Origin of the sequence: Treponema sp. OMZ 305 (assembly GCF_024181325.1) — a bacterium.
Taxonomy (GTDB): Bacteria; Spirochaetota; Spirochaetia; order Treponematales; family Treponemataceae; genus Treponema.
Genome location: NZ_CP051300.1, coordinates 1 through 57,671, shown reverse-complemented (window position 1 = coordinate 57,671; position 57,671 = coordinate 1). Strand labels below are relative to the sequence as shown.

Genomic DNA, 57,671 nt, shown 5'->3' with positions numbered 1-57,671 from the left:
AGCACCAGCCTGCAAACCCAGAGTCGCACTGCGGTAAACGGCATCACACTCAGCATCCCCGAACATTCGCTCACCGCACTGGTCGGTCCTTCAGGCGGTGGTAAAACCACTCTGGTCAATTTACTCGGCCGCTTTTGGGAAGTTGATGCAGGAAGTATCAGCATCGGCGGCGTTGACATCCGCGATATAAAAACAAGCGACCTCTTGCACACCGTCGGTTTTGTGTTCCAAGAAAACAAGCTCTTTAAGGAAAGCATTTTAGAAAATATCCGCTACGGTAAAAAAGACGCAAGCTGCGAAGAAGTGGTGGAAGCCTTGCGCAAAGCCGAGTGTATGGACATTATCGAAAAACTCCCCGCCGGTATCGACACGGTGTACGGCACCAAGGGCACATACGTCTCAGGAGGAGAAGCCCAGCGGCTTGCCATCGCCCGTGCCTTATTGCAAGACGCACCTATCATCGTGCTGGATGAAGCAACCGCCTTTGCCGATGCCGAAAACGAATACAAAATCAAAAAGACCTTCGACGTACTGCTCAAAGACAAAACCGTCATCATGATTGCGCACCGCCTGTCCTCAGTCGTAAACGCAGATAAAATCTGTGTTATAGACGAAGGCAAAATCGCAGAAGAAGGCACACATAAGGAACTGCTTGCGCGGAAGGGTTTGTACGCAAGTATGTGGGACAATTTCCAAAAAGGCATCGAGTGGAAAGTGTGAAATAATTGATAATTGATAATGGGTAAAGCGGCACGGATGCCGCAGGTATTAAGCAGAATCGAGTTTTGAGCAATGCTCAAAACTCGCAGTCAAAAATGTACAAGGATGTACATTTTCAGAACGGACATGGATGTCCGTAGTTCCACTCAGTAGCAAGTTTTTCGTTAGAAAAACTTGTCGTTGAGCAATGTACAAGGATGTACATTGCTCAACAGCGTTAGGGATTGGAGGGGCGGCGAAGCCGTTCCTGACCGAGCGGGACGCGAGAGAAGGAATGGAGCGTGAGCGGAACCCCGCAAAGCCCGACGGTTCATTTTTGCTTGAGCGAAAATGAACCGGAACGCCCAAAACATAATTATCAATTACGCATTACAAATTACCAATTAAATGAAGGGAGGAGAAAATGAGTTTAGGAGATAATTTTAGAAAACCTGCAGGGTTTATCGGTAAGCTGATTGTTGCGGGAATGAATTCAGGACATACACGTATGGCTGAGTGGGGCTTTTCGCATTTGGATGGAAAAATTTTAGGTAGCGGTCTTGATATCGGATGCGGCGGAGGCGCAAATGTCAAACGATTACTTGAGCGCGGCTGCGAAAAGGTAACCGGTATTGATTATTCCGATGTCTGTGTTGCGCAATCGACGAAATGCAATAAGGCGTATATCGAACGGGGAACCTGCCGTATACTGCAAGCAAGCGTTTCTTCCATGCCCTTTGAAAACGATTCATTCGATATTGCGACGGCATTCGAAACGGTTTATTTTTGGCCGGAAATAGAAACAGCGTTTAAAGAAGTGTTCCGCGTGCTCAAAAAAGGAGCACACTTTTTTATCTGCAACGAAGTAGACGGGCTTCATAAAGGCGATGAAAAATGGCCGAAAAGAATCAGCGGTATGAAAATCTATACCGGTGAACAGTTAAGTGCACTGCTGACTTCGGCAGGTTTTACCGGTATACAAACCGACTCGCTTTTTGCAAAAAGGTATCTGTGTGTAACGGCGCGGAAAGGGTAAATAATTGATAATGGATAATTTTTGAAAAGGCTCCGGAAGTGCATATATAAATTATTGATTATGCATATAATTCAATGCTATAATATGCCTGTATGGAGGATGTTTATGAGAACGACGCTTGATCTGTCCGCTCCTTTGCTCGAAGAGGCAATGGCGTTGACAAAAATTCGGACAAAAACAGAGGTTATCACACGTGCGCTTGAAAATTTGATCCAAAAAGAGAAAGTGCAGCAGCTGAAAAACTATTACGGAAAAATTGATTTGGATATCGATTTAGATGCACTGAGAAAAAGGACATAAGATGGTACTGGTGGATACCTCCGTTTGGGTAGAATATTTTAAGGGAACCGGACGTGCAGCTGAGCTTAATGAGCTCATCAATAACAACGCGCTTTGTATCAATAACCTTGTGCTGGCAGAGCTGATCCCTTCAATTAATCTGAAAAAAGAATCTAAATTGAAGCGGCTCCTGCTTACGGTTAATCAAATAGATATCGAAATAGACTGGGACGAGATTATCGATATGCAAACTAAAAACCTATTAAACGGTATAAATAAAGTCGGTATTCCCGATCTCATAATTGCCCAAAATGCGATTAATAATAATCTTTTTTTGTTTTCATTTGATAAACATTTCAGACTGATGCAGGATTTGTTTGGACTTAAAATGTTTACGGACGGGAAGTGCTCAGAATAATTAGCAGTTCAACGAGTTTTTGTGTAAGCAAAAACTCGAAGCTCAAGAATGTAGACGGACATACATTTTTAATTCCGGATGTCTTATGGATTGAGACAAGTCAATCCAAAAAACAGAATACTCAAAGCTATGGTTTGGGGTTTCCAAAGGGCACTCCCTTTGGTCGTCATTTTTCTTTAGAAGGGGTCGTAGGGGAAGACCTCTCTTTTTATCGAAAAAAAAGAAAGGTCTTCCCCTACAAGAAGTTTGGGGGAATTATGTTACAAAGATTTTTTGCATTATCCGATGCGGGAACGCACAATTTGCGTTCGTCGATTACGCTCGGCGTTATTATCAATTTGTTTGTGATGGTGCCGCTGGCTCTTTCGCTGTATGTGCTGCAATATTTTTTGGCGCGCATTATGCAGGAAGGCTTTAGCGCTCCGAATGTGTGGGCGATAGCGGCAGCCGGCCTTGCGATGATTGCGGTACTGTTTATCCTTGAAAAACTAAAATACGGCAAAACGTATAACGGCGCGTATGAAGAAGCGGCGAATGTGCGTATTTCGCTTGCCGAATCGCTGCGGAAGCTGCCGCTGTCGTATTTCGGCAGGCAGGATTTATCGTATTTGACTTCAACGCTTTTGAATGATGTTACGACGATAGAGCAGGCACTTTCAAATGTGGTGCCGGAAATGTTCGCCGGTATTATTTCGATTGTGATTGCAGCCGCGCTGTTGGCATTTTTGGATTGGCGGATGACCATAGCGTTGTTCATTTGTGCCTTTGCAGGATTTTTTATTATCATTGCCTGCCGACGGTTTTCGGAAAAAAAGATGAAAAGCGTTATTGTGCGCAAAGATGCGATATACGATTCTTTACAGCAGATGATCGATAATGTAAAAGTGCTCAAGTCTTCCGATAAAAAAGCTGCGTATGTGCAAAAGCTCAAAGACGATATTACCGAAACAACGCACGCTGCGCTCAAATCGGAAGCTGCAATCGGCGCGCTTATGTTCGGTGTGGCCGCGTTGATCCGGTTCGGCTTTCCGCTCGTCATTTCGTATGGAGCGTACTTGCTGTCGCAGGGGCAAATCGAACTGTTGACCTATATCGTTTTTTTGTTGGTCTCATGCCGTATCTTCGATCCGTTGACGACGGTGTTTATGCTGCTCGCCGAATTCTTTTATACACTGATTGCTGTTGAGCGGAAGCAGGCGATTGTCAATTATCCCAAGCAAACGGGAAGCGAAACTTTTAAGCCGAATGGGTATGATATTTGTTACGATAATATGTCGTTTTCGTATAATGAACCGAGCACTAAAAGTATGAGTGACATCGGTGGAAGCGCTGCCGATAATTCACATAATGCAGGAGGCGCCGCAAACGATGCCGGAGAAAACACGGTAAGCGGAATCAGCTTTACTGCAAAGCAGGGCGAAATTACGGCTCTCGTGGGACACTCCGGTTGCGGGAAATCCACCATTGCGCGATTGGCTGCGCGTTTTTGGGATGCGTCATCGGGAACGGTCAGCATCGGCGGCGTCGATGTTTCTACGGTAGACCCGGAAACCCTGCTGGGCGCATTTTCGATTGTATTCCAAGACGTGGTGCTCTTTAACGACACGGTGTACAATAATATTTTAATCGGCAACCGAAATGCGACAAAAGAGCAGGTACTCGCCGCCGCAAAAGCCGCGCAGTGCGAATCGTTTATCGAAAAACTGCCGCAGGGCTACGACACGGAAATCGGCGAAAACGGCTATACCCTCTCCGGCGGAGAACGCCAGCGGCTTTCCATCGCCCGCGCGCTCCTCAAAGATGCACCGATCATCCTTTTGGACGAAGCAACCGCCGCCCTCGACCCTGAAAACGAAACGCTTATCCAGCATGCCATCGGTACACTCATAAAAGGTAAAACCGTTATCGTCATCGCTCACCGCCTCCGTACCGTAGAAAACGCCGATAAGATTATCGTGCTCAACAAAGGCATCATTGCCGAAACCGGCACCCACACAGAGCTGATGGAAAAAGACGGTATTTACCGAGAGATGTATCGATTGCAAAGGGAAAGCGACCAGTGGTCGGCGTAAACTTGCAGATATGCGGGCATCTGCGTTGTCGATGAAAAATGTACACGGAAGTACATTTTTCATCACAACATCGCATCTAAAGCTCAAGGAAACTGTCCTTTTGGACAGCCGTTCGTCGTTGAGCAGTATATTAATGATGTACGCTGCTCAACAGCCGCCCTAAAACCCTACATAAAAAATATGCTTTTTAACAGTTTTTAACAGATAGAAAGATAGGCATCGTGGAGTCGCTGTGCGCTGGCTTCAAGCGCTGACTGTTCATCCTTGGGAAGTTCACCTTCGATGATTTTTTCTACACCGTTTCTGCCGACAATACAGGGAACGCTCAAGCAGGCGTCGTGCAAACCGAATTCTCCGTTTAGAGCCATCGAAACGGAGAGGATACTGCGTTCATTCCGCAAAATGGCGCCGGCTATTCTGGTAAGGGCTAAGCCGACGGCAAAATAGGTTGAGCCTTTGTAGTCGATGATATGATAGGCGGAATGGCGTACTTCGTCCAAGATTTTTTGCTTATCAAAGTGAATGCCTGAATTGCACGTGCCGTTTCCGCAATATTCATCGATGCGCCGTCCGGCTATGGTGGTCATCGACCATGCGGCAAATTCGCTGTCACCATGCTCGCCGAGAATGTACCCGTGTATATTACGGGCATCGACGCCGCATTCTTTGCTGAGTACGTAGCGGAATCGCGCGGTATCCAAGACGGTGCCGGAACCGATAACCCTTCCGCGATCCCAGCCGCTTGCTTCGAGCGCCACCTTTGTAAGAATATCGACGGGGTTGCTGACGAGCAGCATCACACCTTTGCAGCCGCTTGCGGCGATTTCAGTCGCGATAGTTTTGATGATGGCAGCATTGCGCTTAAGAAGGTCTATTCTTGTTTCTCCCGACTGCTGTTTTGCACCGGCAGTTATGACGATAATATCGCTGTCGGCATAATCGGTTTGACTGCCGGTATGGATATCAACCTGCGGTAAAAACGGCAAGCCGTGGACAAGATCCATCGCCTGCCCTTCTGCAAAGTTTTTATTCATATCGGTTATTGCAATCTCATCGGCAAAACCGCTTTGAGCCAACGCATACGCAAATGTAGCCCCGACAGAGCCTGCACCGACAATCGTTACTTTCCGTTTTTTTTGATCCATAAAAGTCTCTCCTAAAATAATTTCGGTACCGCCTAACCTAGATTAGATATGAAAGGGTACCTTTAATTACTATACACTTTTAAGTAGATAAATTATAGAGAGTCTGATTGTAATGAGACCGTTCGATAATTTATCATGGGGATGCCGAAAAAGTAACCGACTTTTGAGACATCCCCGCATTTCTTGTAAAGCGTGACGTAAATAATCTACCCTTCTTGTTCACTTATTTTCTGTTCACTTTCCAACATTTTTATCATTGACAGTGAACAAAAACTAAAATATACTACATTTTATATGAAAAGACGATATTTTCAAATTATCGAGTTAATGAAAAAAAATCCGGCGATTACGCAGCGGGATATTGCAGGCACATTAAAAATATCACTCGCGTATGTCAATCAAATTCTCTTTGCTATGGAACAGGACGGCCTTCTTAAAACGAACGGATTGCCCGCCATCGGCAAAAGAGTTTTAACGATTAAAGCACATACCGAATACGATTCGTGTAAGGTTGATAATGCCATTATCATGGCGGCGGGTTTCGGCTCGCGGTTTATTCCGCTCACGTATGCAACACCTAAGGGACTGCTGGAAGTGTTCGGTGAACGGATGATTGAACGCCAGATAAAACAGTTGCAGGAAGCGGGCATTACCGATATTACCGTAGTCGTCGGCTATCTGAAAGACACATTCGAGTACCTTATCGATAAATACAATGTAAAACTTGTATATAATCCCGATTTTGAAAGCAAAAATAATCTTTCAACACTGTATCATGTCCGCGATAAACTCAAAAACACGTATATTCTTTCCAGCGACAACTGGCTGCGAAAAAATATGTATCACGCGCATGAATACGATTCATGGTATTCGTCGGTCAAAATGAACGAGAAGACCAACGAATGGGTGCTGCAGCTCGGTTTGCACGACAAGATAATGAAGGTAAAGGTGGGAGGTAGGAACGCATGGGTGATGTACGGGCCGGTCTATTTTTCCCGTGCTTTTTCCGATGCTATCCGCCCGATGATTGAAGAAGCGTATCATCGCGAGGATACCGACGACTGGTACTGGGAAGACGTATTGAGCCGTCATTTAAATACGTTGACGATGTTCGCCAATAAACAACCTGCCAACCAAGTGTATGAATTTGAATCCCTGGAAGAGCTGCGTCAATTCGATACATCATACATGGTTTCCACACAGAATAAATGGATGGAGTTGATTTCCCGCGTATTCGGAAAGCCCGAAATGCAGATTAAAAATTTGCGTCCGTTGCGGCTGGGGATGACCAACAAATCCTTCATATTTGAGCTGAACAACAACAAATATATTTTCCGTATTCCGGGTGCCGGTACGGAAGTTCTTATCAACCGGAAACAGGAATATGCGGTATATAAAGCGATTGAACCGCTCGACATCTCCGATAAGATTATCTATTTTGATCAACTTACCGGTGTAAAAATCAGTCAGTTTGAAGAAAATATGCACATTGCAGATCCTCACAACCCTGAAGATTTGGAAGCGTGTATGTGGATAACCCGTAAGCTACATACATCCGGTATTACGGTGCGGCATCGTTTTAATTTTAGGGAACGGATTAATTTTTATGAAAAGCAAGCGGAAGCAAAGCACGGTATTCTTTTTTACGATTATGCCGAAATCCGAGAAAAGATGAACAGCTTGCTCGATTTACTCGACACACTGAAAAAACCGGAAGCGCTGACCCATATCGATTTAATCTGTGATAATTTTATTATCAGCGATGGTGATGTTAAACTGCTCGACTGGGAATACGCCGCGATGTGCGATCCGCTGGCCGACCTTGCAATGTTTTCCATTTACTCTTACTTTTCCGAAGCTCAAATAGCCGATCTTATGCACCGCTATTTCCGCCGCGATCCGGAAGGAGAAGAAAAGCTGCGTGTCTATATCTATGTTGCGCTTGCAGGATTCTTATGGGCGTTGTGGACGTGCTATAAACAAGCGTTGGGAGAAAATTTCGGTGAGTACGGATTAAAGATGTACCGATATGCAAAAGATTACTACAAACAAATTATGCAGATGACGGAGCTGCCGGCTTTACCGGCTCAGCAGAATGAAGAAAATGAAGAAACAAATAATGAACAATCGAAAGCGCAATAAAGGTCGGTACGGTTCCGCAGAAATCGATTGGGTTATTACGCTTTTGCCGCTCGCCATTGTAAGCGGTATTGCAGCATTGCTGCTCATCTTTCCGCGGCAATCGATGAAGGCTATCGATACGTTCTGGAATATTTTTGTCAATAAGCTTGGATTTTTCTATATACTTCTCGGATTCGGATTAGTGTGTACTGCGTTTTATCTTGCGTTTTCAAAATACGGAGCGATACGGTTAGGCAAGCTTGATAAGCCGCGCTATAACAATTTTGCATGGGGTGCCATGATTTTCACTTCTACAATGGCAGCTGATATTTTGTATTGGTCGCTTATCGAGTGGGGATATTACTACACTGCTTCCCCATTCGGGCAAACGGCGCTTACGACAGCCGAAAAACAAGATTGGGCTGCAACATACCCGCTGTTTCACTGGGGCATTACCCCGTGGAGCTTCCATATCGTATGCGCTGTTGCGTTCGGCTATATGCTCCATGTACGGCAGCGGAAAAAGCAAAAACTTTCCGAAGCATGCCGTCCTCTTTTCGGTAGTAAAATCGATGGGGTGCTCGGCACTGTCATCGACGTGTTTTCAGTCGTCGGACTTTTAGCGGGCACCGCAACGACATTTTCGCTTGCAACGCCGCTGTTGTCGTTAGCAATCTCCACCATCTCCGGCATCCCCGAATCGCGGGAGCTTACTTTGATTGTGCTCTGCATTATTGCGGCGGTATATACCTCGGCTGTTTTGCTGGGGATAAAAGGTATTTCTCATCTGGCGAAAATTGCCGTTGTGTGTTTTTCAAGCCTCATTGTCTTTGTGTTTTTGTTCAGCCCTAAGCTCTATATTATCGAAACAAGCATAACCGGCATCGGGAAGATGCTGCAAAACTTTATTTCGCTTTCTACTTGGATGGATCCCTTACGGGTTTCGGGAACGGACGGCGCAGGCTTTCCGCAGCAGTGGACGATTTTTTATTGGGCATATTGGATCGCATGGTTTGTCGCCACGCCGTTCTTTATCGGCACGATCTCTGAGGGACGCACGGTACGGAATACCGTACTGGGTGGCCTGATATGCGGCATTGCAGGTACCTATTGTTCGTTTATCGTGCTGGGAAACTACGGGCTCTATTTGGAAACGCACGGACTATTACCGGCAGCCGAACGGCTTGCAGCCGGTATCGCGCCCGCAAAGATTATCCTCAGCATTTTGGAAACGTTGCCGCTTGCGAAAGTCGTTTTGGTGCTGCTCATCATTACAATGATCGCTCTTTATGCGAGTACTTTTGACGCAATTACGATGGTTATCGCATCTTATTCGCAGCGGCAGCTGGAAGGCAGCGAACCTAAAAAAAGCCTACGGGCATTTTGGTCGGTTGTCTTTATCTTACTGCCGGCGGCGCTCATCCTCACCGGCAGTAACCTCAGTCAGCTGCAAAGCTTATCGGTTATCGCCGCCTTCCCGCTCGGCATCATTATGATTTGCATTATTGTCAGCTTTTTTAAGGACGCGAAGGAGATTATATGAAAAGGAATTGCATTACTGCCGTATTGCTGCTTGCACCGCTTTATCTTTTTGCAGCAGGATTTGACCACTTTGTTTTCGCACCGCATAACGGAATGACAGGCGCAATTCTCGCACATACGTCCCACTATGCCGATAAAATGTATTTGTATGAAACAATGGCCGGCCCTGCAATCGGATTGGATATCATATTCGTACAAAAGAAAAACGGCTTTACTTTTATGATCAACAATAATATTATGCCTATTTTTATAATAGAGCATCGTACAGATCCTTATAAACCGCCAGAATCGATGCACGGCGAAGCGCGATCGATGGGATTCGGTATAATCGGTTATTTTGAATTTCTTTTCGGATACACACACGGTATCGGAAGTAATTTTGAGCTTATGGTTGGCATAGGCCCCGCAGGACTGTGGCCGTTAGCGCCTGCTCTTAATATGCGTTTAAGCGGCGCATATTACTTTAATAAAAAATGCGGAATATTTTTCGGGGTCGGCAATAGCCTCGGTTGTTTGCCCAACCCGACACGACGAGACATCAATATTGTTAACGCGACCGTTATTTCAATCGGACCCGTTTTTAGAATAGACCGATGACATCAACTGCTACAAGAACTCAGATTTGTCGAAAATAAGACAGGAGATTCCCAACGAAGGTATAACTTCGACAGAGAACCTCTCGATCATTATGGTACTTATTTCGTCTTCAAGTTCCGCAATGCGCGACTCAGCCGTTCGAGGGTCTCGGTAATAATCGATGCGGGAGCTGCAAGGTTAATCCGTTCAAAACCTCTGCCTTCTTCGCCGAAGATATATCCTTCATCTAGGAATACTTGCGCCGTCTGCGTCATAAACGTTTCCAAAGCCTTGTGTTCCATTCCCAGCGCCCTAAAATCGAGCCATTGCAAATACGTGCCTTCGATGAGCGGCGCTTTAATTTCGGGATGGTGCGTTTGGAAAAACTGCTGCACAATACGCTGATTGGCATCGATTACGGACAAAAATTCATCAAGCCACGCCGCGCACTGCGTATAGCAAATTTCGCAGGCCTTATAGCTCAATGCCGTGAACAATGCTCCCGCCCCAAGCTCTTGAGCGTTTACAAAAGTTTTCCGCATATTCTCATTTTTAATGATGATATTGCTGATTCCCAAACCGGCGATGTTGAATGTCTTGGAAGGTGCGGTAAAGGTGATTGTCCGCTCGGCAAGGTCATCCCCTAACGATTGGAAAACGGTGTGCGTATACCCCGGCATCACAATATCAAAATGAATTTCGTCCGAAAACAGCAAAAGATCATTTTTTAACAGGATTTCTTCTATTTTATGTAGCTCTTCTTTTGTCCACACTCTGCCGACAGGATTATGAGGAGAACAAAAGAGCAGTGCTTTATTCCGCGGATTCGCAGCGAGCCGTTCCAATGCATCAAAATCAATCGTATAACGGCCGCCGTTTTCCTGCAACGAACACGCTGCAACATTCCGTCCATGCAAGCGTATTGCCCTAAAAAAAGGATAATACACCGGCGACAGCAGAATAACGCCGTCTCCCGGTTCGGTAAAAGCTCTGACTGCATTAAAAATCGCAGGTACGACACCTGCAGTCGGGACAATCCAATCAGGATTAATCGTCCAATTATGCCGAACCTTCATCCAATTTTGCACAGCCTCTTTATATGCAGCAGTCGGTCCCGTATAGCCCAGCACGGCGTTATCAAGATAGTGCTTGAGCCCTTCCGTTAATTCCGGCGGCATCTTAAATTCCATATCGGCAACCGAAAGCGGCACAACGGACGAATCGACGTGCGAGTTGACCTGATACATCGCATCCCATTTACGTGAACCTGAACCGGCTCTGTTTACTTTTGTCGTAAAATCATATTTCATATCAATCTCCCTATTATCATGATAATATCACAATTTTATCGGGAATGACGATATTACCTCTTTTCTCTAATATCTATTTTTTGACTTCTTCCTGCGTCTGTCCGGTTGCCTGTACGATATTTCCAAAAGCAAAAGAGGGCTTACATTTCTTTCTAATATCATTTAAAAGTTTATGTATGTATAGTGACGCCCATCTCCATCCTGCAGATTATATTGATTCGTGCATATCTTCGGACGATACCGGAACTGTAAGTGAGCTATTTGCACAGTCGATATCGCTTTGCTGCTCGGCGCACGATCATACCGAATACGAACGGCACCGCAGCCTTTTACAACTGTCTGAGAGTCGGCGGGTACTCTTTTCCTTCGGCATTCATCCGCAAAATCCCGTAACCGATGAGGCGGAGTTTTTATACCGCCTATTGGAAACACGGCAGATTCAAGCGATCGGAGAATGCGGATTCGATCTTTTTAATGATGATTATAAACAGCTTTTGCCGATGCAGCAAACAGTATGGGATATGCAATTACGATGGGCGCAGGAGTTTCAGCTGCCGACTGTGATTCATTGCCGGAAAGCCCTGCCCCTCATCTTTGATTCGGTAGCTCGGTTAAAAAAGCTGCCGGCAGTTATCTTTCACGGTTGGGGCGGTAGTCCGCAAGAGGCTGCGGCGTTCCTCAAAAAAGGTGTCAACGCCTATTTTTCACTCGGCAAGGCGGTGCTCCGCGGGCAGAAATCCGTATGCGCAATGGCCGCTTCATTCGATAGCAGCCGCCTCTTAACGGAAACCGACGCCCCATATATGAGGCTTAAATCGGAGCCGTATTCTCATCCTCGAGATATTATCGCAGTTACGGCGCAATGTGCACATCTACGATACACAGGAGACGATACGGCAAAGCACCCCCGTGTACAGTCACTAAAGCGGATAGGTATTATCAAACAGTATGAATCGTGCACTACGGCGCTTGAAGAAATCGACATAGATGAAGCTGCGGTAGAAGCATTCAGCGATATTATTGTACGGAATTTTAATTGTGCGTTTGGATTATCGAATTGAACGAATGGGTGAATAAAAGGCGCCGATCAGAATCGAACTGATGAATGAAGGTTTTGCAGACCTCTCCCTTACCACTTGGGCACGGCGCCGATAATGGAATTACTATATCAGAAACCGATATCTTATGCAAGAGGTTCGTCAGGGGTTTATCTTGACCCTATCATTCCGCCGACGAGCTTGAGTCCTATGAGTATTTAAAGTAAAATACCGTCATGGCGGGAAATACATTTGGAACGATTTTTAGAGTTACCACATTCGGTGAAAGCCACGGAGCCGCAATCGGCGTTGTCGTCGACGGGTGCCCCGCCGGTATTCCGCTCGGTTCGGAAGATTTTACCGCTGCGTTTAATACGGTAAGACCGTCAGGTAGTTTTGAAACCGCGCGGCGGGAAGCGAATATACCCGAAATCCTTTCCGGCGTATTTGAAGGCAAAACTCTTGGGACTCCGATTGCGGTGCTTCTGCGCAATGCCGATGCGCGTCCGCATGACTACGAAGCGCTAAAAAACATATACCGTCCCGGTCATGCGGATTTTGCCTACGAGGCAAAATACCGCCGCCGCGACTGGCGCGGCGGCGGACGCGCATCGGGGCGTGAAGCCGCTGCACGCATTGCTGCCGGTGTTATCGCAAAGAAAGTTCTGGCGTATTGTCAGACATCGTATCATGCACAGTATACGGCGTCTGCAAGTCTCCCGCTCACCATTGAAACCTCAGCAATAGAAATTGCAGGCATCCCTTGCGAACCGATTTCTGCAGCCGACGAACTCCCACTGGAGATCAGCAGTAAACTTGCTGCGATTAAGCAGGCAGGCGATTCCGCCGGAGCTATTGTGCAGTGCACGGTGCGGAATGTTCCCGCCGGTCTCGGTGAGCCGGTCTTTGATAAGCTCGAAGCGGAACTCGCAAAGGCGGTGCTTTCCATCGGCAGCGTGAAGGGTATTGCATTCGGAGCAGGCTTTCAGCTGGCGCGTATGGCCGGTTCGGAGGCAAATGCCGTCGATAAAAATTATCACGGAGGAATTGCCGGAGGCATTTCCGATGGAAAAGATATTGTGTTTCAGGCGGTCATAAAGCCGGTGCCTTCAATCGCTCAAGAACAGATAATGGAGACCGCAAGCGGCGAACGTATAGCCTATGCGATTACGGGACGGCATGATGTCTGTCTCTACCGGCGGGTCATGCCCGTTATCGATGCAATGGTTGCGATTGTGCTTGCGGATATGATGCTTCGCCAAGGAGCCGCTCAAATCTTAAAAGTTTAATTAAATCAACATCGGCTTGTAGGATAATACCGAATTGTAGAATTGTGATGAATGAAAAAGATAAAAGATTGGACGATACTGGGTTTGAACCAGTGACTTCTACCGTGTGAAGGTAGCACTCTACCACTGAGTTAATCGTCCGTTTTTAAACAACGAAACGAATGTAGCATATTTGCGGGGTTTAGACAAGCGGGCATTTATTTTTAACAATCATCCTAAAACTCATTCCATTGGATTAAAATTCCTATTATTGTGTATTATTGGTATGAGGTGCATCAATCCCCTTTACATAATCAATCCAAACCGATGTATCTGTAACAATCATTTATCAAGCCTCATTTTTTCTAAATCGTCACCCCAAAACAGTTTCCTGCGAAAATTCCTTACGTTTGTTTGTTTTTTCCCTCGCTATAAGACGTCCCGTTGAACGAGTGCTTAACTTACATTGTCGCAAAGGCAATGCCAGCCTTGAGGCTGGGGAATGGGCGCTTTATTTATATCGATACTTTAGCTTTAGCAACAAATTCTATCTTCAAATTCATTCCTAATCCGTCTGCAAGCCTTTTCAAAATCTTTATTGTCGGATTTCCGAAACCATTTTCTATTTTGCTTATATCTGCTTGAGCAATTCCAGTTGCATCGGAAAGTTGTTTTTGAGTAACATTACACAATTTCCTGGCATCAATTAACGAACTGATAAGTTCATATTCCGGCTCAAGAGATTCATATTCCTTTCTGAAAGTTTCATCGTTCATTTGTTCTTTTAATGCCTCTGTTAATGTCATTTCTTTCCTCCTGCTTCTAGCTTCCTATTCAAATAGTCGGTTCGATAATCTTTTGCCCGTTGTATTTCTGAAGGTGGTGTTTTTTGAGTTTTCTTTCGAAAACCATGCGTTATGACTATCTTCTTTTCAATGAAAAAGAAATACAAATACCTTACTATATTGTTACCTTGAATTGTTCTTAACTCAAATATACCGTCATCAAGATGTTGTGAATATGGTAATCGTAATTCATTTCCTTTATTTTCCAGTAATTCTAAATCACGGAATACTTTAGCTTTAAGCTTGACTTCAAGCGTATTTATAAAATCTAAACTTGGTTTTTCACCTGCTTTTGTTTCATAGAATTCAACCGTCCAATTACTTTCCATATCTAATTCTGACTATATAGGTTATACCCTATATTTGTCAAGATGATTGTTCTATCACAAAAAGGTATTGTAAGCGATTTTACAAATGCTTTGAGTTCACTCATGTATCAATATTTGTTCTCACATTCTTTTATTCGTGCGGTTTAATACCCGCCGTCCTCTACCGCCACGGACGGCGGTGGTTCCGAACAGGAGCAATGTTGTGGCAGAGCCACAACTTGCAGTCAAAACTATACACGGATGTATAGTTTTGACGAACGCTCTACGTCGTAATAAAGGGTATTAAAGCCGATTGCAACCACCTCGTCAAAAATATACATTCTTGTACCTCTCTACCAATGTACGTCCATGTACATCGGTAAAGGACAGGTTTTGTTTCAAAACTTGTTTAACGTGATTCAACGCGCTCTTGTAACGTATTTTGCATCTCGTTATAATATTTTATTAATACATTTCACACAGAAAAATGTAAAATAAAAGCCGTACAATGGTACGTCTTTTATTTCTCCAAGTTTGCGCACCGCAAACTTGTATAGGAGTTGCAAATGAAACCGCTATTACATATAGAAAATTTACATCTGTCGGTAAATGAAAAGCCGATTTTGCATAATATTAATCTTACCGTCAATCCCGGCGAAATCCACGTAGTGATGGGGCCGAACGGAGCCGGAAAGTCTACGCTTGCCGCAGCGATTGTCGGTAATCCCATCTTTCAAGTTGACCAAGGCTCAATCTTTTTTGACGGAGAATTGCTCAATGATTTGCCGGTTTTTGAGCGGGCGCGAAAAGGTATTTTTCTTTCTTTCCAAAACCCTGAAGAAATCCCCGGCTTAAAAGTAGAAGAATTTCTCCGCGCTGCAAAGGAAGCGGTTACCGGTAAAAAAATATCGGCGATCACTTTCCACAAGGAGCTGCTAAAGCTGATGGAATCGCTCAGTATCAATCCCGAGTATGCAGACCGCAGTTTGAATGTCGGCTTCTCCGGCGGCGAAAAAAAGAAGAACGAAATTCTCCAGCTTGCAGTCTTGCAGCCCAAGCTTGCTATTCTGGACGAAACGGATTCAGGGTTGGATATCGATGCCACCAGAATTGTATTCGAGGGCGTTGCAAAGCTCAAAACCTCGGACATGGGTATTTTAATCATCACTCACCACAGCAAGGTACTCGACTATCTTAAACCCGATCATGTACATGTCTTAATTAACGGTTCACTGGCAAAAAGCGGCGGTATCGAATTGGTAGAGCATATTCAAAAATATGGCTACGCAGGGATGTAGGGGCGGCTATGAGTAATGATTTTAGAGATTCCCGCTCGCCTCTGTTCCAAACGCGGAAGCGCACCTTCGTTTCCGATATTGAGCGGGGTATTTACGATATAAAAGATAAAATTGATTATCAGTATTCCACCGGCATGGGGCTAAACGAAGATGTGGTGCGAAAAATTTCCGCCCGCAAGCTCGAACCCAAGTGGATGCTCGACCTCAGACTGCAATCTTTGCAGTATTTTTTTGAACGGCCGATGCCGGACTGGGGCGCTGATATTTCCGACCTCAATATCCAAGAAATTATCCATTATATTGTTTCGGACGAAAAGCCGATGGCGACTGACTGGGATCAGGTACCGGAGGAGATAAAACAGACCTTTGACCGGCTCGGTATTCCCAAGGCGGAGCAAACCTCGCTTGCAGGCGTCGGCGCCCAATATGATTCGGAAGTGGTGTACCACAGCCTGCAGAAAAACCTCGCCGACCAAGGGGTTGTATACCTCGATATGGAATCGGCGGTGCTGCAATACGGCGATCTTGTCCGCGAGCATTTTATGAAGCTGATAAAGCCGAACGATCACAAGTTTGCGGCGCTGCACGGTGCAGTGTGGTCGGGAGGTTCATTTGTCTACGTACCCAAAGGCGTAAAGGTGGAGCTGCCGCTGCAATCATACTTTAGATTGAATGCAAACCAATCCGGGCAGTTTGAGCATACGCTGATTATCGTCGATGAAGGCGCCTATCTGCACTTTATCGAAGGATGCAGTGCACCCAAATACTATAAAAATGCGCTCCACGCAGGCGCCGTCGAGCTGTATGTCGGTAAAAAGGCGACCATGCGCTATTCCACGATCGAAAACTGGTCGCGGAACCTCTACAACCTCAACACTAAACGTGCCATCGTAGAAGAAGACGGAGCTATCGAATGGGTGTCCGGCTCGTTCGGCTCGCGTGTTACTATGCTCTATCCTATGAGCATTTTGAAAGGAGACCGTTCGCGCTCCGACTTTACCGGCGTTACCTTTGCTTCCGCCGGTCAGTGCCTCGACACGGGAACCAAGACGGTGCATATCGGCAAGAATACCGTGTCCGAAATGCACTCGCGCTCGATTGCGAAAAACGGCGGCGAATCCAACTACCGCGGCTTGCTGGTTATCGGCAAGGATGCAACCGGCGCGAAGGCGCTCGCCGAATGCGAATCCCTCATGCTGGATAACGAGTCCCGCACCGACACCATCCCGATTATCGAAAATCATACCGACGATGCCGACATCGGACACGAAGCGAAAATCGGACGCATCAGCGATTCGATGATTCTATACCTCATGCAGCGCGGTCTCGACGAAGCGACGGCTAAATCCTTGATTATCAAAGGCTTTGTCGAACCGATCTCCAAAGAGCTTCCGCTCGAATATGCCGTCGAGCTGAATAACCTTATTTCCATTGAGCTTGAGGGGACGATAGGCTGATGAGAAACGACAACTATTTTAAACGGCTCGATTATCATATACAGGATGTACCGACGGCTCCTTTTTCCGGTATCTTTTTTCATACAGGATCTAAGACCGCGCAGTATCTGCCGATTGAAGACTTCCTCAAAACATGCAGTGCGGAGCAGGTTGCAAAAATATTCAATACCGAAAAGTCTCCGCGTGAAAAAAACTGCGGATTGGGAAAGCGGTTTACCGACGAAGCGCAGACAAAGCGGAACAGCGGCTTTTACCTCAAGATTGAAGCTGATAAAGCTGAACACGATAAGGCCGCAGCTTCGGGCAATGCTGATTGCTGCAAGACCGCGGGCGCGAGTTCCGGCACTAATCACGCTCAGAACAGACCCGAAGCAATGCAGGATTTCTTTGTGCGGTTTACGATGGATGCCGTCCATCACGTGCTGTTTGACCGGAGCTATATCGACATAGCGGATAACGCTGCGGCGCGGCTCATCCTGTACTTTGACACCGATGAAAAGACTCCGGCGCTGCAATCATACCGGAACGGACTCATCAGTATTCGCGTCGGGAAACAGGCCGCAGTCGAAATTATCAAAATCCAAAACTTTGCAGACACTGCGCTCAATTTTGAAACGGTGCGGATGGATGTCGACGAAAGGGCAGCGGTAACCGTTCACGACATACAGCTCGGCTCACAAAAAAGCGGTGTATCCTATTCTTCCTATATGCAGGAAGATTGGGCGGAAGTGTACATATTCCCGCTGTATTTTGTCGATAAAACGCGCCGGATGGATCTTGAACATAATCTGATTATCAACGGCAAGAGCACGCTGTCGGAGATAAAAGCCCGCGGCGCGCTGAAAAACGAGGCGCATAAGGTTTTCCGCGGCAATATTTTCTTGAATAAGGGCTGCTCCGCCTCCGTCGCCCGTTTTGCTGATAACAGCATCATGCTCGATAAAAATGCGGTCGGCACGAGCATCCCAACCATCTTCTGCGATGAGGATGATGTTATCGGGGAGCATGCCGCGAGTTTTGCCGCCATCGATAAAGAAAAACTCTACTATTTAATGACCCGCGGCTTCGACGAGCTGAGCGCCAAAAAGCTGATTATCGACGCTGCCTTCCGCCCCGTCTTTAACAGTATTCCTGATGAGGCAATACGGAACCGGCTCAACGCAGAATTTGATGCACGCCTATCAACGCAGATTCAGGCGCAAACGGATAAAACGACGGCATCCGGTACCGTTCCGGAAAAAACGAGGACAGCGAATATAGGGCAACCGCATCGGAAATAGGTAAAAGTCGCAGAATAAGTGAGGTTGGACGACCATTTGAGACGCAACACGGCGAAACTCCGGTGCGATGCGAGAACTCGTCGACCTATTCGAAAACGAAAGTTTCAGAATAGGTCTAATATCTGATGTGTGGACTGCCTTACGGCAGCTTCTTCCATAGGGAATGGTCTGAAAATCAAAAATATAGTATAGTACTTACTATGGTAGCAGTTGCAGACATACTTGAAAAAGAGCGAAAGGTTCACGCCATTAAAACATCCTTAAATCATAAGGAAGAATTTGGACAGTATTTTACTCCGTATAAAATAGCCCATTTTATGTCATCTTTATTCCCTGTTACTGATAAAAAAATCAAATTGCTTGACCCCGGGGCAGGTATAGGAATACTTTCATGTTCTTTTATGGAACGAATTGCAAAAGAAAATTGGAATACCCCCGGCATTCACATTTCGGCTTATGATATTGATAAAAATATTTATCCTGCTTTAAATGAAAATATAGCCTTATCGAGTTCAGCTTTAAAAAAATCGGATTACAGAATCTTTTCGGAAGATTTTTTAGAAAAAACCTCATTTGAATATACATGGAAAATCAATGAGACATATACGCATGTGATAATGAATCCTCCATATAAAAAAATTCAGACAAATTCAAAAGAACGACAGTCTGCTCGTGCATTTGGTCTTGAAACAGTAAATTTATATTCAGCGTTTATGGGTGCTGCAATTTCACTTACAGAAGATAGCGGCTATATCGTTGCGATCGTTCCGAGAAGTTTTTGTAACGGAGTTTATTACAAAACATTCAGAGAATTTATTTTAAAAAATTGTGCTATTAAATACATTCATCTTTTTGAATCCCGTGATAAGGCATTTAAAGATGAATCTGTTTTGCAAGAAAATATAATAATTATGTTACAAAAGAATGCTGAACAAGGAAATGTAAAAATTTCCTATTGCAACGATGATACTTTTATAGGTTTATCTGCATTAGAAGTTCCTTTCTCTCATATTTTACATAAAAATGACGATGAAAAATATTTTCATATTCCTATAAAACAGAAGGTTGAAAATAGAAATCTGACGGATTACTCAAGTATTAACAACCTCGGTATAAAAGTTTCAACAGGGCCTATTGTTGACTTTAGAATGAAAAATCTTTTGCTTAAAGATTACACGGAAAATTCTAGCCCGCTTGTGTATTCTGTTCATTTAAAAAATCATCGTCTTGCATGGCCTCAGAAATCAAAAAAGCCGAATGCAATTTTTGAATCAGAAAATGTGAAAAAACAACTTTTCTCCAAAGGTTTTTATGTTCTTGTGAAACGTTTTTCTACAAAGGAAGAAAAAAAACGAGTTGTTGCTTCGATTATAACTCCAGATGATTTTATAAAAAACGGTATCGCTTTTGAAAATCACTTGAATGTTTTCCATATAAATAAAACATCTCTTCCAGAAAATGTCGCTTATGGTTTAGTTTGCTGGCTTAATTCAACCTACATTGATGAGAAATTCCGCCTGTTTAGCGGTCATACACAAGTTAATGCAACAGATTTACGCAATCTTCCCTATCCAAATAGCGCTGATCTAGAAAAACTGGGAAAAGGTTTAAGAACTCATAAGGAATGGAATCAAAAACTTTTTGATAAACTTTTGCAGGTTGTAACAAAATGAAAATCGAAGAACAAATAAAACTGAAACTTGACGAAGCTATAGATATTCTTAAAAAATTTGGTATGCCATCAGCCCAACAAAATGAGCGGACAGCTTATTGTTTGCTTTCGCTTTTAAACGTTACTCCTGAAAAAGAATGGGAAAATGCAGAAAGTCCGCTTGTTGGAATTACACCGATGATGACTTTTGCGAAAGACTACTACAACAAGGAATATGCACCAAACACTCGTGAAACCTTCCGAAGATTTAGTACGCACCAGATGGTACAGGCTGGAATTGTGCTGTATAACCCAGACAAACCTGCTCGCCCGGTGAACAGTCCAAATGCTGTTTATCAGATTTCCCCCGAAGCTCTCAAAGTTATTAAAGCATATAAAACACATCTGTATGATTCATTACTTGCAGATTTTATAAAAAAGAAATCAACTCTTTCTGCTCAATATGCACATGAACGGAAAATGAATATGGTTTCCGTAAAAATCAAAGAAAATCATAGTATTCAAATTTCTCCCGGTAAACATAGCGAATTAATACGAGATATAATTGAGCAGATGGCTCCGCGATTTTTACCGAATAGTACGCTTATTTATGTCGGTGATACCGGAGAAAAGTGGGGATATTACGACCAAGAACTTGCAGGCAATCTTTTATTTAATGTGCAGCAGCATGGAAAAATGCCGGATGTAATCTTATATATTGAAGATAAAAGATGGTTGATACTTGTTGAATCTGTAACATCGCACGGACCAGTTGACAGCAAGCGATACATTGAACTTGAAAATCTATTTGCAAATGTGATTGCGGATAAAGTGTATATCTCAGCATTTCCGGATAAGAAAACATTTATACACTACGCACAAGAAATTGCATGGGAAACAGAAGCATGGATTGCAGATAACCCGACACATATGATTCATTTTAATGGAGATAAGTTTATCGGGCATCATAAATAATGGCACCTAACACCGTTTTCAAAGCTGACAACGCAGACAAGCTGCGTTGCGGTTTAAAACAATGATGTGTTTGTTTTGGAGAGAGATTATGTACAGTAAATATTTTCCATTACTACAAAACAGGAATATTCACTATTTGGATGCTGCCGCAACCGCGCAGCGTCCGCAGACAGTGCTCGACGGAGTACAGGCATACTATACCCGCAGCAACGGGAACGCAGGGCGCGGTTCACATACCCTTGCGATGGAATCTTCCGCATTGATTGAAGCCGCCCGCACTGCGGTAAGTAGTTTTATCGGCACCGACGATTCCGGCGAGGTCATTTTTACCAAGAATGCAACCGAATCGCTCAATATTATTGCGTACTGCTATGGATTGGAGCAGCTCCATGCCGGCGATGAAATAATCATTTCGATTGCCAACCATCACGCAAACCTTATCCCGTGGCAGTTTGTTGCACGGAAAACCGGCGCCGCGCTTCGGTATGTCTACCTTGACGAGCACGGCAACTTCGACATGGCGGGTTTTAAAGCCCTACTCGGTAGCCGCAGCAAGATCGTAGCGGTAACCGCCGCCGTCAATACCACCGGCGTTGTATTTCCGGTACAGGAGATCATCACGGAAGCGCATAAGCACGGCGCCGTCGCTGTTATCGATGCGGCGCAGTCCATTGCACACTTTCCGCACGACGTTGCCGCGTGGGATTGCGACTTCCTTGCGTTCTCGGGACACAAGCTCTACGCGGAGTTCGGCGCCGGGGTGCTGTATGCAAAGCGCGCGCTTATCGAAAAAATGCCACCCTTCCTCTACGGCGGCAGCATGATTGAATTTGTCGGCGAACAAACAAGCGAATTTAAAGCGGGCGGCGCGAAGTACGAAGGCGGCACGCTGGATACCGCAGCAATTCATTCTTTACAGTTGAGTATCGACTTTTTGAAAAAACTCGGGCTTGAAGAAACACACCGCTATGTAGAAAGCCTACACCAAAAGCTCATTGCCGCCTTAAAAAACCTCGACTTTGTAGAAGCATACTATACTGATGCGCAGCGGCGGGTGCCGACGGTCGCCTTTAACGTCAAAGACGTCCATTCGCACGACACCGCATATATTCTGGATGAGCAAGGCGTCATGGTCAGGAGCGGGCACCACTGCACTCAACCTTTAATGGAGTACATGGGTATCAACTCCTGCTGCCGCGCAAGCCTCGGCATCTACAACACGCAGGAAGACATCGACGCCCTCGCCGCTGCCCTCAAAAAAGTGTACGAAATCTTTAAGCGGTAGATGGCATAATGGGTGGTGAACTGACTCTTTTTTTCGGCGGCGATATTTGCGGAACATTTGGCGTCGATATTGCCCTACAGGTGATACCGGAGCTGCTCAAAGCTGAAAAACCGGACTTTATAATTGTAAACGGAGAAAATGCGGCGAAAGGCTCCGGCATAGAATTGGAACAAGCCGAGCGTTTATTTGCTGCCGGGGTCGATGTTATTACCGGCGGAAATCACACTATGGAGCGGTTTGATTTGCGAGCCGGTTTCGGACAGGAACCACGGATACTTCGCCCTGCAAACTACCCGCTTGCGCCGGGCAGCGGTATCATCACCGTGCGTAAACCTCAAGGGACGCTAACGGTGCTGAATATACAAGGGCGAGAAAATATGCGTCCAATTGACTGCCCCTTCCAAACGGTTGACCGTTTATTAGCGGAACAGGCTGACGGAATAGTTATGGTTGATTTCCATGCGGAATCGGTACAGGAAAAAGAAGCGCTCGCGTATTATCTTGACGGGCGTGTCTCCTGTGTATTCGGCTCCCATACCCATACGCAAACAGCCGATGAGCGTATCCTCGCAGGAGGTACCGGCTATATTACCGATGCAGGCATGATAGGAGCATACCATTCGATCATCGGCAGCTCTATTGAGGCTGCCGTAGCCCGAAGCCTCACGCTTACCCCGCAAACCTTCGACATACCGGAAAGCGGAGAAGCACTATTCTGCGGTATCATCGCAAAGGTATCATCGGAAACAAAAAAAACGCTTTCGTTAAAACGAATATATAAGGCAGAGATTTAATGGCCGGTACTTTTGCATGACCGAAATTGACCGGTCAGCATTTCCTAAAATATTTTCTTAAATTTATGCAGAAGGTTTACAACCCCGGTACGAGCGTCGGGGTTGTTGATTGTTTGCTTAATTTAGAGCAATGCCAGTATCTTGGCTTTATCAATAAATCCGAGCGAGCGTTTAACTTCTTTTCCGTTTTTGAAAAGGATAAGCGTCGGAATACTGGTAACTCCGAATCTTACTGCAAGGTCTTGCTGTTCGTCTACATTGACCTTTGCAAGAACGGCTTTTCCGTTGACTTCCTTTTCCGCTTCTTCAAAAACGGGTCCAAGCATCTTACAAGGCCCGCACCACGGCGCCCAGAAATCTACCAATGCGGTTTCAGCTCCATTGATTGTCTTATCAAAATTTTCCTGATTTAAGTGTAGTATCGCCATACCAATGTCCTCCATAAACACGAAATACGTTATTTAGGGCATCTCTAAAAACTCAGTTAGATTTTTAGAGGCTCCTATTAAGATACCTTTAAGATACAAAAAAAGAACGCTATCGAATAGAGAACGTGCAGTTTTTTTCTGTTTAGGTAACTTCGACTTCTGAACCCGGCATCAGCGTTATACATTTCTTATTACACAGAATGCAGCACAAGCCATAATATATAATATTCCGTATAAAGTCTTAATGCACTTTTATTTTTTACTTTTGCCAAACCGGGCGTACTGACAATTGCATCCGCCAGATTACGAATACGGTCTGATGTCAGTTTAGCAAAGGACTGCGTTCTATGCGCTATCTTAACCTGATCTCTGATAAAAGAGTTTACATCCTCGGTATTTTGCTTTCTAATTACCGGATCGATAATCGTATTCCATAGATCGAGCTGCTCAATAATACAATCCTGTATGCTTTTATTTGCAGGAATAAACTCGGCCTGTAATTCGCTCGCAATTTCCCGTGGTGAAATTTTTTTATTAGTAGTTCCCGGTTGCTGCGGCATAGTTTCGGTCTTGGAATTTTCTGTTCGAGCGGTGCGGCGATCCTTCTTTGGACGCATAAAGAAAGCAATAATAGAAGATATGATAGGAATCGTATACCAGAAAGGCAACAGAATTTTTGCATCCGTTAAAAGTTCTTGCCTATTCATCATAAATAAGTCGATATAGGACAATAACCGGTCACGGGAAAATATTCTCCGAATTTCCGCAGCTTGATGTTCCGTAATACGTTTATCGGCTGAGAGCATTGGAATAAACGGTGCTCCCAGTAAGGCATACAAGACCGGCACGTATTCAGCACAGAGGGTCTTTAATAATTGGTTAAATGCCGAATCGGTGTGCATTGCCTCGGATTGTTCAAACCGTATCAGCTGTTGATACCACTTCTTTAAGCAAACATCCCGCAATTTTTTTCGGTTATCGTTTACTAACGAGATAATCAACGGAACCGTTTTATCCAACATGATGTAGTACCGCTCTCCATCGGGAGTTTTGAAGCTGAGAAGCTCCGGTAAATTAGCATCACCGTCCACGGCGGTTTTTCCCCGTATATATTCCTCAAGATCCTCTTGACTATATTGCCCAAGCAACGGTACTCCGCGGGAATCTTTAAAATTGACAATAGCAGCCTTATTAAAATAATATGGAGGTTTTTGAAGCGCCAAATCAAGATTCTTTAGTGCAGTTTCCCGTTGAAGCGATTGCTGCGTCTTATTTCGGTAATAGTTATTCAGGTATTCAATAATAAAGATAGCCTGCAAAATGGTGATTTCATCGCTCAATTTTTCAGTTTTCTTTGAAAATTCCTGTTTTACAACCGAGCAAAGATAGCTCCAATACAAATATACATCGCCTGATTTTTTCAATGTATACATGGCTTCAGAAGAGTGGGCTTGAATCGTAAGAATAAATTTTCTAATTGAATACTCTTTTCCGGGGTTTGCTGTTATCAATTTCTTTTGAATAAAATCCCGTAATTCATCCTTCTGAAAGAAGAATCGTAATTTTGCAATCGCAAGGTCAAGCATCTGATCGGTAGAAAAATTTCCGGGAAAGATAAGCGGAGGGGTATCATCAGGAAATATAAGCTGATACAGAAAGGTATTGTTTTCTACTTCCGGTTGCAATTCGGTGAAATCGGTATTGATCCTAATATAACGAAGAAAACGTTTGGAAAAATTCTGCGGTATCGCGCTGGCAAGCGGAAAAGGTAATTCCGGTTTTTCACGAATTGTTTCATATTGGCGGGTTACCTTATCGAGGAAATAGAATGGAACAAAGACGACTTTACCCTTCCGTTTATCGTCAACCAGCTCTACTTTTCCTTCCGATTCAAGAGCTTCCAGTTCCGTTAACAATCTTGTTTCCGATATATCAATGAAAGAAGCAAGATCCGGCTTTTCGGCTATATTTCTTTGAGCATACTTTCGTAAATAATCGGTTAATTCACTAATCCCAACAAATGGACTATTAAAACGCAGAGCATAAGTGCGCAAAATATCCGGGAGTCTTACACTAACAGCCATTTGCCCCTCATTATGGCATACTTTTTTTAATTGAACAAGGGGACGGGTAAAGTATGCACATATAAAAATTGACATTTTTAATAATTCCTTTTAATATACTCTATCGAATATGGATACTGGAGAACCCCCGCATATAATCTTACTGCTCGTCAGTTTGTTGGCGCTGTTTTTGCTGTCGATGTTTTTTTCGTCGGCGGAAACGGCGTTCCTGTCTTTGAATAAGCTCAAGCTGCGGTTTTTACGTGAACGGAACAACCGTGCGGCGGCGCGGGCGGAAAAAATTCTACAAAATAAACAAAAATTTTTATCGACGATTTTAATCGGAAATAGTATTGTCAACATCGCTATTTCCGTAGTGCTGACTGCTGCTGCGCTGCGGATATTCGGGGATTCCGGACTGGGGATTGCGGTCGCCGCCGGTACGGTGCTGCTGCTGATCTTCGGCGAAATTTTGCCTAAGTCGATTGCGTTGGTGTATCCCGATGCGTTGAGCCTTGCCTTTGCCCGCTTCATTCTATTATTGATGGCGATCCTTTCGCCGGTTGTTGCGCTTTTTTCTGCGGTTACCGGCGTATTGCTGCGGCTTTGCGGCATCCGTGAAGCGCAAAACACGGCGGCTGTTACCGAGGCGGATTTACGCGACTTTTTTCAAGCACGGGAGGAAAGCGGCTTTATCGGCAGCGACGAACGCGCCGTGCTGACGAATATCCTGCGTTACGGCGACTTTTCCGTTCGCAGCGTGATGACGCCGCGGCGCGACATTGCGGCAATTCACATCGGAGCATCTGCGGAAGAAATTATAGAGCTATCAAAAAAATCCCGATTTTCGCGCTTTCCGGTATACAGTACGAATATCGATGAAATACAAGGTTTCTTCTATATTAAAGACTTTCTCTTTTCCCCTGAGTACTTAGACGGAAGCGCTGCCTTTCAGGTAAGGGCCTATCTGCGTAAGCCGCTTTTTGTGTTTGAAACAACGAAGCTCGCTCAAGTGGAAAAAAAGTTCCATACCGAGCAGCAGACAATGGCGATTGTACTTGACGAGTACGGCGGCACTGCAGGATTGATAACCGTCGAGGATGTCAGCGAAGAAATATTCGGCAGTATTCTTGACGAATATGATGTACGGACAGGCGTGAACTCTCATACCACTGCGGCAGATATAAACATACACGATGATACGGCCGAAACGGCAGCGGCAGCGCAGGCTGTATCCGATAACGCATCAACAGCTTTACCGGTGGTAAGCAAATCCGAGCAGGCAGCGGCTATAGCGGTAACTGAAGCCGACGCACCATCGGCGGCAAATGAATTCGGAGATATATCAAATTCCGTACCGGTAAGCTCATCCTCAACCGCACCGGTACAGGCAGGAGCCGATGGTATAGGCGGCGATAATACAGTGACTGCCCGTAATGAAGCGGAAGCGCCATCGACCTTCACCATCGCAGGCGTTACACGGCTCGCCGATTTAAACGAACAGCTGAACCTCAACCTTGAATCGCAGTATAGCGACACCATCGGCGGCTACATTATGGAGAAAGCAGGGGAAATTCCGGCGGCAGGTTATGCAATCACCGTTGAGCCGTATCGTTTTACCGTAACAAAGGTTGAAGCAAACCGTATTGTGCAAGTTGAAGTGCGGATGCAGGCGGAAGAATGAAGCTCGTTATAATCAGTGTTGAAATAATTATCCTACTTGCCTGCGCAGCCTTTTTTTCCGGTACGGAAACGGCGGTAACCGCTATTACGCGATCGGAATACCGCAGCCTCAAAAAAAGTTCCCGTAAGAGCGCACAGCGGTTGGCTCGGCTGGTGGAGATGAAAGAAAAAATCGTTACGACCGCGCTTATCGGCACCAATTTTGTCAACACGTTGAACTCGGGGCTTATTACCGCCTTTACCCTCAATGTGTTCGGTGCGCAAGCGGTTCCCGCAGCGACTGCGATTATTACCGTGCTCATCATCATCCTTGCCGAAATTTTCCCCAAAGCGCTGGCAACCGAACGGGCGGAATCGATCGGCAAGAAAGCCTCGCTGCCGTTGTATGTGTGCTACACACTGCTCCGCCCCATTGTGGCGGTATTTTCGCTGCTGACAAAAGCGGTGCTCAGGCTGTGTAATGCCCGCCCGAAAACAACGCCGGATACGCTTCAAGAAAAAGACCTCCAACTGCTCGTGCATATCGGGCAAGAAGACGGCGCCCTCGCCGCCGGAGAAGAAGCACTGTTGCGCAAAGCCGTTTTGCTGCAGGATGTAAAACTCCGCAATATTATGACGCCGCGTACGGCGATTACTTACGTTGATTCCGCCGCGACTTTTCCGCAAGTCATTGAACAGTTCCGCCGCAGCCGTTTTTCCCGATTGCCTGTCTACAATGCCGAAACAAAAACCGTTACCGGTATTATCCATTATAAGACGCTGCTGTTTGCTTTGCAGGAGCGGCGGGAGCCGAACATTGAGACTTTGCAGCGTCCTGCAATTTTTGTTCCGGAGGGAGCTTCCATCTTTTCTATTATCAAAGCGATGAATGCCAAGATGCAAAATATCGCAATCGTCATCAATGAACACGGCGGCGTAGCAGGGCTCATTACGATGGATGATATCATTGCCGCAGTGTTCAGTACGGTGCAGGATGAGTACGGTAAGGCGCGGAACGATCCAATGCGTTCGGTACGCTTTATCAATACATCGCAGCTTGTTCTCCCCGGTGCGTTAAAGCTGGAAGATTGCAACGAATTACTGCACACCGATTTTCACTCCGATTATTATGACACACTCGGCGGTTTTCTACTTGAAAAATGGGGATATTTACCGCATACTAAAGAGAGAATCACTTGCGGGCGGATAACGTTTACCGTTACTCATATTATCAATAGACGAATCGATACCGTCATCGCAGATCTTTCATCGGTACTGTAAGCGGCTGCTTATAAGACATCCGCCTCAAAATGCCGAAAATAAGAGTAACGATGCAAAAAGCATCAGCTGCCGGAAGTCTATTTTAAAAGACGGGTAATCGCAGCAGACAGATAAATCAGAATCGCCAAATAAATAAGGCGTGGCAACCATTTGAACCGCAGGTTCAACTCTGGTTGAACAGCCTTATTTAGTTGGCGGGAATACTTCAAAAATGTCTGCTGCGATTACCCAAGAGAGGATCACCATGACACAGCATGACTTTATACAGTTTTTAACCGATTTGCCGGAAGAACAGATGAAGGCGGAATTGACAAAGGCTTTTACCGAGCGGTACGGAGCAGGTACGGAAGAAATCATGATGATTGCCTCCCCTGCCCGTATCAATATTATCGGGGAGCATATCGACTATAACGGGGGGAAGGTGTTTCCTGCGGCGATCAATCGGTACCTCTATGTGCTGCTGCGCAAGAGAGCCGATACAACGATTATCTATGATGATATACGGTTTCCGGGTGCACTTGAATTTTCCTCTACGGAAACTTTCCGGTACTGGAGAGAAAATCAATATGCGAACTATCTGAACGGTATGCTCGCGATGCTGCAAAAAGGCGGATACAAACTGACAAGCGGTTTTGAGGTACTGTTTTTTAGCAAATTGCCGGCAGGCGGCGGTATTTCTTCGTCGGCTGCGCTGGAAGTTGGCTTCGGACGGGCAGTCGCCGAATTGTTCGGCTTTAAGGTTGATGCGGTAGAACTTGCTAAAATGGGGCAGGAGTCTGAGCATGTTTTTATGAATATGCAGTGCGGAATTATGGATCAGTTCAGTATTGCAATGGGTAAAAAAGAATGTGCGATGCTGCTTGATACGGCAACGCTTGAGTATGAATATGTACCGCTTGTTCTGGGTGATTATCGTATTGTTGTGATGAACTCCAATAAGCAACGTGCGCTTGTGGACTCAAAGTATAATGAACGCTGCGCCGAATGTATGGAAGGTCTTGCTCTTTTACAAAAGATTAAGACCGTTTACAATCTCTGTGACTTGACCTCTGCTGATTTGACTGCGGTTGAGGCGGCAATAGCCGATGAGCGTATCTTTAAACGGGTGCGCCATTGTATTACGGAAAACGAACGGGTCCTTGCTGCGGTCGCGGCTCTAAAAGCCGGTAACTTGCCGAAACTCGGTGAACTGCTCAAGGCATCCCATGACTCGTTACGGCGCGACTATGAAGTAACCGGTCTTGAACTTGATACGCTTGCCGATGCCGCTAATGCTGAACCGTGTTGCTTAGGTGCGCGGATGACCGGTGCGGGATTCGGCGGTTGTGCCATTGCCTTAGTGCAAAAAGATGCCATTGCGGAATTTACCACCCGTGTCGGCAACGCCTATACCGAAAAGACCGGCCTGACGGCTTCCTTTTTTGCTTGCGAGGCAGGAGACGGTGCGCGTCGGGTTTAAAGGTCTGCCCAACTATTAAAACTCACGAAAAGAGCAAACCGGCTGCCGGAAAATATTGGTTTAGCCGGTTTCTAAAGCTTTTGCAGCCGCTCTTTAAATTCGGCTAAGAAATCGACACTGACTTTTGCCCGTATTATTCTGCGGACTTCATACGCAGGGTCAATATCTGCATCGCCGGTTTTGCTGAGGTCTTTTTCGCTCAAGTTTTTAAGAAAGCCTATATCGACAGCTTGATTTAAATACCTATTTAATTCTTTATAGAGTTTTGTTTGATCGGTTTTTTCTTTAAAATAGATGGAAAGCATTCCACGGATTTCACTTGCTTTCAGTACTAAGATTGAAGATGTATTTTGAGAAACATCGAACTGCTCCAAGGCCTCCCTCAGCAGTACACACAGCAATGATAACTCAAATGACAGCGGATAATGCCGGATAAGCTTAACAGATTTAGAATCCCCTTCTTCGCTCTCTTTTTGCTCTAAAAATGCGTAGCCGTCGGCCGGTTCAATAAAGAGGCTGATACCGATTTGTTCAAAATATGCGGCAATCTCACGCTGGTATTGCTGCAAGAGCTTCCATGCCTCAGGTTCCTCATTTTCGTAAATAGCCCCTTGTAACAATTTTATGCAGACTGTCGCCCACTGTGCCGTCATCATTCAGCCTCCTATGACTGCGCTCCTTTTTCAACAGTCAGTATATCCTTTTTTTGAAAGAATTGCGATTGGGCATCTCTAAAAACAAGGTAGAGAAATTGTCAAAAATCCGGTATAATGAATACAAATGATAACTGAAGAGATACGGCAAATAGCCGAAAAAATTAAAGAAGCGCTTGACCCGGAACGGATTTATTTGTTTGGCTCCTACGCACGTAATCAAGAGACCGAAACGAGCGACTATGATTTTTACGTCGTGGTAGATGAGCGGGAAGAGAAACCTCTTGTGCTTTCACAACAAGCGTATCGGGCTATTCGGGAATATAGGACAACCCCCTGTGATATTATCGTAAATAGTCGTTCGCATTTTAATGAACGATGTAAGCGACAGACATTAGAGAATACGGTTGTCACCGAAGGAGTGGTAATGTATGAAAGATGATATACAACGCGACGTAGCAGAATGGCTGCACTTTGTCAAAATGGATCAAAATACAGCGTGCCATCTTTTTGAAAGTATGCATCCACAACCGCTGGAAATTATTTGTTTCCATTGTCAGCAAGCTGCAGAAAAAGCAATAAAAGCTTTATTTATTCTAAAAGAAATAGAAGTAATTAAAATACATGACCTAGCAATTTTGCTCCACAAAATAGAATCATTTTTTTCCGTTCCTGTTGCCGTAAAAAATGCAGGTGATGATTTAACTCCTTTTGCAGCAACTTTTCGGTATCCGCAATCTCCTGACATTGACGAAGCTCTTACAAGGAAAGCGCTAGCCGATATGGAAACTGTTATAACATGGTGCAAAGAACAAATTGTATTAGCCGGTTATGAGATAGAGTAAAAATACCAATGCCATACGAACCGCCGTTTAAAATTACCTCAAAAGCAATCAATCTTATTTCTCAGATAGCTGCCGCAATGGAGCGGTTGAAGATCAGATTTGAACAGTCCGATAGCGTACGTTTGCGGAAAATCAATAGGATAAAAATGATACAGGGTTCGCTTGCGATCGAAGGGAATACACTAACGGAAGAACAGGTTACGGCTCTCATTGAAGGAAAACATATCATCGCTCCGGTAAAAGAGGTGCAAGAAGTCAAAAATGCAATTCAAGCGTATGAGCAGTGCCTGTCCTTTAATCCCTATAAAAAAGAGGACTTACTTGCCGCACATAAACTGATGACGTTTGGGCTTGTGGATCATCCGGGTCATTTTAGGTACGGCGGTGTCTGTATTGCGGGAAAAGACGGCATCAGTCATATTGCTTCTCCTGCCGATCGGGTTCCCTTTTTGATGGATGATTTATTTCAATGGCTCAAAGATACGGACGCTCATCCGCTGATTAAAAGCAGTGTGTTTCATTACGAGTTTGAATTTATTCATCCCTTTGAAGACGGTAACGGCAGAATGGGGCGGCTCTGGCATTCACGTATTCTAGCAGAATGGAATCCATTGTTTATACATCTGCCGATAGAAAATATGATTTTAAAGAATCAGGCTGCCTATTACAGAGCATTGGAACACAGTACGGCAGCAAACGACTCCGGGATTTTTATAGACTTTATGCTTGAAATCATTATGCAAACGATACAAGAAAATAAACAGGATGATACTGTAAATGATACTGTAAATATGATTTTAACCTGTATTAAAGAAAATCCTGCTGTTTCCTACGAAGAACTTGCAAAAAAAACAGGCAAATCGCGGATAACAATAAGCCGTAAGCTTGCAGAGTTAAAAAAAGCAGGCCGTATCACCCGTATCGGCGCCGATAAAAACGGCTACTGGCGTATTGAAGAGAATAACTAAGGATAATAATAGGGTAATAGTTAATGTTTACGGAACGGCCTATTTTTTTTCAAAACAAGCAAGGTAAACACATCAGCCACCCAGACCACATATCGCAAAATGAGAGGTTGGAGCACCATTTGAGCCGCAAAGCGGCGAAACTCTGGTGGTACAGCCTCTCATTTTGCGGGGATATACTCTAAAAGGGCTGATGCGTTTACCCTAGGAGAACGGCTGATGCAATTCGATTTATTAAAAACTAAAGAGCTTGATAAGAACGGTGTGTATCTTGATTTTTTTCAAGTGTACAACTGGGGTGTTTTTGATGCCAAAGTATATACGCTGCGATGCGGAAAGAAGGCGACGCTCCTGACCGGATTAAACGGTTCGGGGAAGACGACGCTGGTGGATGCTTTTTTGTCGCTTATCGTGCCGCCGCGGCAGCGCTTTTATAACCAATCCGCCGGAGCGGAAAGCAAGCGGGAACGCGATGAAATCAGCTATGTACTGGGTACGTATGGGAACAAACGCGAGGAAGAATTTACCTCCGGCGCCGCGAAGAATTTACGCACAAAAGAAAACTGCATTTCTATTTTACTCGGCTGCTTTGTGTTGGGGGATGATCAGGGGCCGATAACGCTTATGCAGGTTCGGTTCTTTTCCGGCGGTGGCGCCTTGCAAAAAGTCTATTCGATAACACACAAACGGCTCTCGATAGAAGAGATACAAAAAGAAGGGATCGATTTTACACCGCAGAGCAATTGGAAAAAACGCATGACCGAAGTATTCGGCGCCAAGTTTTACGGCGATAATTTTGCCCCGTATGCAGAAGCATTCTCTCAGCTTGCAGGTTTGCGTTCGGACCGGGCTCTCTATCTTTTTTCGCAAACAGTTGGACTGAAAGGAGTCGGCAACTTAAATGACTTTATCAGAACATATATGTTTGAAGGTCGCGATACCGAACGCGATTTTGATGATTTGGTAAAGCATTACGAAGAGCTTTCTCAGATATACAACGAGATAGAAAAAGCACAAGAACAGCTCAGACTGCTGCAGGAAATTTTAGATGCCGGAAAAATATTTGAAGACTGCGAGCAAAAGAACAGAACATTAAAACAGTTCAAAATGATTTTACAGCTGTGGTATATACAAACAGTCCTAAATACGATTACAAAACGAATAGTTGTTTTGCAACAAGAAAAGCTGCTCGCTGATAATAAAAGAAATATGCTTGAAGCTGAAATAAAACAGCTTGATACCGATATGGATTCGCTCAAAGCAGTTATTCAAAAAAACAGCACGGCAATTCTGATCAAAGAAATTGAGCATAAGATTCAATTCAATGAATTACGGTTGCAGACATGCCGGAATAATGTGCGGGACTATGAACAGTGCGCCCGCGTTTTATCTTTAGAAGTTCCGCAGACGGAAAAGAAATTTAATGCGAACGTAGCATTGCTGCCGCAATTAAAAGAAAAACTCAGCAAAGAAAAAGATGACCTTTACGAATCAAGTCTTGAACGGAATGCGCAAAATCAGGTAAATAAAAAAGAAGAACAAGCAATTATCGAAGAATTGGAATCGCTGAGTAAACGGACAACGAATATCCCTGCGCATAATATCAGAATACGCGATGAAATATGCGCACATATCGGCTGCTCGGAAAAAGAACTGGTGTTTGCCGGAGAGCTATTGCAGGTTGCAAAAGAAGAAAGCCGATGGGAAGCCGCAATAGAAAAACTGTTGCATAACTTTTCGCTTTGTTTACTGGTGCCGCCGCATCTTTATACAAAAGTGAATACGTATGCGGCAACGCACAATTTAAGAGGCAGACTCGTCTACCTTAAAACCGATACCAAGCCGCAGCTGAAAAAAAATATACCGGAAAAAGATTCACTTATTGCGAAATTGGAAATACAGCGGAAGCATGAACTTTCCGATTGGCTTGAAGCGTATTTGCATGACACATTCGATTATATCTGTACGGATGATACGGAAGCATTTAGCAGGGCGGCAAAGGCGCTCACATCTTCCGGTTTAATTAAAGCAAAAATACGCCACGAAAAAGACGACCGTCCGCAGCATTCCGGACGACAAACTTTTGTTCTCGGATGGGATAATATCCAAAAGCGGCAGGAACTTTCGTTCAGCTTAAAAAAGCTGCAAAACGAAATTGCCAAAAACGATACGGCGCTGGCAGACAGCAAGAAAAAACAGGACGATATAAACGGTCAGCTTGCTATTTTGAGCAGCTTGGAAAAGATGCAATTCTGGGATGACCTTGATGTGCAAAAATATTCGGCTGCATTGAATACATCGCTCGAAGAAAAAGACGCTATCCTTCGCGGGGACAAAGAATTACGGCAGCTTGAAGATAAATTGAAAGGTTTGCAAATCGAAAAACAAACGAAGGAAGACGAGCGTACCGGTGCTATTACAGCAGCCTCAAAAGCGGAACAGCAGCTGACGGATATCCGCATCAAAGAGGAACGCTTTACCGCTCAGTTAAATCAGTTTCCTGATCGGGACAGTGAAGAAATGCAAAGAGCGCTCGCTATTTTTACAGAGCATTTCAGTGTACAAAAAACTTTTGAACAGCCTGAAGCCGTTGATACCGAACGGGATCGGATTGAATCGGCATTGAATAAAGAGAGCGAACAGGCGGAAACAGCTGTCAGAAATGCGGAGCGAAAAGTCCGCGAAAAAATGTCCGCAGTGAAAAACCCTAAGCCGGATATAAAGCGGAAGTTTCCGTCATGGGAGGCCGATGTACGGGACTTCCAAGCGGAAGTATCGGGGCTTGCAGACTTTCAAGCCTTTTACGATCGAGTGAATCGCGATGATTTACCTTCGTGCCGGAAAAAATTTAAGCTTATTTTTAATGAGCACGTAAAAAACGATATTACCAATTTTAAGACCATACTTGATACCGGACGTCAGCAGATTATTGTCGGAATAGAGGAATTGAATAAAAGCTTAAAAACAATTCCCTACAGCAAAAATCCTCCGACGTATATCAAGCTGGAAAACCGCAAAACAACCGATCAGTCCATAAAAGATTTTCAGGCTCTGTTGTTAGCTGCATTGCCTGACTCCGCCTCCATTTTTAACCGCACATCCGGTTCGGAATTTGAAGAGTATAAAAAAATTGAAACGCTGATTGCCTACTTAAAAGAAAATGATCCGCGCCGTAAAAAAGTGCTGGACGTGCGCCAGTGGTTTAATTTTGCCGCTATTGAATATTATCTCAACGATAATACGCAAAAACAATATTACGAAGATTCTGCAAGTTTGTCGGGCGGAGAAAAATCAAAATTAACCTATACGATTTTAGCATCGGCAATTGCATTTCAATTCGGCATTACCGGTGGAGAGGGATATTCGTTACGGCTGGTGATCATCGATGAGGTATTCAGCAAAATCGATATGGATAATTCGTGCTATGCAATGGAGCTGTTTAAAGAGATCGGACTCCAGATGATTCTTGTAACACCGATGGATAAAATCAACATCGTAGAAGATTATATCGCATCGGTTCACATTACGGAAAAGCATAACGATAATACCTCGCGCCTACTGAATATCACGATTGACCGGTATCAAAAAGAAAAGGAAAGAGTAACTACAAGCGGTATATTGTAAGGGGTATTATTTTCACGGTATGAGGCAAATGCATCAGATAGTATTGCTGATACGTTTGTAATGATACTTGCATTAAATAGAATCACCGCCTTTGAAAATAGACGGTGTAGATACAAGGAGATAGCTGAAAATAAAGCGGAGGCGTATCTTTGATACGTTGAGCATTTATTTTCAGCGTATGACGCAGTAGATGCGCCGTATATTTTCAAAGGACAGTATGATTAGCGTTGAAGAAATTAGAAAAAAAGCCGAGCATAAATTTCTCAGTTATTTGCATTCCGTACTTAACGGAGACAGCGCTTTTTTTCCGCTGCATATTCCGGCCGCACGAGGTTCCGCAACGGATGATTTTGCGATGCGGAAAACGGAAGCGGAAAAGCTGTACCGCCATTCAAAGCAGGCAAAGGGATTCGGCTACACGGTGGTGAGCGCCGCCGTTAAAACTCGCAGCAAGGGCATGCAGACCGTTATCGAAAAAATACTATTCGAAACCGAAGCTGATTTTTTGCGCTTTATTCAAAAAGAAACGGAAGCCTGCAATTTCAAAGCAAATCTTGAACGTATTAAAACGCAATGCCTCAAGCTCGATGCCGCTGATATTTGGTATGACTGGACGGCCAAGCATAGCTCCGTTTTAACCGAGTCCTTTGACGCACAGTATTGGGAGCAGCTTTTTTTGTGTGCGGATTGGTTTATACATCACAGCCCGTGCGGATTATACCTGCGCGAAATTCCGCTTCCGGTGCACACCAAATTTATCGAACAAAACCGCGCGCTGATTTTCTCACTCTATTGCGCGTTAAAGAAAAGCGGTACTGCGGAACCGGTTTTGACTGAAGCGATTCTTCCGGAACCGGTTTTTGACGAACCGAAAAATACCGCGGCAGCCGTATATGCCGAATGGGGAGTCCACACTGCGCCGCCGTTTGTCCGCTTCCGTTTACTGGATGATGCAATCGGTGTAACTATTGCGGGAGAAATGCTCCAAAGCGGCGAGGTGCAGATACCGCTTGAATCGTTCGCCGCGCTGCGCTTTAATTCCGTCGATACTATTTTTATTGTTGAAAATCTGCTGGTGTATTTGACATTCCCCGCCGTTCCTAAAGGGCTCTGCATTTTCGGTTCGGGATTTGCCGCCGTGCAATTACAACGCAATAAGCATTTACGGCAAAAGAAGCTCTATTATTTCGGCGATATAGACGAACACGGATTTGAAATCCTGTCGGAATTCCGCACAATCTTTCCGGACGTTACCTCATTTTGTATGGACAGTACAACTTACCAAACATTTGCGCAGTTTGCCGTTCCCGGAAAATCCTCTAAACGGAATAGCGCAGACCTCTATCTCACCGCCGAAGAGTTAGCGCTTTTCCGTTATTTGCGGGAACACACCGAGTGCAACAGACTTGAACAGGAACGCCTTCCGCAGGATTTTATCAAGGAAAGACTCGCATCACTTATAACGATAAGGAATAGTTATGCAAAGCTCTGACAGTGCATATATAGCAACCTTAATTGCGGAAGATTCGGGATTGCGGCTTTTACGTTCAAAGAATCCCGCACCGGTTATTTCGTTTCTTTTTAAAATATTTAGAGAGCGGAATCTGCAAACCGTCAATGCCGATCGGTTTGAAACGCTGCTGGCGGATTTTTTGCGGTCGCAGGAATTTTTCGGTTTTGACAATAGCAGTATCGACGATTGGTATGATGGGGAAACAGCAGAAATACAAAACAGCGAAGAGTTCAGACTCGCACTGCAAAGCATCGAGGCGCGCGCTCATTTTTTAGCGAATAAATGGTGTTCGGAAAAGGCCGGCTATATCAAAAAATACTATAATGAGCGGCAGGATGTGATTATCGAACTGAGCGCGGGGGTGGAACGGCTGTTTACCTGGCTTGATACGATGGATTCAAAAACGTTTATCGGTACCGAATCCCGCTTTCAAGATATTCTGCATAAACTCAGAGAGCTTTCGGAAAACACTACGCACGATCCGCAAACGCAAATTGCCGAACTTGAAAAACAGAAAGAAGCATTACAGCAACGTATAGATGCAATTAAAACAACCGGAGAGGCGGAAGTGTATACGCCGGTGCAAATGGTCGAACGGCTACGCGAAGTTTCAAAAGCGGCACGCGAACTCTTATCGGACTTCCGGCAGGTAGAAGAAAATTTTAAAACCATTCTTGCTGATGTATACAAAAAACAGTCGGTGAGTGAAACAAAAGGCGCGGTGCTTGGCTACGCCCTCGATGCCAATTTGGAAATGAAGGAAACTCCGCAGGGGCAAACCTTCGATTCTTTTTGGGACTTTCTTGCAGCCGATGCCGGTAAAAACGAGATCAATCACTTAACCCGGACGATTATCGCGCAGGTAACCGAGCATGGCATTGCATGGGAGGACTCCTTCCTGCTGCACCTCAAGCAATATCTGCACGAAGCGGGGCGCAAGATTATCGACACCAACCACTCGCTTACCCACCGGCTAAACCGTGTGCTGCTTTCGCGAGACCGCGGCGATCATAAGCAGCTGACCGAGCTTATCACTTTTATCAAGACCAAAGCATTTGAATTAGCCGAGCGTGAGATTACATTCCCTGACGATTTTTATATTCAGACCAGGCCGAAACTCTCTTTCCCGCAGGCCCGGACGCTTATCCTTCCGCCGCTTAACCAAAGCTTTGAACCGATCGTATCATTCACCGAGCAAGAGTCGGCAGCACTGCTGCAGCGAAGCGGTATTTTTAATCAATTTTATATTGATGAAGCCTTGCTCAAAAAACATATTGAACAGTACCGCAGTCAATTTCTCCATGATGCCCTTCAATTTTCGCTGCACGATTTGAGCGAAAAATTCCCGATAGAAAAAGGTCTTTCCGAAGTCGCCGCCTATTTTGCCCTTGCGCCGAAACTCAAACCCGCCGCCGTTATCCTTGATGATGCAACCGAGCGGATTACATACACATACAACGGCCAGTCCGTAGCGCTGACAGTACCTAAGATTATATTCGGGTAGCAATAATGGGTAATGAGGCAGGTACGGATGTCATTTCCCTCTATACCGCTTCCATATTCGGATAATCAGCTTTTCGGCGATAATCAGGAAGAGGCCGAGCACGAAAGGCAGCCCAATCAAGAGTGCCGGATGTTCCATACCGATCTGCGCCGCCGCGATGGTATTTTCAAGATAGACGAACAGCAGCGCGGCACAGATTGTTCCGATAACGGATCGTCCGCCTGCATACGCAAGTACGAGGGCGATCCAACCCTTGCCGGCGCTTTGGTTCGGAACAAAGGCTCCCAGCTGGAGGGATAACAGGCAGCCTGCCAACGCCGCCGCCGCCCCGGACATACCCATTGCCGCTATCTTTAACCGTGCGGTATGCACCCCAATCGAATCCAAAAATGCAGAATCTTTTCCGAGTATCTTTATCCGTAAGCCTGTTTTGGTGTAGCGGCAAAAGAGCGCAAGTCCGAGGCCGGTCAAAACGGCGAGCGCCGCGCTCGCCGTTTTGACGAGCTGCGGCTGAAGCAGCAGCTCCGGCGGCAGCGCAACGATACTCCGGTTACCGAAAAACCGTGTACTCAGTATGGAAACAAAGCCCGCAGCGGTTAAGTTTACCGCAAGTCCGACTATGTAGATATTGGCTTTACGATAGATAGCAAGATAGGTAATAAACATACTTAACCCTGCACCCAACGTAAGCGAGAGGGCAAGCCCCGGAATAAGACCGCCGAGGCTTTCGGTTAATAGAATTCCGCCGATTCCCGTAAAGGCGCTTAAAAGCATCAGTCCTTCTATCCCGACGTTCAATAGCCCCGCGTATTCCGAAACGAGGGCAGCGCAGGCGGCAATCAGCAGCGGCGCGGCTTGTGCAATCAAAGTAATCGCGGTTATCATAAAGGTTTTCTCCCTCGTTTTTGCCGGAAAAAATCAACCGTTATCAATATAAACGCAATCCCCTGTACAATTGACGAAAGGTCAAACGACGTGCTTGTCTGGAGCATCGCAGCCTTGCCGCCTGCTTCCATCCACGCAAAAAACAGCGCGCCGAATACTGCACCCAACGGATGATTGCGCCCGATAAGCGCCGCGGAGATGCCGCTCCAGCCCAGTCCCGATGTAATGCCCGCATAGACATAGTGCCGCGAGCCGTATACGCTGAATGCGCCCGCAAGTCCGTGGGCTGCTGCGCCGAATGTCAGCGCCAAGACTGAAATCAAGCCGACCTTAATTCCTTGGGATTGTGCGAAAGCGCGGTTATTGCCGGTTAATCCGAGTTCGTAGCCGTAGCGGGTACGCTTGAACATCCAGAAAAGCAGCGCCGTTATTATCACCGTAAAAAAGATACTGCTATTCAATGTCGAAGGAGGCCAAAAAGAAGTGAAGAACCACGCTTCGGTTGTATATGGGGTTGCCATCAGATTGCTTGCAGAATCTCTGAATATATCGTTGACGCCGTAGTCGATGAGTGGGAGCAGTGCGCAGGATAATAAATAGGTGCTGATCAGTTCGGTAATGCCGAGAAATTGTTTCAAAAAAGCGGAAATAAAACCTAAAAGGCCGGAGCAAAGAGCCGCGAGTATACATCCGGCGATAAGGCCGAAGGGCTGCGGGAACTGTGGTGTCAGCAATGCGAATTCCACCGCGATAAACGAAGCGAGATACGCTTGCCCCTCGCCGCCGAGGTTGAAAAAGCCTGCCTTTGCCGGAAGGATAAAACCCATCGCGCAGAGCAAAATGAGGGAGGCTTGGTCGAGCATATTGCCGAAATAAAACGTATTGGTAAAAGGGGAAATAAAAAACGCGATAAGCGTTTCGAGCGGTTCTTCGCTCTGCGCTGCCAAACAGATTGCCGCCGCGGCTGCGCTTGCGGTTACCGAAATAATACTGTTTAAAAGCGGGGCTGCTTTTTTGAGACGGTGTTGTTGCGTATCTTTATTCATCTTTACTCGCCTGCATCATCGCCGCAATGATTTCCGCGCGGTTATATGCGGAACGTTCCATAAAGCGGGTCAGGACACCGCGGTATAATACATGAATACGGTCGCAGGTTTCAAGCGCGGCGTCTACGTCAGAGGTGAGCACGATAACCGCTGCCCCTTTTTCAGCGAGATTGCGGAGCCGCTGCAGCAGTGCAAGCTGTACCTTCCTGTCCAGCCCCCAATAGGGTTCGGCACAGATAACCAACTGCGGCGGCGGATTGTCGAGTTCGCGGCTGAAAATCAGTTTTTGGATCATACCGCCCGATAAGCTCAACACCGAATCTTTCCACGAGCGGGGAATATCGAATGAACAGCTGCGCTTCCATTCTTCAACCGCCGCGGGGGAGTAAATACCGAAGCGGTATAACGAGGCTCGTGCGCGGACATAGAGGTTTTCCGCAATGCTGTGTCTGCCGGCAATGCCGTTCCTCATCCGCTTGCTGGGGATGTAGGCGTAAGTTTCGCGCGGTATGCGGCTCAGGGGCTGCCCGTCAAACCTGATAGTACCGCTGTCCGGCTTGAGCGTATTGACCAGCAAATACTCCAAAAGCTCAAGCCCCTGTTTTTTTATGCCGACGACGCCGGTTATCTTTCCGTGCGGAACATCGATTGAAAAATCCGAAAAGCGGACTCCTCTACTGCTGACGGCGGCAACGTGCGAAACGGTCAGTCCCGCCGCCGGTTTTGCCGAAGAACTTTGAAACTGCGATACAGGCGCTACCGTACTCGATTGTAGCGTGCCCTTTAGCGCTGCTTTGAATGGGGATGCCGCAGACGGATGTTCCGGAGATACCGTGTCGGGTTGCAGTGTATTTGTATACGACGGAGTATTGGTGTTTGATGAAGCGGCGGCTGTACCGGCATCAGTTTGAAGCGGCGGAATATCCGATTGTATTTCGGCGGCAGTCCATTCCGCCTGTTCGGAACCGAAAATTTCTTGCAGCAGGAGGTTTGCGCTTACGGTAGAATCGATCGAACCGTTCCAAACCGTCTTGCCGTTCCGCAGAATATGCACCGTGTCCATAAAGCTCAACACTTCTTGAATGCGGTGTGTTACTACGATAATACACGCACCCCTGTCCGCGCAACTGCGGAGTATGCCGTACAGCTGGGTAATTTCCTGCGGACTAAAGGAGGCGGACGGTTCGTCCAAAAAGAATACGGAAGGATTTTTAAGCAGCGCTTCCCCGATTGCCGCCCAGTGCAGCTGCGCCGTATCGAGCGTCTCCGCTTTTTGGGTGAGCGGCAGCACGATACCGTAGCGGGCGAGTGCCGCCGCAATTGCGTTTTGAGTTTTTTGGGGCGAAAGAACGTTGGCGGCAATATCTTTTGCGGTATGCAATCCGATCGCAAGGTTTTCCCATACCGTAAGATCCGCTGAAAGCTGCGGATGTTGCGGCGTCAACACAAGACCCCGTGCAATACCGTCCGCGGCGGAACGTAAGTTCAGTGCTTCGCCGTTGTAAAGGATGCGCCCGCTGTCCGGCTGTAAATGACCGGTACAGAGGCGGGCAAGCGTTGACTTTCCGGCGCCGTTTTCACCTAACAGCGCATGTATCTTGCCTGCCTCAAACTCAATGCTTACCCCGTCTACAGCCGTAATGCCGTTTTCCGGAAACGTAAAGCGTAAGTTTTCCGTCGAAAACACAAAGGCATCCTAGTGAGCGGATAAGGTCAATGCTCCGGTTTTAACGCCGTCTATCAGTTGTTTTACTTTTTGAGTAATGTCTGCCGGCACGGCGGAAGGTACACCTTCAAAGGCAAAGTTTACCGCACCGTCTTTTATGCCGAGTTCTACCGATGTACCGAACTCCAAGCGTTCTTCCACAAAGGCAATCACGGAATCGGTACAGGCTGTCTTTTGGCTGACTTCCGTTGAACCGACTACAATGTCCTTCCCGTAGGAATATCCCGGCCGGTCAAACCACATCACGTATGCGCCGTGTTCCCGGGCGGCGGCAACAACTCCGGCATTTCCGCCGCCGCAGATTGTTAAGATGACATCAGCTTTATTTTTGATCATCGAAGCGGCAAGCTCAGAGGCTTTGGCTGCATCATACCAATTACCGAGGACGCGGAAATCCAGCTCAAAGTTTTTATTGACGGCTTTTGCTCCGTCCAAGTAGCCTTTCCGTATTTTATCGTTCATAACCGGAAATTCCTGTCCGGCAAGAAGACCGATCTTATACGCAGCGTTTGCATTCTTCATCGAACTGCTGCTGACGAGCGCGGCGTAGTAACCGTTGAGGTACCCCTGTTCGTACTGATTAAATCCGACGGTTTTTATTTGACCGTTTCCGGCAAGGTAGCCGTCCAACAGCAAGAATTTTTGTTTGGGCGCGGATTGCAGCACCTTTTCTGCGATTGCCGGCAACGAAGGATTGGAACTGATAATTAAATCATACTTTTTGCTCAGGGCGAGCGCCGTCAACCCGTTCTGCCATTCCCCCTGATTCACACCGCCTTCTACAACCTTGACGGTAACCGGTGTACCTTTTTTATCCAGCTGCGCCTTCGCATCCTGTACACCCTCCACGAGCAATTCATACGTCGGGTTTCCTTTGACAATTCCGGGTACAAAGACCGCAATGGAAACCGCTTTGGGTTTTGCAAAAAGAGGTACGCCTGCGATTAAGGCGATACTACAACCGAGTATGATGATTTTCTGTTTTAACATTTGTAAACTCCTTAGATTTATTTGTGATGAGACGATTAATAAAATAGTAAAATTGTTAACCGGCAGGCACATACCGTATCTTATTTCTCTATTCTTGTCTAGGATTTTTGACAAGGTGGAATAGCAATCGTACTTGTCATCTCTATAAAAATGGTACATACTCAAGCCATAATACGGTTGCTTTTCATTATCAGTTTTAATAATTCCTTATCCTAAAAGCGGAGGAATGTATGCGGAAATTTTATACCATTGTAACCGGTATAACCGGAATATTTTTAACCTTTTTATTTACATCCTGTAATCAGTTTACTGCAAATATAGAAGAGTATTTGGAGTATTGGTCGACGGAGGCTGCGATTACCCGCTATAGCTTTGACCCTGCAATCACAGTGCACGCCGATAAAGATACCATAGAGAGTATTCCTTCATTACGTGATGTAACGGTAACCCTTACCGTCCGTAATCCCAAAAATGTCAAGTTTCAGCTGCCGCAAGATGCAGGCGCCCCTGCCGATATTGTCGTTTTTCCCGCAGACGTTGAAGGCACAACAACAAGCGCCCCAAAACAACCCGATGATTATGAACTGACACAAGATTCACCTAGTCAATTAACGCTGAAATACAAAGCAGTATTTTTACAGAAGCACGAATACGGCAAAAAAAATATCGGACCGACGATTACGCTGTATCCCGAAGACGGGAGAAAGTTTTCGAAAACATTTACACTCAATGTAAAAGCGAATACCCCGCCTCCGAAACCGACTTTCGCCGTTGCAAAGACAACCGGTACGCCTTCGTATTACGTACTATGTATCACGGTGCCGGAGACCGATATGAGTAAGACGGTAGCCGGCGGGCTTTTACATAAAGACCTTGCGCATGTTGAAATAAACGAAACACCCTATGCCTTTTCGGTAAACGAGGCAGAAAAGAAATTTGTAAAACCGGAATCCGATTCTTTTATTACGCTTTCCGATGTAACAAAGCTCACCGCTCCCGATGCCGATGAGATTCCTACAGGCGGATGGGTGCTGTACTACAAAACTGATGTGGAAGTAAAAGATGGAGCTGCTAAAAAAGACTATACGATTCGCCTTGCAGACGCAGAGGGATTGGTTTCAGGAGCATTGAAGGCAAGTACAAAACCGAATAGACCGGCTCCCGTTCAAATCAGCCTTGTAAAGGGCAGCAGTACGGCGGATGTAAACAGCGATAATACCAAAACGCATCCGCATACGATACGTGTAGACGAAGAACACAAACCGGCAACGCTGCGCCTTACCTGTGCTACAGCGAATACAACTGTTTATTATACGCTGACGGAAACCACTACAGGAAGTTCTGCAAGTCCGCTTACAGCAAGCGGAGCCGGAAGCGGAGTGGATATCTCCTTACCTATTCAAACGGGAAGAACCGAAGCGGAGTATACACTTACCGTACGGGCGGAAGCAGACGGTTTTGAAACGGGCGCCGAACGCACACTTTATTATAAGATTACCACGCAAAGTACCGTTACCGACCTGCCGGTACTCAATAGCTTAGCTTTTTCCTCCGGCAGTACATCGGTGCAGTTTAGCAATGCAGCGGACACTGAGGACGAAGTCTTTAGCTCCGGTACTACTGAATATTATATTTTTGCAGCACAGCTTAGTCCACCCTCTATGAGCTTTACTTATACGTCTGAACCCGATGCAACGGTTACGGTAAAAGTAAACGGTACCGCCCATACGGGAACAATGGTAACGCTTCCCACCGTAGGAGGAGAAACGCTTGTAACCTTTACCGTAGAAAAGGCAGGGCTGCAAAATGAATACAAAGTGCACATTAAACGGAAGTCTTATACGGTAACCTTTACGGCAAAAAGTTCCGACGACGAATCGGCGGCAGGCGGCGGTACAATCAACGTAACAAACCCAACGGCAGCAGGCATCGGTTCTGTAAGCAACAACAATTCGGCTGCTGTGACCGTAAAAGCTGAAATTGGAGCAACAATCACGGCAACGGCAACGGCTGCTTCGGGTTACACGTTTATAAAATGGAGCGGCATAAGTGTTACATCACAAACCAATGTTAACCTTTCTTATGTAGTTGGAAGTAATGCTGAAATAAAGGCGGAATTTAAGTCTCCCAATATCTATGTCCGCGGAACAAACGGTGATTGGTATAATGGTATACCGGGCGCGGCTGAGGGCAATGACAGCACGGGAACCGGTTCAAAGCAAAAGCCGTATAAAACCGTTTCCAACGCCTTGAGCCAGTGTACAGCCACCGGCACGGCATATACTATTTTTGTAGACGGAACGATTGAGGAAAATACTACACTCGATATTGCAAGCGGTAAAAAGGTAACAATAGAATCGTTACGAAAAGACACGCCTGCGGTAACTGCGGTAATACACGATAACCGTCCCGCGCCCAGCGATTATCAGTATCTTGTTAAAACGGCAGGAACACTTACCCTCGATTCCGTTATCTTAAAAGCTAATATAACAGGCACCCATGTAGGTAATAGCGTGTATGTTTACGGTATACAGCAAACAGCCGGAACCGTAACCGTTAAGGGCAATACTACGGAAATTAGAAACTTTGGTCACGGTGTAAAGATTGAGGGCGGTACGTTTACGATGGAGAACGGTTCAATCTGCAATAATTATGTAAACGGTGCCGGAAGTGCCGGCGTAGAGATAGGAGGCGGCGGTACATTTAAATTAACGGGAGGCTCTATCAAAAATAATGAGGCGACCAGCATGGCAGGCGTGTATGTAAAAGGCGCCAGTGCAACCAACCAAGGAATATTTAAAATGGAAAGCGGTGAAATATCGGGTAATAAAGCAAAATGCTTGGGAGGTGGTATTTATGTCGGCGAACACGGACAAGCAGATATTTCAGGCGGAACAATAACAGCCAACCATGCGGCGAAAAGCACCTATTTCGGCGGAAACAAAGATGTCGGCGGCGGCGGTATCTATGTAGAAAAAGGTACCGTTAATTTTACGGCCGGCACTATAGAGGAAAACATTATCTATGAAGTAGAAAAAAACTGCGGCGCAGGGGTCTTGATCGGTGAACAAGGAACATTCAATATGTCGGGCGGCACCATTAAGGATTGTACAACCCAATCATCTGCTTTTAGGCCGAGCCGAGGCATCGGTGTGTACGTAGCAGGCGGTACATCAGCCTCAAAAGGTACATTCAATATGACAGGCGGTACAATCGAAAATTGCAAACCCCTTGCGGCTCATGCAGCAGACGGCGGCGGCGTATATGTGGGTGCCGGAGCCGTGTTTACAATGAAAGGATATGCAGACGTTACCCCCTCTACCGGTTCCGATGCAAATGGTAAGGGTAACAACGACGTATACCTTGCAAATGGGACAAAAATCACCATTGCCGAAAAGCTCGAGTATCAACACGTTGCCCGTATAACGCCTGAAAGCTATCCTACATCTTTCAATCCTAACATACAGGTAATACAAAATCCGGCAAGTAACACTACAAACGTAGCCGAAAACTGGTTTAAGTTTACTGTAACATCTGACTCAAATACGGCTTACTGTGTAAATGAAGCGGGTCTTATACGGCAGCAGGTGGATACTTCTTCGGCTTATGGTCAAACAGACAACAACTGGGCGAAATTAAAAGCCGCAATCGAAAGCGCAGCCACTAATACTGTTATTTATGTTAGAGATGTTTGCTATACATGGAATACGACCGATACAATTACAGTAGACAACAAAACAATAACCCTCATAGGATTAACATCGGGACATGTCTCACTTGTTGCCAACCAAAAATGCAGAATCTTTACCATTAAAAATGGGGGGAAGCTTACCATTAAAAATATGGAGTTAGAAAAAGGACAGGCTTCAGATGGGAAAGGCGGCGGCGGCATACTGTTGGAAAACGACGGCAATCCTACATCGCTTACGCTGGAAAATGTTAGTATTACAAGCTGTTACACCTCCGGATACGGTACGAGACACGGAGCCGGAATTGCTATATACAATGGAACCGTCACGATGAAAGGCAAAACTCAAATATCGGGCTGCGAAACTACTGCTGCTGATGGAGGAGGGGTCTATATCGGTTCAGGCGGTACCCTCACGATCGATGGTTATAATACTACTAATCATAATGATAAAACTTATATCCGTTTTTGTAAAGCTAGCAAAGGCGGCGGCGTTTATATTGCATCCGGCGGAAAACTTGAGTTAAAACAAGGACAACTTTCTTTTAATAGAGCAACAGGTACTGCTAAAAAAGGGTACGCTGTATATAACGAAAATACCGCTTCGAACTCATTTAACTGGTCGGGAGGCGCGATTAAATACCATTATGTCGGTTCGGGTGGCTCTGTAATTGAAGGACCGTGCAATAATACTTCCGGTAATACTGCAGACTAACCCTATAGGGTACAGCAATCACTGTCGGCAGCCGCCTTGTCGCTCAAGGCGGCGCGCAGTACATACACATTACCAACTAAAACAGTGTTTCTTACAAAACGGCGGTAAGTGCGGTATACTGTATGAAACTTGAACACTCAGCAAGCAGGAAGTAGAAGCGATTAAATAATGCTGTGTTTACCCCATCCCGCATATTGACATAAACCGCTAAATGCTTCAAATATAGTAGGTCATCTTTAAAAGTCCGGCTATCGGTTAAACGTTTTTAGAGGTGCCCTATAACGAGTTGAAGGGGGCGCGATGCGTCAGTGAAAGGGTGCGAAGTTTCAATCGAAAATGTTTCAAAAACATTTGGAGATTTTCATGCGGTGGATAATGCCGTTATCCACATTCAGCGCGGGGAGTTTTTCTCGCTATTGGGGCCTTCCGGCTGTGGAAAAACAACGCTGCTGCGCATTATTGCCGGATTTGAACAGCCTGATTCGGGGACTATCACCTTTGATGGGCAAAATATTGTCGGTATAGAAGCCCACAAACGGCAGTCGAATACTGTCTTTCAAACCTACGCGCTCTTTCCGCACCTGTCCGTGTATGAAAACATCGCCTTTCCGCTCCGGATCCGCAAGCGGTCGCAGGACGAAATTGACCGGCGCGTTAAAGAATACCTGCATTTGGTGCAGCTTGATGCGCATATCTACAAAAAACCTTCTCAGCTTTCCGGCGGGCAGAAGCAGCGTGTTGCGATTGCCCGCGCGCTGATTAATGAGCCGCGGGTACTGCTGCTGGATGAACCGCTTTCCGCATTGGATGCTAAGCTGCGGGCTAATCTTTTAATTGAGCTTGATAAACTGCACGATCAAATCGGTATTACCTTTATTTTTGTAACCCATGATCAAAGTGAAGCGCTTTCCGTTTCCGATCGCATTGCGGTGATGAATCAGGGGAAGGTGCTGCAAATCGGCAGTCCGTATGAAATTTACGAACAGCCTGCCACAGCTTTTGTTGCAAAGTTTATCGGCGAAACGAACCTCTTTGACGCAACTGTGGTTGCGTGTGAGCCGCATACGGACGGCTTTATGGTTACGCTTGACACTCCGGCGTTGGGAACTTCGGTTAAGATCACCGACTACGATAAAACTAAGGCGGGGCAGCCCGTATGCTTTACCGTGCGGCCGGAAAAAATCCGTATTTCGTTGGAAAAGCCATCCTCTTCGACAAAAGAATTGAATGTTTTCCGCGGCGAGGTTGAAGAACCGGTGTATTCCGGCTTTCAGTCTAAGTTTTTTGTAAAACTGGAATGCGGTACGGTTGTGCAGGTTTTTAAGCAGCATCAAAACTATCTGGAAGACGGACCTGAAATTGAATGGAAGGATACGGTATATGTTTCGTGGGCAGCCAATGACGGCTACATCGTCGAAGATTTAACATAAAGGTATAACAGACTATGGTACAAGATCATTCCCGACGGCGGTACGCCTTTTTGTATACCTTTCCAATGGCGGCATGGTTTACCGTTTTTTTTGTGCTGCCGCTTCTCATCATCGGTGTGTATAGTTTTCTGCAAAAAGGGCTGTACGGCGGAGTTGTGCGGCATTTCACGTTCAGCGCATATATACAGCTTTTTACCGCAAGCTACGGGCTATTATTTGTGCGGACGCTCTGTGTCAGTATTGCCGTAACGCTCATTTGTATTCTGCTTGCGCTTCCTGCCGGATATGCAATTGCGCGTAGTAAGCATCAGCTGTTCTTTTTGTTTTTGATTATCATTCCTTTTTGGACAAACTCTCTGATTAGAATCAATGCGTGGATTTCGATACTCGGTACTCAAGGTTTCCTCAACGGGCTTTTGAAAAAGCTGCACCTTATCACCGAAAGTATTCCGTTTTTGTATAACCAACAGGCGGTGATACTCGTACTGGTGTATATGTTTATCCCGTATGCGGTTTTTCCGATTTTTTCGGCTATCGACAAGTTTGACTTTTCATTGTTGGAAGCCGCACGAGATCTTGGCGCTACCAAAACGGAGGCTATCTTTAAGGTTATGCTGCCGAATATCCGTGCCGGAATCCTAACCGCCGTCATCTTTACCTTTATTCCGGTATTCGGCTCTTATACCGTACCGCTCCTTGTCGGCGGAAAGGACTCTTATATGCTCGGTAATTTGATTGTCGATCAGGTAACGAAGATCCGCAACTGGCCGCTTGCTTCAGCCTTTTCGGTGCTTATTACCGCCGTCAGTGCCGCCGGTGTTCTCTGGATGATGTACACCAGCTTTAAGCAAGAAAAGCAAGCCGCAAAATAGTATGCCGGGTAATGCGCCTATTGATGGTAAATACTAAAAATAGTACGATAAAAAGAAGGGAGGGTTATATGCTTGCGACGGCTAAAGGTTATTACAATGGCTCACATATAGTATTGAATACTCCTGTTCAATTTCAGCAGGGACAGGAGGTGATTATTACCTATACTGTTCTCCCTACAGATTCAAAACGAGAATCTATCGCATCTATGGTAGATTCCCTGAGAGGAGTAATTCCAAATAGAGAGAAAGAACTTTCGGAATATCGTGAGGAAAGATTAAAAAAATATGCATATATTGATTGATACAAACGTAGTGCTTGATGTCTTACTGGATCGGCCTCTGTTTGTAGATGATGCTGCCGCTATCCTTAGTATTCCGGAATCAATTGTGTATAAATATATTTCGGCTTCAGCTATTACAGATATTTATTATGTGGCTTACAAGGAACTGCGTAATAAACAAAAGGTCAAGGATATTATAAAGCGGTTACTATCACTTATCCATATCGCTGATGTATCGGAAGAAAATATTCTTTTTGCACTTGAGTCTGATTGGAACGATTTTGAGGATTCTGTACAGAATGCGGTAGCCGAATCGCATAATTTTGATGCGATTATCACACGCAATTCAACAGATTTTAAAAATTCAAATTTGAAGATCCTTTCTCCAAAAGATTTTCTAAATGCCATTTCAAAAGACTTGAAGAACGAGGAGTGAGCATGTCTGATATACCGCAAGATATACAACAGCAAGCGTTGCCGGTTCCGTACCGGCACAGTTCGGTAAAAAGCCCGTACCGGCGGTTAATTCAGAAATTCGAGAAACGCAAACGGGAATCCGAACCGGCGCGTCATGCACGGCGTGCATATAAGAACCTTAACAGTTCTTGGTTTTCTTCTACAGTGCTGGTGTTTGTGCTGTTGTTCTTATTTTTACCTCTTGCGATTATCGCAGTGTTTTCTTTTAACGAAGGCAAGGCGATTGTATGGTCGGGCTTTTCGCTGAAATGGTATGCCGCGCTTTTCTTGGAATCCGAAAAATTATGGACTTCATTTTGGCACAGCATACTTATTGCCTTTGTTTCCGCATTTTGTTCCGTTGTTATCGGTACCTTTGCCGGTCTCGGCGTACAGTGGTACCGGTTCCGGGGCAGAGGGTATGTGCAAGCGGTGAGCATTCTCCCGATGGTGCTGCCGGAAGTTGTTATCGGTATGTCTACGCTGATTTTCTTTTCGGCAATCAATATACCGCTCGGCTTTTTTTCAATTATTATTGCGCATATTACCTTTTGTTTGCCCTTTGTGTTTTTGCTGGTGCTTGCCCGCCTTGAAGAGTTCGATTTTTCGATTGTCGAAGCCGCGCACGACCTCGGCGCAACGGAGCGGCAGACCTTATTCAAGGTGATAATTCCCGCAATTTTTCCGGCGATTTTATCCGGCTTTTTTATGTCGGTTACGTTGTCGCTTGAAGACTTTGTGATTACTTTTTTTGTATCCGGCCCCGGTTCCACGACGCTGCCGCTCTATGTGTTTTCGATGGTGCGGTACGGTATTTCTCCGGTAATCAACGCACTTTCCCTCATTATGATTTTAGGAACCATGCTGATTGCTTTTATGTTACGTAATTTTTTAAAAGGAATTGCGGCCTCAAATTAAACGCGCCGCGGATTTGATGATGAAAAAAAATACTGATATCGCCTCCCCGGTTGCAGCGTATCCCGTATATCTGAGGAGTGGGGGGGCATTGCGTCGCTTCTTGAGGCAAACTATTATCCGTGCCGGTTTCATAATTTTAATTGCCGGTTTCATTGCCGGAGCTGCTTCTTGCGGCGGAAAGAACGATTCGCGCAAGCAATCTCATCAAAAGAAAGAACTTAGGCATTCTCTCCTGTTTGTGCTGGGAAAGGATTTTTATCAGTATTCCGATTTATTTACCTATCTTTCGAATGTCTATGATTCGGAGAGTCTAAAAGCGAACCTGCATATTTTGAGCTATCGCGATATGACCGCTAAGACAAAGCAGCCGCGGCTTTCGATAATCTCTGAACGGCTTGCGGCACAGTCTGTTGAGGCGCTTATTTCTATCGGTATTCCCGAAGGCGGAGCCCGTATACTGCGTACCGCTCAAGAGAAATACCCTGACTTGCATATTTTTTCCCTGTTGCCGGTAGAAGAGATTTTGCCGCTCGAAGCCTACAGCGATGTTGTTGTGGACTTTGAACTGCCCGACTCGTTTGCAAAGGCCGACAGGGCGGTGAATATCCCTGCGCATGATGTACAGACGCTGGTGCTCTGTGCCGTAACCGCTGTAGAGCAAATCAATGAATTGCCGGAACAGGAGCCGTTTCCGCGGTTTGCGCGGGCGGTTGCAACAACGGCAGCCATGCTAAAAGAGCAGGGGATAGCGGCATGGGGCGGTACGCCGTATGCACTGCATCCGTATAAAGACCCGGAACTGAATATCAGCTCGTATAACTATCTTATTTTATCACCGCCTTCGTCCGGCGGGGCGGCAGATGGTACGGAACCGGAAACGGGCGCCGCAGTAACCGGAGAGCGGGGAAGCGCCGTAGGGGAAAAACAATGAACCGTTTTACCCGCTGCGAAAACGGCGTTATCGCCGATGCCGCTTTCTATAACCGGCTGCAATATGCGGATACTGCTTCTGTCTTGTTGCTTTCCGACACGCATGGAGCCGTAGATGCAGTGCGGTGGATTTTATCGGCTTTTAGCGAGGAATGCCAAGCCTGCCTCTTTGCCGGAGACGGCGCTCAAGACATCATAACCGTTGTACGCGAAGCTGCTGCCGGTCGGATAACCATTCCGCCGGTTATTATTATGGCACAGGGGAACTGCGACAGTCAGCTTTATCCGCCGATTTTCCCCGACGGCGCAAATCAGAAACCCTTCGGGTTGCCGGTATATCAGCAAAAGGTGATAGCCGGACAGCATATTTTATTGGCGCACGGGCATCTGCATCATGTTGAACTTGACGGACGTAAACTGAGCATGACAGCCGAAAGCCTCGGCTGCACAATCGCCGTATACGGGCACACGCATATTCAAAGTATCGCAAGATTTGGCTGCGTTACAGCTATCAATCCGGGCAGCCCCTTGCGTCCCCGCGGTAAATCCTACGGCGGCTTTGCTATTCTCTCCATCGGTACCGGTAAACCGCCTATCGAGACCGGTAAACCGTCTGTCGGTACCGGCAAACTGCAATTCTATCAGCTGATACGGGGACGCACCGGCGCTTTTTCTGCCGCCGTACAAGCGGTCTATCCTATCCCGATAAAACAATATCGCCGGGGATTAAACCCTTGGCACGAATAAGGAGATTTGTATCGATATGAACAAATTACAGCTTTTCTTAAAAAGAAAAGATATAGAGATTTCCGGTAAGCGGTATTTTATTGATGCGATGAGCGCCATGGCGATGGGGCTTTTTTCATCCTTGCTTGTCGGAACAATTCTGAGAACCGTAGGGCAGCAGCTGCATATTACCTTTTTGACCGATACCATCTGGCCGATATGCCGTGATATGACAGGCGCCGCCATCGGTATTGCCGTTGCGCACTCGCTTAAAGCACACACCTTTGTCTTGTTCTCCGCCGCTATTGTCGGGTATGCCGGTAATATGTTCGGCGGTGCAGTCGGCGCTTTTATTTCGGCCATTGTCGGTACCGAGCTGGGGAAACTGGTTTCAAAAGAAACAAAGATCGACCTCATTGTGACGCCAATGGTAACCATTCTTTCCGGAAGCGTAATAGCCGTCTTTTTCGGGCCGTATATGTCTGCATGTATGAATTGGCTCGGCGGTGTTATTATGACAGCGACAACTCTGCGTCCGTTCCTGATGGGTATCTGCCTTGCGGTATTGGTTGGGATCATTCTTACGCTGCCGATCAGTAGCGCCGCGCTCTGTATGATGCTCTCTCTTTCGGGGCTTGCAGGAGGCGCGGCTGCGGCGGGATGCTGCGCGCAGATGATCGGCTTTGCGGTGATGAGCTATCGGGATAACGGATTCGGCGGCAGCTTTGCAGTTGGTATCGGTACCAGTATGCTCCACATGCCGAATATTATTAAAAATCCCCGAATATGGATACCGCCGATCGCCGCATCCGCCGTACTGGGGCCTATTTCAACTATGCTGTTAAAGCTGGAAAATACACCCATCGGCTCCGGTATGGGAACTTGCGGGTTGGTAGGACAAATCGGCGCATTGACGGCGATGAGTGAAACCGGACGCAGCGCTGCGAGCATCTATCTTTCCATCTTGCTGCTGCACTTTATCGCCCCCGCCGTACTAACGCTCCTTTTTACCGTACCGTTACGGAAAATCGGATGGATTAAAGACGGCGACTTAAAACTTGCGCTGTAGCAGCTGTAGTGTTGATTCGTGCGGCGGGGTTAATACCTGTCGGCAATATGCTGTGCAGGGGGGGATTATTTATCGCTCAGGCCTTCTTCAAAGATAAACTGAATGTAGAGGTCTTCGAGCGTCCGCTTGGGGCCGGGTACTTGGAGCCTCCGCCGCGATTCGGCATTGCTTTTTCGCTCAATAAACGAAGTATAGAAACCGCGCGGATCATCCCTTGGAAACTCTCGCTTGAAGCCGAGTAGCTTGTATGCCTCGTCTCTGCTGAGAGCGGAAGCTTTCCTTTCCTTCAAAACATTTCGGATAAAATTGATCTTTTCATACGAGATGCCGAATAAGAATTCTTCCAATGCTTGGCCGATCTCCGGATCCTCCAACTTTGCAATCATAAACCGTTCCCACGATTCATCCAGCTCCATTGAAAGAAGAAAGAGTTCGCTTACGCCGAGCATACTGCCGAAGTTCGGCGCAAGTTTGTTCCGCGCTGTCCAGACCTTGTGTAAGACAAGTGCAAACGATGAGGAGTGCTCATCCAGCCGATGTTCCCATAGTTCGGTTAATAACTCCGCTATATCTTTTCGTGTTTCATGCTGAAGCTCGGCATTATCAAGAAGCATCGTATACACATCCTCCGCCATAAGAGCGAACATAGCGCGAAGTGTAATCCGCCGCAGCGCTTGTATATCTTTTTCTTCAAAAAAAGCATTCATCGCTATTTTAGTAAGTGCGGAAAAAGTTTGAAATTTGGCAATCAGAAAGCTTTTACCGAGGATAACCTTTGTCGGTAATGTCAGCAAACGGGAAGCGGGAGCGCTGCTGCACAGGGTATCAATCAATGTTTCTGCCGATCGATGTTCACCTGCAAGGACAGTGCTGCGTTGTATTGAGGGATAGCGGGAGACAGCCACCGCCACTTGTTCTAATGTTGTAATACAGTTTGCAATGTTGCTCAGTACCCCGGGGGCATAAGCTTGTAAGCTTTTTAGAATCTGTTCGATTACCGCGTGTTCGTCTTTATCGAACACCACAATATCGGAAGAAGCATTTCCATCTTCCGTTGTGTATGGCATTGAGAGCGTTGCAGACAAAGATGCATAAGTCATACATTATCAGTATACCATAGAATCCGGATTTTGCCAAACATTTTCTTGGCATTATTGATTGGCGTTGGTGATACGTTTTTTCAGTTCGGCGATGGTAACCTCGAGCGAAGGCTCAAGCGCTGTCTGCGTTTCTATTTTTTGGTGTCCGTGCATAATCGTCGAATGGTCCCGTCCGCCTAATTCGACACCGATTTCCGTGGTAGAAAACTCTGTCATTTCCCGGGCGAGGTACATTGCAACCTGTCGCGGGAAAGAGATATTCTTAGTCCGCTTTTTCCCTTTCAAATCGATATACGAAATGCTGAAGTAGTCCGCGACGATTTTTAGAATCGTGTCGAGTGTAATATTATGCTGGCGGGGAGATCCAAACGTATCCTGTAAAAGCTGCTGCGCATTTTCAAGCGTAATGGGGCCGGTAAGTTCCGAATACGCTTCCAATTTCGTAAGCGCACTTTCCAAATCTCGGACATTGGAAGAAATATTCTTTGCAATCAGGTGTACTACCTCGTCGGGAATGGAAAAATGCTCATCCTGAAGCTTTTTAAATAAAATGGCACAACGAGTCTCATACGAAGGTATCTTTAAGTCGATGCTCAAACCGCGGGTAAAGCGGGAACGAAGCCTGTCTGTTAAGTTTTTCAACTCTTCTACCGGACGGTCGCAGGTAAATACGATTTGTTTGTTGCTTTCGTAGAGGGCATTAAAAGTGTGGAACAATTCTTCCTGTGTACCTTCTTTTTTTTCCAAAAAGTGGATATCATCAAGCAGCAGAACATCCGCATTGCGGTACTTGTTTTTAAATTCATGCATTTTATTTTTATTCACATGAGCAATATATTCGTTCGTAAAGGTTTCGGCAGGTGCATATAAAATCTTCAGATTGGTACTTTGATAGAGCGCATTACCAATCGCCTGCATCAGGTGTGTTTTACCCAACCCTACGCCGCCGTAAATTAACAACGGGTTATAGGCTGTTCCGGGATTCTTCGAAACGGCAATCGCAGCATTCGCGGGAAGCGGGTTATCCGCATCGATAACGAATTTATCGAACGTATAGCGCTCATTCAAAAGGGGATGCTTCTTTTTTTCTTCGGGTACTGCCGTTTTTTGCGGGTTATGAGGAGTTGCTGCTGAAAATGCTGCCGGTGTATGCGCATTTTTTTTAGGTGATGAGTGGTTATCCGTATTCTCCGGAACTTTTATTTCAAATTCAATGTTGATACGAGAGCCAAGCAGCTCCAATAATTTTTTTTCGATAAAGAGTTCATATCGCTGCCGCACATTATCGCGGTAAAATTCGGAAGGAACCGATAGAACGATAGTTGTATCCGAAGCTCTCTCGTAGACAATACGTGAGAACCACATAGATATTTCCTGCTCACCTATTTCATTCTTTAATTGTTTAACGGTTTCTTCCCAAAAAATACGATAATCACAACTGTTCAT

The 57,671-nt window shown here is 45.8% G+C and carries 49 protein-coding genes and 2 tRNA genes (1 of these 51 running past the window's edge); 36 read left to right on the top strand and 15 right to left on the bottom strand.

The features are described 5' to 3' along the window. The 6 genes from ABK01_RS00255 to ABK01_RS00230 form a co-directional block, all read left to right on the top strand. Positions 1–720, top strand: the 3' end of a protein-coding gene (locus tag ABK01_RS00255; protein ID WP_253675794.1) for an ABC transporter ATP-binding protein. It extends 1,335 nt beyond the left edge of the window; only the last 720 of its 2,055 coding nucleotides appear in the window; its start codon lies beyond the left edge, outside the window; its stop codon occupies positions 718–720. A gap of 187 nt (positions 721–907) precedes the next feature. Beyond that, positions 908–1,054 carry a hypothetical protein gene (locus tag ABK01_RS00250; protein WP_253675793.1) on the top strand — a complete coding sequence of 49 codons (147 nt, stop codon included), beginning with the start codon at positions 908–910 and terminating at the stop codon, positions 1,052–1,054. A 69-nt stretch (positions 1,055–1,123) separates the two neighbouring features. Further along, entirely contained in the window at positions 1,124–1,735 is a 612-nt protein-coding gene (locus ABK01_RS00245) for a class I SAM-dependent methyltransferase (RefSeq protein ID WP_253675792.1), read from the top strand. 105 nt (positions 1,736–1,840) lie between these two features. After that, positions 1,841–2,035 (top strand): type II toxin-antitoxin system VapB family antitoxin, encoded by a 195-nt coding sequence (locus ABK01_RS00240; RefSeq protein ID WP_044013578.1) that lies wholly within the window; start codon positions 1,841–1,843, stop codon positions 2,033–2,035. Between the two features lies 1 nt (position 2,036). Next, positions 2,037–2,432 (top strand): PIN domain-containing protein, encoded by a 396-nt coding sequence (locus tag ABK01_RS00235; protein WP_253675791.1) that lies wholly within the window; start codon positions 2,037–2,039, stop codon positions 2,430–2,432. A gap of 257 nt (positions 2,433–2,689) precedes the next feature. Continuing rightward, positions 2,690–4,504 (top strand): ABC transporter ATP-binding protein, encoded by a 1,815-nt coding sequence (locus ABK01_RS00230; protein WP_253675790.1) that lies wholly within the window; start codon positions 2,690–2,692, stop codon positions 4,502–4,504. Positions 4,505–4,701: 197 nt separating this feature from the next. On the opposite strand, the gene ABK01_RS00225 is transcribed toward ABK01_RS00230, so the two are convergent. Then, positions 4,702–5,649 carry an L-lactate dehydrogenase gene (locus tag ABK01_RS00225; RefSeq protein WP_253675789.1) on the bottom strand — a complete coding sequence of 316 codons (948 nt, stop codon included), beginning with the start codon at positions 5,647–5,649 and terminating at the stop codon, positions 4,702–4,704. Positions 5,650–5,976: 327 nt separating this feature from the next. Here ABK01_RS00225 and ABK01_RS00220 point away from each other — a divergent pair, with 327 nt between their 5' ends. The 3 genes from ABK01_RS00220 to ABK01_RS00210 are packed head-to-tail and all read left to right on the top strand — an operon-like array spanning position 5,977 to position 9,909. Further along, positions 5,977–7,791: a phosphotransferase gene (locus ABK01_RS00220; protein WP_253675788.1), complete on the top strand. Its 1,815-nt coding sequence runs from the start codon at positions 5,977–5,979 to the stop codon at positions 7,789–7,791. Next, on the top strand, positions 7,769–9,313 hold the full coding sequence (locus ABK01_RS00215) for a BCCT family transporter (RefSeq protein WP_371922051.1): 1,545 nt from the start codon (positions 7,769–7,771) through the stop codon (positions 9,311–9,313). The genes ABK01_RS00220 and ABK01_RS00215 overlap by 23 nt, the downstream gene beginning before the upstream one ends. Beyond that, complete coding sequence (locus ABK01_RS00210; protein ID WP_212565585.1) at positions 9,310–9,909, top strand: DUF2715 domain-containing protein; 600 nt, start codon at positions 9,310–9,312, stop codon at positions 9,907–9,909. The genes ABK01_RS00215 and ABK01_RS00210 overlap by 4 nt, the downstream gene beginning before the upstream one ends. Positions 9,910–10,007: 98 nt before the next feature. Here ABK01_RS00210 and ABK01_RS00205 read toward each other — a convergent pair whose 3' ends face one another. Continuing rightward, complete coding sequence (locus ABK01_RS00205; RefSeq protein ID WP_253675786.1) at positions 10,008–11,198, bottom strand: MalY/PatB family protein; 1,191 nt, start codon at positions 11,196–11,198, stop codon at positions 10,008–10,010. Positions 11,199–11,374: 176 nt separating this feature from the next. Here ABK01_RS00205 and ABK01_RS00200 point away from each other — a divergent pair, with 176 nt between their 5' ends. Next, the gene (locus ABK01_RS00200) at positions 11,375–12,259 is read left to right on the top strand and encodes a TatD family hydrolase (protein ID WP_253675785.1); all 885 of its coding nucleotides are present in this window, start codon (positions 11,375–11,377) and stop codon (positions 12,257–12,259) included. Positions 12,260–12,276: 17 nt separating this feature from the next. On the opposite strand, the gene ABK01_RS00195 is transcribed toward ABK01_RS00200, so the two are convergent. After that, positions 12,277–12,348 (bottom strand) — tRNA-Cys (locus ABK01_RS00195). 123 nt (positions 12,349–12,471) lie between these two features. Between ABK01_RS00195 and aroC the strand changes: the two genes are divergently transcribed. Next, complete coding sequence (gene aroC / locus ABK01_RS00190) at positions 12,472–13,524, top strand: chorismate synthase (RefSeq protein ID WP_253675784.1); 1,053 nt, start codon at positions 12,472–12,474, stop codon at positions 13,522–13,524. 69 nt (positions 13,525–13,593) lie between these two features. On the opposite strand, the gene ABK01_RS00185 is transcribed toward aroC, so the two are convergent. From ABK01_RS00185 to ABK01_RS00175, 3 genes are all read right to left on the bottom strand, one after another. Next, positions 13,594–13,665: transfer RNA gene (locus ABK01_RS00185), tRNA-Val, on the bottom strand. Positions 13,666–14,018: 353 nt separating this feature from the next. Further along, entirely contained in the window at positions 14,019–14,309 is a 291-nt protein-coding gene (locus ABK01_RS00180) for a helix-turn-helix domain-containing protein (protein ID WP_212565581.1), read from the bottom strand. Beyond that, positions 14,306–14,677 carry a type II toxin-antitoxin system RelE/ParE family toxin gene (locus ABK01_RS00175; protein WP_212565580.1) on the bottom strand — a complete coding sequence of 124 codons (372 nt, stop codon included), beginning with the start codon at positions 14,675–14,677 and terminating at the stop codon, positions 14,306–14,308. Before ABK01_RS00175 ends, ABK01_RS00180 begins: the two co-directional genes overlap by 4 nt. Positions 14,678–15,222: 545 nt before the next feature. Between ABK01_RS00175 and sufC the strand changes: the two genes are divergently transcribed. From sufC to ABK01_RS00140, 7 genes are all read left to right on the top strand, one after another. Then, positions 15,223–15,954 (top strand): Fe-S cluster assembly ATPase SufC, encoded by a 732-nt coding sequence (sufC, locus tag ABK01_RS00170; RefSeq protein WP_253675783.1) that lies wholly within the window; start codon positions 15,223–15,225, stop codon positions 15,952–15,954. An 8-nt stretch (positions 15,955–15,962) separates the two neighbouring features. Beyond that, positions 15,963–17,411, top strand: coding sequence for a Fe-S cluster assembly protein SufB (sufB, locus tag ABK01_RS00165; protein WP_253675782.1), 1,449 nt, complete (start codon positions 15,963–15,965; stop codon positions 17,409–17,411). Then, positions 17,411–18,691 carry a Fe-S cluster assembly protein SufD gene (sufD, locus tag ABK01_RS00160; RefSeq protein ID WP_253675781.1) on the top strand — a complete coding sequence of 427 codons (1,281 nt, stop codon included), beginning with the start codon at positions 17,411–17,413 and terminating at the stop codon, positions 18,689–18,691. Before sufB ends, sufD begins: the two co-directional genes overlap by 1 nt. A gap of 200 nt (positions 18,692–18,891) precedes the next feature. Next, positions 18,892–20,364, top strand: coding sequence for an Eco57I restriction-modification methylase domain-containing protein (locus tag ABK01_RS00155; RefSeq protein ID WP_212565577.1), 1,473 nt, complete (start codon positions 18,892–18,894; stop codon positions 20,362–20,364). Then, the gene (locus tag ABK01_RS00150; protein ID WP_253675780.1) at positions 20,361–21,317 is read left to right on the top strand and encodes a BsuBI/PstI family type II restriction endonuclease; all 957 of its coding nucleotides are present in this window, start codon (positions 20,361–20,363) and stop codon (positions 21,315–21,317) included. Before ABK01_RS00155 ends, ABK01_RS00150 begins: the two co-directional genes overlap by 4 nt. A gap of 88 nt (positions 21,318–21,405) precedes the next feature. Then, positions 21,406–22,602: a SufS family cysteine desulfurase gene (locus ABK01_RS00145; RefSeq protein ID WP_253675779.1), complete on the top strand. Its 1,197-nt coding sequence runs from the start codon at positions 21,406–21,408 to the stop codon at positions 22,600–22,602. 8 nt (positions 22,603–22,610) lie between these two features. Beyond that, a complete protein-coding gene (locus ABK01_RS00140; protein WP_253675778.1) occupies positions 22,611–23,396 on the top strand; it encodes a TIGR00282 family metallophosphoesterase in 786 nt (261 codons plus the stop codon). Between the two features lie 122 nt (positions 23,397–23,518). On the opposite strand, the gene trxA is transcribed toward ABK01_RS00140, so the two are convergent. Then, positions 23,519–23,824, bottom strand: a complete 306-nt coding sequence (trxA, locus tag ABK01_RS00135; protein WP_212565574.1) for a thioredoxin — start codon at positions 23,822–23,824, stop codon at positions 23,519–23,521. 191 nt (positions 23,825–24,015) lie between these two features. After that, entirely contained in the window at positions 24,016–25,908 is a 1,893-nt protein-coding gene (locus ABK01_RS00130; RefSeq protein WP_253675777.1) for a hypothetical protein, read from the bottom strand. Positions 25,909–26,017: 109 nt separating this feature from the next. Between ABK01_RS00130 and ABK01_RS00125 the strand changes: the two genes are divergently transcribed. The 3 genes from ABK01_RS00125 to ABK01_RS00115 all read left to right on the top strand — a co-directional run bounded on the left by ABK01_RS00125 (position 26,018) and on the right by ABK01_RS00115 (position 30,289). Next, the gene (locus ABK01_RS00125; RefSeq protein WP_253675776.1) at positions 26,018–27,571 is read left to right on the top strand and encodes a hemolysin family protein; all 1,554 of its coding nucleotides are present in this window, start codon (positions 26,018–26,020) and stop codon (positions 27,569–27,571) included. Next, a complete protein-coding gene (locus tag ABK01_RS00120) occupies positions 27,568–28,830 on the top strand; it encodes a hemolysin family protein (protein WP_212565571.1) in 1,263 nt (420 codons plus the stop codon). Before ABK01_RS00125 ends, ABK01_RS00120 begins: the two co-directional genes overlap by 4 nt. A 244-nt stretch (positions 28,831–29,074) precedes the next feature. Further along, on the top strand, positions 29,075–30,289 hold the full coding sequence (locus tag ABK01_RS00115) for a galactokinase (protein WP_253675775.1): 1,215 nt from the start codon (positions 29,075–29,077) through the stop codon (positions 30,287–30,289). Between the two features lie 71 nt (positions 30,290–30,360). On the opposite strand, the gene ABK01_RS00110 is transcribed toward ABK01_RS00115, so the two are convergent. Further along, complete coding sequence (locus ABK01_RS00110; RefSeq protein WP_206182755.1) at positions 30,361–30,945, bottom strand: DUF4194 domain-containing protein; 585 nt, start codon at positions 30,943–30,945, stop codon at positions 30,361–30,363. 124 nt (positions 30,946–31,069) lie between these two features. Here ABK01_RS00110 and ABK01_RS00105 point away from each other — a divergent pair, with 124 nt between their 5' ends. The 6 genes from ABK01_RS00105 (at position 31,070) to ABK01_RS00080 (ending at position 39,393) form a co-directional block, all read left to right on the top strand. Continuing rightward, on the top strand, positions 31,070–31,384 hold the full coding sequence (locus ABK01_RS00105) for a nucleotidyltransferase domain-containing protein (RefSeq protein ID WP_253675774.1): 315 nt from the start codon (positions 31,070–31,072) through the stop codon (positions 31,382–31,384). After that, complete coding sequence (locus tag ABK01_RS00100) at positions 31,374–31,787, top strand: HEPN domain-containing protein (protein ID WP_253675773.1); 414 nt, start codon at positions 31,374–31,376, stop codon at positions 31,785–31,787. Before ABK01_RS00105 ends, ABK01_RS00100 begins: the two co-directional genes overlap by 11 nt. 8 nt (positions 31,788–31,795) lie before the next feature. Then, positions 31,796–32,755 (top strand): Fic family protein, encoded by a 960-nt coding sequence (locus tag ABK01_RS00095; RefSeq protein WP_253675772.1) that lies wholly within the window; start codon positions 31,796–31,798, stop codon positions 32,753–32,755. A gap of 216 nt (positions 32,756–32,971) precedes the next feature. Then, positions 32,972–36,376 (top strand): ATP-binding protein, encoded by a 3,405-nt coding sequence (locus ABK01_RS00090; RefSeq protein WP_253675771.1) that lies wholly within the window; start codon positions 32,972–32,974, stop codon positions 36,374–36,376. A 217-nt stretch (positions 36,377–36,593) separates the two neighbouring features. Beyond that, positions 36,594–37,868, top strand: coding sequence for a Wadjet anti-phage system protein JetD domain-containing protein (locus ABK01_RS00085; RefSeq protein WP_253675770.1), 1,275 nt, complete (start codon positions 36,594–36,596; stop codon positions 37,866–37,868). After that, entirely contained in the window at positions 37,855–39,393 is a 1,539-nt protein-coding gene (locus ABK01_RS00080) for a DUF3375 family protein (RefSeq protein ID WP_253675769.1), read from the top strand. Before ABK01_RS00085 ends, ABK01_RS00080 begins: the two co-directional genes overlap by 14 nt. Positions 39,394–39,423: 30 nt before the next feature. Here ABK01_RS00080 and ABK01_RS00075 read toward each other — a convergent pair whose 3' ends face one another. The 4 genes from ABK01_RS00075 to ABK01_RS00060 are packed head-to-tail and all read right to left on the bottom strand — an operon-like array spanning position 39,424 to position 44,040. Next, positions 39,424–40,278, bottom strand: coding sequence for an ABC transporter permease subunit (locus tag ABK01_RS00075; RefSeq protein ID WP_253675768.1), 855 nt, complete (start codon positions 40,276–40,278; stop codon positions 39,424–39,426). Next, positions 40,275–41,324, bottom strand: coding sequence for an ABC transporter permease (locus ABK01_RS00070; protein WP_253675767.1), 1,050 nt, complete (start codon positions 41,322–41,324; stop codon positions 40,275–40,277). Before ABK01_RS00070 ends, ABK01_RS00075 begins: the two co-directional genes overlap by 4 nt. Beyond that, positions 41,317–43,011: an ATP-binding cassette domain-containing protein gene (locus tag ABK01_RS00065; protein WP_253675766.1), complete on the bottom strand. Its 1,695-nt coding sequence runs from the start codon at positions 43,009–43,011 to the stop codon at positions 41,317–41,319. The genes ABK01_RS00070 and ABK01_RS00065 overlap by 8 nt, the downstream gene beginning before the upstream one ends. A gap of 9 nt (positions 43,012–43,020) precedes the next feature. Continuing rightward, entirely contained in the window at positions 43,021–44,040 is a 1,020-nt protein-coding gene (locus ABK01_RS00060) for a BMP family ABC transporter substrate-binding protein (protein ID WP_253675765.1), read from the bottom strand. Positions 44,041–44,270: 230 nt separating this feature from the next. Here ABK01_RS00060 and ABK01_RS00055 point away from each other — a divergent pair, with 230 nt between their 5' ends. The 9 genes from ABK01_RS00055 (at position 44,271) to ABK01_RS00015 (ending at position 55,125) form a co-directional block, all read left to right on the top strand. Beyond that, on the top strand, positions 44,271–48,443 hold the full coding sequence (locus ABK01_RS00055) for a right-handed parallel beta-helix repeat-containing protein (protein WP_253675764.1): 4,173 nt from the start codon (positions 44,271–44,273) through the stop codon (positions 48,441–48,443). A 308-nt stretch (positions 48,444–48,751) separates the two neighbouring features. Further along, entirely contained in the window at positions 48,752–49,873 is a 1,122-nt protein-coding gene (locus tag ABK01_RS00050; protein WP_253675763.1) for an ABC transporter ATP-binding protein, read from the top strand. A gap of 14 nt (positions 49,874–49,887) precedes the next feature. Beyond that, positions 49,888–50,745: an ABC transporter permease gene (locus ABK01_RS00045; protein ID WP_253675762.1), complete on the top strand. Its 858-nt coding sequence runs from the start codon at positions 49,888–49,890 to the stop codon at positions 50,743–50,745. A gap of 68 nt (positions 50,746–50,813) precedes the next feature. Next, positions 50,814–51,047 (top strand): hypothetical protein, encoded by a 234-nt coding sequence (locus ABK01_RS00040; RefSeq protein WP_253675761.1) that lies wholly within the window; start codon positions 50,814–50,816, stop codon positions 51,045–51,047. After that, positions 51,031–51,462, top strand: coding sequence for a PIN domain-containing protein (locus ABK01_RS00035; RefSeq protein ID WP_253675760.1), 432 nt, complete (start codon positions 51,031–51,033; stop codon positions 51,460–51,462). The genes ABK01_RS00040 and ABK01_RS00035 overlap by 17 nt, the downstream gene beginning before the upstream one ends. A 2-nt stretch (positions 51,463–51,464) precedes the next feature. Further along, positions 51,465–52,400: an ABC transporter permease gene (locus ABK01_RS00030; protein WP_044014574.1), complete on the top strand. Its 936-nt coding sequence runs from the start codon at positions 51,465–51,467 to the stop codon at positions 52,398–52,400. A gap of 16 nt (positions 52,401–52,416) precedes the next feature. Next, positions 52,417–53,331, top strand: coding sequence for a hypothetical protein (locus ABK01_RS00025; protein WP_253675759.1), 915 nt, complete (start codon positions 52,417–52,419; stop codon positions 53,329–53,331). Beyond that, positions 53,328–54,077 (top strand): YfcE family phosphodiesterase, encoded by a 750-nt coding sequence (locus tag ABK01_RS00020; protein ID WP_253675758.1) that lies wholly within the window; start codon positions 53,328–53,330, stop codon positions 54,075–54,077. The genes ABK01_RS00025 and ABK01_RS00020 overlap by 4 nt, the downstream gene beginning before the upstream one ends. A 16-nt stretch (positions 54,078–54,093) precedes the next feature. Next, positions 54,094–55,125 (top strand): PTS sugar transporter subunit IIC, encoded by a 1,032-nt coding sequence (locus ABK01_RS00015; RefSeq protein WP_253675757.1) that lies wholly within the window; start codon positions 54,094–54,096, stop codon positions 55,123–55,125. A gap of 65 nt (positions 55,126–55,190) precedes the next feature. On the opposite strand, the gene ABK01_RS00010 is transcribed toward ABK01_RS00015, so the two are convergent. Beyond that, on the bottom strand, positions 55,191–56,225 hold the full coding sequence (locus ABK01_RS00010) for a hypothetical protein (protein WP_253675756.1): 1,035 nt from the start codon (positions 56,223–56,225) through the stop codon (positions 55,191–55,193). Positions 56,226–56,276: 51 nt separating this feature from the next. Continuing rightward, positions 56,277–57,671: a chromosomal replication initiator protein DnaA gene (gene dnaA / locus ABK01_RS00005; protein WP_253675755.1), complete on the bottom strand. Its 1,395-nt coding sequence runs from the start codon at positions 57,669–57,671 to the stop codon at positions 56,277–56,279.

Excerpts from the sequence above, each read along its gene's own strand:
- ABK01_RS00250 (WP_253675793.1), top strand. The coding sequence starts at position 908 with ATGTACAAGGATGTACATTGCTCAACAGCGTTAGGGATTGGAGGGGCG.
- ABK01_RS00245 (WP_253675792.1), top strand. The coding sequence starts at position 1,124 with ATGAGTTTAGGAGATAATTTTAGAAAACCTGCAGGGTTTATCGGTAAG.
- ABK01_RS00240 (WP_044013578.1), top strand. The coding sequence starts at position 1,841 with ATGAGAACGACGCTTGATCTGTCCGCTCCTTTGCTCGAAGAGGCAATG.
- ABK01_RS00235 (WP_253675791.1), top strand. The coding sequence starts at position 2,037 with ATGGTACTGGTGGATACCTCCGTTTGGGTAGAATATTTTAAGGGAACC.
- ABK01_RS00230 (WP_253675790.1), top strand. The coding sequence starts at position 2,690 with ATGTTACAAAGATTTTTTGCATTATCCGATGCGGGAACGCACAATTTG.
- ABK01_RS00225 (WP_253675789.1), bottom strand. The coding sequence starts at position 5,649 with ATGGATCAAAAAAAACGGAAAGTAACGATTGTCGGTGCAGGCTCTGTC.
- ABK01_RS00220 (WP_253675788.1), top strand. The coding sequence starts at position 5,977 with ATGAAAAAAAATCCGGCGATTACGCAGCGGGATATTGCAGGCACATTA.
- ABK01_RS00215 (WP_371922051.1), top strand. The coding sequence starts at position 7,769 with ATGAACAATCGAAAGCGCAATAAAGGTCGGTACGGTTCCGCAGAAATC.
- ABK01_RS00210 (WP_212565585.1), top strand. The coding sequence starts at position 9,310 with ATGAAAAGGAATTGCATTACTGCCGTATTGCTGCTTGCACCGCTTTAT.
- ABK01_RS00205 (WP_253675786.1), bottom strand. The coding sequence starts at position 11,198 with ATGAAATATGATTTTACGACAAAAGTAAACAGAGCCGGTTCAGGTTCA.
- ABK01_RS00200 (WP_253675785.1), top strand. The coding sequence starts at position 11,375 with ATGTATAGTGACGCCCATCTCCATCCTGCAGATTATATTGATTCGTGC.
- aroC (WP_253675784.1), top strand. The coding sequence starts at position 12,472 with ATGGCGGGAAATACATTTGGAACGATTTTTAGAGTTACCACATTCGGT.
- ABK01_RS00180 (WP_212565581.1), bottom strand. The coding sequence starts at position 14,309 with ATGACATTAACAGAGGCATTAAAAGAACAAATGAACGATGAAACTTTC.
- ABK01_RS00175 (WP_212565580.1), bottom strand. The coding sequence starts at position 14,677 with ATGGAAAGTAATTGGACGGTTGAATTCTATGAAACAAAAGCAGGTGAA.
- sufC (WP_253675783.1), top strand. The coding sequence starts at position 15,223 with ATGAAACCGCTATTACATATAGAAAATTTACATCTGTCGGTAAATGAA.
- sufB (WP_253675782.1), top strand. The coding sequence starts at position 15,963 with ATGAGTAATGATTTTAGAGATTCCCGCTCGCCTCTGTTCCAAACGCGG.
- sufD (WP_253675781.1), top strand. The coding sequence starts at position 17,411 with ATGAGAAACGACAACTATTTTAAACGGCTCGATTATCATATACAGGAT.
- ABK01_RS00155 (WP_212565577.1), top strand. The coding sequence starts at position 18,892 with ATGGTAGCAGTTGCAGACATACTTGAAAAAGAGCGAAAGGTTCACGCC.
- ABK01_RS00150 (WP_253675780.1), top strand. The coding sequence starts at position 20,361 with ATGAAAATCGAAGAACAAATAAAACTGAAACTTGACGAAGCTATAGAT.
- ABK01_RS00145 (WP_253675779.1), top strand. The coding sequence starts at position 21,406 with ATGTACAGTAAATATTTTCCATTACTACAAAACAGGAATATTCACTAT.
- ABK01_RS00140 (WP_253675778.1), top strand. The coding sequence starts at position 22,611 with ATGGGTGGTGAACTGACTCTTTTTTTCGGCGGCGATATTTGCGGAACA.
- trxA (WP_212565574.1), bottom strand. The coding sequence starts at position 23,824 with ATGGCGATACTACACTTAAATCAGGAAAATTTTGATAAGACAATCAAT.
- ABK01_RS00130 (WP_253675777.1), bottom strand. The coding sequence starts at position 25,908 with ATGGCTGTTAGTGTAAGACTCCCGGATATTTTGCGCACTTATGCTCTG.
- ABK01_RS00125 (WP_253675776.1), top strand. The coding sequence starts at position 26,018 with ATGGATACTGGAGAACCCCCGCATATAATCTTACTGCTCGTCAGTTTG.
- ABK01_RS00120 (WP_212565571.1), top strand. The coding sequence starts at position 27,568 with ATGAAGCTCGTTATAATCAGTGTTGAAATAATTATCCTACTTGCCTGC.
- ABK01_RS00115 (WP_253675775.1), top strand. The coding sequence starts at position 29,075 with ATGACACAGCATGACTTTATACAGTTTTTAACCGATTTGCCGGAAGAA.
- ABK01_RS00110 (WP_206182755.1), bottom strand. The coding sequence starts at position 30,945 with ATGATGACGGCACAGTGGGCGACAGTCTGCATAAAATTGTTACAAGGG.
- ABK01_RS00105 (WP_253675774.1), top strand. The coding sequence starts at position 31,070 with ATGATAACTGAAGAGATACGGCAAATAGCCGAAAAAATTAAAGAAGCG.
- ABK01_RS00100 (WP_253675773.1), top strand. The coding sequence starts at position 31,374 with ATGAAAGATGATATACAACGCGACGTAGCAGAATGGCTGCACTTTGTC.
- ABK01_RS00095 (WP_253675772.1), top strand. The coding sequence starts at position 31,796 with ATGCCATACGAACCGCCGTTTAAAATTACCTCAAAAGCAATCAATCTT.
- ABK01_RS00090 (WP_253675771.1), top strand. The coding sequence starts at position 32,972 with ATGCAATTCGATTTATTAAAAACTAAAGAGCTTGATAAGAACGGTGTG.
- ABK01_RS00085 (WP_253675770.1), top strand. The coding sequence starts at position 36,594 with ATGATTAGCGTTGAAGAAATTAGAAAAAAAGCCGAGCATAAATTTCTC.
- ABK01_RS00080 (WP_253675769.1), top strand. The coding sequence starts at position 37,855 with ATGCAAAGCTCTGACAGTGCATATATAGCAACCTTAATTGCGGAAGAT.
- ABK01_RS00075 (WP_253675768.1), bottom strand. The coding sequence starts at position 40,278 with ATGATAACCGCGATTACTTTGATTGCACAAGCCGCGCCGCTGCTGATT.
- ABK01_RS00070 (WP_253675767.1), bottom strand. The coding sequence starts at position 41,324 with ATGAATAAAGATACGCAACAACACCGTCTCAAAAAAGCAGCCCCGCTT.
- ABK01_RS00060 (WP_253675765.1), bottom strand. The coding sequence starts at position 44,040 with ATGTTAAAACAGAAAATCATCATACTCGGTTGTAGTATCGCCTTAATC.
- ABK01_RS00055 (WP_253675764.1), top strand. The coding sequence starts at position 44,271 with ATGCGGAAATTTTATACCATTGTAACCGGTATAACCGGAATATTTTTA.
- ABK01_RS00045 (WP_253675762.1), top strand. The coding sequence starts at position 49,888 with ATGGTACAAGATCATTCCCGACGGCGGTACGCCTTTTTGTATACCTTT.
- ABK01_RS00040 (WP_253675761.1), top strand. The coding sequence starts at position 50,814 with ATGCTTGCGACGGCTAAAGGTTATTACAATGGCTCACATATAGTATTG.
- ABK01_RS00035 (WP_253675760.1), top strand. The coding sequence starts at position 51,031 with ATGCATATATTGATTGATACAAACGTAGTGCTTGATGTCTTACTGGAT.
- ABK01_RS00030 (WP_044014574.1), top strand. The coding sequence starts at position 51,465 with ATGTCTGATATACCGCAAGATATACAACAGCAAGCGTTGCCGGTTCCG.
- ABK01_RS00025 (WP_253675759.1), top strand. The coding sequence starts at position 52,417 with ATGATGAAAAAAAATACTGATATCGCCTCCCCGGTTGCAGCGTATCCC.
- ABK01_RS00020 (WP_253675758.1), top strand. The coding sequence starts at position 53,328 with ATGAACCGTTTTACCCGCTGCGAAAACGGCGTTATCGCCGATGCCGCT.
- ABK01_RS00015 (WP_253675757.1), top strand. The coding sequence starts at position 54,094 with ATGAACAAATTACAGCTTTTCTTAAAAAGAAAAGATATAGAGATTTCC.
- ABK01_RS00010 (WP_253675756.1), bottom strand. The coding sequence starts at position 56,225 with ATGACTTATGCATCTTTGTCTGCAACGCTCTCAATGCCATACACAACG.
- dnaA (WP_253675755.1), bottom strand. The coding sequence starts at position 57,671 with ATGAACAGTTGTGATTATCGTATTTTTTGGGAAGAAACCGTTAAACAA.